We start from the raw sequence: 57,671 nt of genomic DNA, 5'->3' as shown, positions 1-57,671 counted from the left end.
TCACTAATATCACACGCTGAAGCAATGTTACTTCTGAAACCCAACACTGATTTTTCAATTCTTGAACCACGAACATAGCTACCATTACAGACTAAGCTATCGATAATCTGAACACGTCCATTGGCTGAGTCGGTAAAGGTTGCTGGTGGTAATGCTGGATAAAATGTATGTAAAGGCCATTTTCGGTTGTATAAAGAGAACGGTGGATCCTTTTTCAACAAATCCATATGAGCCTGCCAATACGCATCGATCGTACCTACATCTCGCCAATAAACTTCTTCTCTCTCACCTGTAATGGTATTCGTACTAAAGTCATAAACAAACACATCGCCACGTGGGTACATATTTGGAATGATGTCATTGCCAAAATCATGCGACGAGCCTTCTTTATCTGCATCTTCAATCAACTCTGCATAAAGGTTTTGTGCTTCGAAAATGTAGTTGCCCATCGATACTAATGCATTTTCCGGATCGCCTGGAATTGCCTTTGGATTGGCCGGTTTCTCTTGGAAACCCACCATGCGGCCTTCTGTATCAACTTCAATGACACCAAACTGTGACGCTTCAGCAAGTGGCATACGAAGTGCAGAAACCGTTAAAGCCGCTTCTTTTTGTTTATGGAAATCAAGCATTTGCCTGATGTCCATTTTATAAATATGATCAGAGCCAAATATGCAGACTTGATCCGGTTCCGCTAATTGCATGAAGTTCAAGTTTTGATAAATTGCGTCTGCAGTTCCCTCATACCAACGCTTTCCCGTTCTCATTTGAGCAGGGATTGGATCAATAAATCGATCGGTAATCCCACTGATATTCCAACCTTTTTTCATGTGGTGGAATAAAGATTGAGATTTGAATTGCGTCAGTACGTAAATACGCATCAAATCTGCGTTAACAAAGTTATTCAGAGCGAAATCGATTAAACGATAACTGCCTCCAAACGGGACTGCAGGTTTGCTCCGAGATTCGGTTAACGGTCTAAGGCGAGAACCTTCGCCGCCAGCAAGAATCATACCTAAAACACCAGCCATTTTTTTCTCCATATTTATTATATTATTGTTTGGCACTATATTTATTAGTATTGGGGGTAGCGCCACTGTTCCTTCTTTTACACAAAGTCGATATCAACGACTTCGACTTCGCGATCAAGCTCCTATACGGTAACTGCTTCCGAAAATAATACAATTTCAAATATGCAATTACGTTAGTTACCTTTATGTTTCCTTCTTACATTCTTGGCTAGCTCACAGATATAGAGTAAATACGAACAAATCAGTAACATTAAACACACAAGGTTTTGATGTAAGTTCCATAAAGGAATTATTCGTATCATTTATATTGCAAATACTTACATGCCCTGACGGCGATGCTATGAATCAAACAACGATTTCGCTACAGATTCGTCAGCTACTGACCATAATACATAGGATTTATTCACCGAACGCTTCGCTAAATATAAAGCGCCATCTGCTTTAGCAAGAGCATCTCTCATTGAGTCCTTTGAATCAATACACGCTCCCCCGATTGTTAAACGGTAATCAGACAACATAGGAACACTGCGTATTTGACGTACAAGCCTTTTGCATAAGTCTTCTAGTGATCTGTCGCTATCGGTGTTGGTCATGAGCAGAAAATCTCGATAACTCCAACGGCAAACAGAATCATATTCTCTAACGCAAGTCTGTATCGCGGCGGCGACTGAATAGCTCACTTCATCGTCAATATCTGATGATAGAGACAAATCATGACAATTATATTGTTCAATATCTACCCACAGCAAACCAAAGCGCGTTCCCTCTCGCTGAGAAATGGCTATCGCCTTAGAGATCTCTCTTTCTATTCCAACTTTGCTGTACAATCCTGTCAATGGGTCTAACGTTTCTAGGCTATGAAGGTCATGTCGTGTCGGTGTCGATTGAAAAGACTGTCGTTCTGATTTCTGCTTGGGCGGGTGGGTCATCAATTCTAGTTGACTCATCATTGCCCCAATTTCGTTACTTGGTTTTTTAATAAATCGCATTTTTTTCGCATTATTGTTTGGATCTAAATATCGATGTAAGGAGGCGTGCGTATCAACTATTGGCTTTATGAACAGTTTGTCGATAACGGTATAAAGCGCCATAAAAAAAATAGCGATCACAATGGCGATTAAGATGTAAATCAAATACGACTGTTTATATTGAACAATGTGTTTTTCATTGATAAACGAGATCTCATACCAATCGATCACATCGAGATATTCGATTGCAGCGATGACATTACTGCTTTCTAGTTTAGTAACTAACCTATCTGGCTCTTGACCTAGACGCTGCCTTTCCATTAGATATTCAATGTTCAGGTAATCTTGTTCGTCGACAACAGTCTCAATAATGGATCTAAACGCTAAAGGCTTAGGATCCTGTTGAGACGGTTGTGGACGACGTGGAAGCTGGATTTGGTAAAACGGATCAACCAGGATGGTGTTAATCCCAACCTCCGCGTTTTCCTTTAAGTGCTGTTTGTACTCTGATATCTCTAGACCCGTCCCAGCAATGCCAAGAAATTCACCCTTATTGTAGATAGCCTGATTAATCCAGAGAAATATTTCATTGAGTTCCTTGCTGTAATCTAAATTCACATTCACGGTTAACGCACTGGCTTTATGATCGAAAAACCAACGATCATGCTCATTCCCTTCTTCTAATTGATGTTGAAGGACGCCCCCCTCCTCCTGTGAAGTCTGGCTAGAATCAAAAAAGTAGTACTCCAGTGACTGGTCTAAAGCAATGAAGGAGTTTTTGGAATGAAATCGCTGGTGAAAATCATGAAGAACCTGCAAAGCAGAATGTTTGAACTGGGCATGATCGGTGTCTTGCGCCCATGCGACTAATGCGCGATTTGTCGCCAATGCTTCAACGATACTGACATCATGCTCAACATCATGTAAGAGACTATCAAAATCGAAAGTCGAGGCTATCTGTCCATATTTCCACAACAGATCGATAGTTAATTGGCGCTCATAATATCGGACAACCGACAAGACAACCACAATCAAAGTGATCGTAGCAATTGTATAAAGCCAGGTAAGTTGTGTGCGAATATTCATAGCGATCACTCTAGTAACTATTCCATCATTAGAGCTAGTTGATTGCGAGGTAAATAGGGGACACTGGAAAATATAAGATATATCACATCTCAGAAGCAAAACTCATACTTAAGTATGAAAAAAGCAGCTCTTGTGAGCTGCTTTCAATCGTTACTTTTTGGGCTTTTTCCTTTTATCGGTAATTTCCCATTTCCCATCGACGAACATGCCAGTCCAGCCAGAAGGCTTACCGTCTATTTCAGAACGCACATAGTTTTCTTTCGTTTTACGGCTAAATCGAACTACGGTAGGCAACCCATCAGGGTCTTCCGTTGGCGCATCAGCCAAGTAAGTAAATTTAGGGGATAGCCTATCTTTAAACCGAACCAACTCGGAAACCAATGGTGCTCGGGTTTCACGCGATTTAGGAAAGTTACTCGCCGCCATGAATAGACCAGACGCACCATCTCTCAAAACAAAATACGCATCTGAATTTTCACATGGTAATTCAGGTAAATGAACCGGATCTTCTTTGGGTGGTGCAACTTCCCCATTTCTCAGAATCTTACGCGTGTTCTTACAGGTCTCGCTGGTACAGTCCATATATTTTCCAAAGCGGCCATTTTTTAGCACCATATCTGAGGAACATTTATCGCATTCAACAAGAGGACCGTCGTAACCTTTAACTTTGAATTCACCGTACTCAACAACGTAACCATCACAATTTGGGTTGTTACCACAAACATGCATCTTACGTTTTTCGTCAATCAGATACGCATCCATTGCTGTTTCACAAATCGGACAACGTTTCTTAGCTCTCAATGCCTCAGTTTCAACGTCTTCTTCAAGTACATTGATAATACCGTCTTCATCGCCTAGGTTTATTGTCGTTTTACAACGCTCTTTGGGTGGCAGCGCATAACCCGAACAACCTAAGAACACGCCTGTTGATGCGGTGCGAATCCCCATAGGTCTCGAGCAGGTTGGGCATTCAATATCGGTTTCCACAATATTGTTTGGCTTCATTCCGCCTTCAAGCTCATCGAGATCGGCTTTTTCTAAATCACCGGTAAAGTCTGTGAAGAAGTTGTTGAGAACCCCCTTCCAGTCCATATTACCTTCTGCGACTTGGTCAAGCTTAGCTTCCATTCGAGCGGTAAAGTCAAAGTTCATTAAATCATCGAAACTACCATCGAGGCGATCGGTGACAATTTCACCCATTTTCTCTGCATAGAAACGACGTTGGTCCACTTTGACATAACCACGGTCTTGAATCGTAGAAATAATAGAGGCGTATGTAGAAGGACGACCAATGCCACGCTTCTCTAGTTCTTTCACAAGTGCCGCTTCCGTAAATCGGGCTGGTGGCTTGGTAAAATGTTGTTTCGGCTCTAGAGTTTCAAGCTTTAATGTATCGCCAACTTGTACTGCGGGCAAAATCTGATCTTCATTTTTACCTAACGGGCGTTGAACACGAGTCCAACCATCAAACTTGAGGATGCGACCTTTCGCTTTTAATGTGTATTCATCCGCTTTCACGCTCACGGTGGTAGAATCGTATTTGGCTTGCGTCATTTGACAGGCAACAAACTGATTCCAAATTAATGTGTACACTTTCTGAGCGTCAGGTTCTATACCTTGCAAGTCTTCCGTTTTAACCTCAACACTAGACGGACGAATCGCTTCGTGAGCTTCTTGAGCGCCTTCCTTGCTACCGTAAACAAGAGGTTTAGCTGGCAAGTAGCTCTCACCGAACTCAGTGTTGATATACTCTCTCACAGACTCTACAGCCTCTGAACTCAAGTTAGTTGAATCTGTACGCATGTACGTGATGTAACCACCCTCATACAGCCTCTGAGCAAGCATCATGGTCTTTTTCACGCCATAGCCGAGACGTGTACTCGCAGCTTGCTGCAGTGTTGAAGTGATATAAGGCGCAGATGGCTTACTTGATGTCGGTCTATCTTCACGCTTGCACACTTCAAAAGTGGCATTTTCTAAGGTATTAACCGCAGATAGCGTTTGCTGTTCATTGGTCGGCTTAAAAGCAACACCATCTTTTTGAGCAACTTGTAAACGGAAATTAGTCTCTGTACTAGTCAGAGTATTCGCATGAATGTCCCAAAACTCTTCTGGAATAAACGCTTTAATTTCACGCTCTCGTTCGACAAGAAGTTTAACCGCAACCGACTGAACTCGACCAGCCGATAAACCTCGTGCTACTTTTTTCCAGAGTAATGGCGAAACCATAAAGCCAACCACTCGATCCATAAAACGTCGAGCTTGTTGGGCATTGACTCCATCCATATTCAATTCACCAGGCGTTTCAAAAGCCTGCTGAATCGCATTTTTGGTGATTTCGTTAAAGACCACTCGTTTGTATCGCTGTTCATCACCGCCGATGATCTCACGAAGATGCCATGCGATCGCTTCTCCTTCGCGGTCCAAATCGGTTGCGAGATAAACATAATCAGCATCTTTAGCCAATTTCTGTAGTTCGGCGACGACTTTTTCTTTACCTGGAAGTATTTGATAATTCGCTTCCCAGTCATTAAATGGGTTAATGCCCATTTTCTTGATTAAAGCTTTGCGGTCTTTTTCTTTCTTGATGCGTGCTTTTTCCTCAACACTCATCCCTTTAGTCGAGATAGCTGCAGCTTTTTTTCCGGTACTTTGACCCGCCGTCGGAAGATCACGCACATGACCGACGCTAGATTTAACGATGAAATCTTTACCAAGGTACTTATTAATAGTTTTTGCCTTGGCTGGTGATTCCACTATAACGAGTGATTTACCCATAATTGACTCAAATGTCCTTAATCGCTGCGCGAAATTTATCGCATGACATACTTAAATGCTTGTTCTTTTTTTACTATCGAGCGAGATTCGAAGAAGATCAATATCTTTTTTTAAAAAATAAATTCAATTGGTCGACAAATCGACAAAATCACGGGTAAATTACCGAGAAATAAATGACTGCACCTCAATAAGCTGGCACATACTAAACACCTAAGTCGTTGTGCTTCCAATCATTAACATAAAACTTAGTCGTAACTCACAAAATCCATTTTCATATTTTCCATTGAATTTCCTTTTTTCTCGCATAAGATAGAGCGATATCTAAATGCCATCCATCAAAAAAGTAGCCAAATACGCATGAAAAACGCCATTTCTAGTTTCGATTTATTGCTCATTGCCAATCAGATTATTCAGGAGCATGATGACTATATTGAGGGTATGAGAGCCACCTCTGTGGAAGAAAAAGAAGAGGTTTTAATCTTTAAAGGCGAGTATTTTTTAGATCAAAACGGAATGCCTACAGCCAATACGACGGCGGTATTCAATATGTTTAAGTACCTTGCTCTCCACCTCTCTAAAGAGTTTACTCTCCAACAATAAAAAAGCTTGCCGATGGCAAGCTTTTTAGCAAATCCACTACTGGCTGAGGCCAGACAGTTTTTCAAAATAGTCGGGGAAAGTCTTCGACGTACATTTTGGATCATTAATGGTCACCGGTGTGTCACTTAACGCGACCAGTGAAAAGCACATTGCCATGCGATGGTCATCATAAGTATCAATCGCAGCATGTGTCAGCTTACTCGCTGGCGTGATAATGATGTAATCTTCACCTTCTTCGACTTCAGCTCCTACTTTGCGTAGCTCTGTTGCCATCGCTGAAAGGCGATCCGTCTCTTTAACTCGCCAATTGTATACGTTGCGAATAGCCGTCGTACCTTTAGCAAATAGAGCCGTGGTGGCTATCGTCATTGCGGCATCAGGAATATGGTTAAAATCCATATCTATGGCATTTAATTCGCCGCAGCGAGAGATAACATAATCCTCACCCCACTCGATTTCTGCACCCATTTTTTCTAACGCATTGGCGAACTGAACATCACCTTGAATACTATTTTTTCCAATGCCTGTGACTTTAATTTCTCCACCTTTGATCGCCGCAGCCGCAAGAAAATAAGAAGCGGAAGAAGCATCACCTTCAACAAGAAAATCACCAGGAGAAACATACGATTGACCGGCTTTGATAATGAAGGACTGATAATCGTTGTTAATCACGTCAATACCAAATTGTTTCATAATATGAAGCGTAATATCGATGTATGGTTTAGACACCAACTCCCCTTCAATATCGATGGTCATGTCACCGTTTGCTAGCGGCGCCGACATTAAGAAAGCCGTCAGAAATTGACTTGATATTGAGCCATCAATGGATACGGTGCCAGACTGTAAGCCTGTACCCGTTATTTTTAGCGGTGGGTAGTTTTCGCTTTCTAGGTACTCAATTTTAGCACCCGCTTCTCTTAGCGCATTAACAAGGTGTCCAATTGGTCGCTCTTTCATTCTAGGCTCGCCCGTGAGCACAAATTCACCGGTTCCTAAACAAAGCGCCGCCGCCAATGGGCGCATTGCGGTGCCTGCATTACCAAGAAAAAGTTCTTGAGCGTCCTCGATACTGAACGCTTCACCAAGCCCAACTACTTCACATTCCGTTTTGTCTTGTGACAATGTGTAAGAAACACCAAGTTGCTTCAAGGCATTCAGCATATGCCGAATATCATCGCTATCAAGCAGATTGGTTAGACGTGTCGTACCTTGTGCTAATGCGGCAAGAAGTAACGCACGATTAGAAACACTTTTCGAACCGGGTAAGTTCACAACCCCATTTACTTTTTTAATTGGTTGTAACGTAAGACTTTCCATTAAAAATTATTATCCTTGAACTCAATGCTGAACTTCCCAGAGTGAAGCATTAGTGAAAAATTTGATTCTTTCAGACTAACGAAAATAATTCCTGAACTCCAGACCTAATCTACGTTTCGTTAAAATATTTTTACGCTCAAATTCTGACTTTTATACGCCATCCTATTGACAATGAAAATATCTCACTGGTGACAACAAAAGCTGACATCAAGACGAAAAGTGAATACCATTGACTCATCCTCTTACCGCTTGTCTTTTACTACTCTTATGGCTATTTACTTACCCGAGCTACCTCTTACTCAATTAGTGTTCCCCTCTCCTTATGAAGCACTGACCGAGCCCAATGGATTGCTTGCCTTTGGTGGAGATCTTTCCGCGGATAGAATCTATGCAGCCTATCAGCAAGGTATTTTTCCTTGGTATGGCCCCGGAGAGCCAATTTTGTGGTGGAGCCCAGCCCCTAGAGCCGTATTTTATCCGGTCAGCTATACGCCATCGAAAAGTGTCAAAAAATTTCAGAGGAAACACCAGTATCGGGTTAGCTTAAATCAAGCAACAGACCAGGTAATCCAATTGTGTGGTAATTTGAGACCGGAAGAAGAAACATGGTTGAATCCGGATATGCAGTCTGCATACACAGAACTTGCAGAGCGAGGATTGTGCCATTCTGTTGAAGTTTGGAGTGATAGCGAACTCATAGGTGGGCTATACGGGATAAGCGTCGGGGCACTGTTTTGTGGTGAGTCGATGTTTAGCCTTAAAAGTAACGCCTCTAAAATTGCGCTTTGGTATTTTTGTCATCATTTCCAAAAGCACGGTGGTACCTTGATCGATTGCCAAGTGATGAACCCTCACCTCACTTCTTTGGGTGCAACAGAAATACCACGAGACGAATTTTTAAATTCATTGCTACAATTAAAACAACAAGTCGTTACTAATGATTGTTTTAGCACTCAATGGCTCGCATCTCCATTAGAGGATCATAAATGAGCTCTGACATTCAACAAATCAAAATAGGGCTAACAAATAGCCACCCGTGCAGTTATCTTGAAAACAAAGAAGAACGTGTAGCGGTTGCTCTTGATACACAAATGCACTCCCCTTCAAGCTATGAAGTATTACTGGCGAATGGATTTCGTCGCAGTGGTGATACTATTTATAAACCTCATTGCGATAATTGCCAATCCTGCCAGGCATTACGCGTTTCCGTTCCCGATTTTGTCCTCTCCAAAAGTCAAAAACGGCTCAAAAACAAAGCATCCGATTACCATTGGGTATTAAAAGATGAACTGGATGAAAGTTGGTTTGATCTCTATTCTCGTTATATCCACGCACGCCACAAAACAGGCAGCATGTTTCCGCCAAAAAGCGAAGAATTTGCCAAATTTTCAACTTGTGCTTGGTTAAATACCCAGTTTCTACATGTTTACGAACAAGAAAAACTCATCGCTATCGCAGTCACTGATCTAATGAGTAACAGTGCCAGCGCCTTCTACACTTTTTTCGACCCAGATATCCCTCTATCTCTTGGAACACTTGGTGTTCTATACCAATTAGAATATTGCCAAATGCAGGGTAAACAGTGGCTCTATTTAGGTTATCAAATCGACGAATGCCCAGCTATGAACTATAAAGTCCGATTTCATCGTCATCAAAGGCTAGTAAATCAACGTTGGCAAGGGTAGAATACGCTCCAACTTTGCATAATTCCCCATTTTGACGGTGAGTAAAGTCCGTTAAAATTGCCAAATTTCTAAAGAGGATTAAATGGCTAAAGAAGACGTAATTGAGATGCAAGGCACTGTCCTTGATACTCTTCCAAACACAATGTTCCGTGTTGAGCTAGAAAACGGTCACGTAGTTACAGCTCACATCTCTGGTAAAATGCGTAAGAACTACATTCGTATTCTTACTGGTGACAAAGTAACTGTTGAGATGACACCATACGATCTTTCTAAAGGACGTATCGTCTTCCGTGCTCGTTAATCTCTGACTGCCTTAGAGCAATCCGAATTAGTCGAATACAACAAAAAGCGGAGCCATGGCTCCGCTTTTTGTTGGTTGTTATTTATTGCTATCGGCTAAGTGTTCAGCTTTCTTAACTCGGTAACATGTAAGCTACGGTCGTTCTGTTTTATTTCCCAAGCGCTTCTTTATAATGACGGCGACAAGCTGATACATAACGGTCGTTACCACCAATAGCCACTTGATCGCCCTCTGCTATCGCATTTCCTGCTTCATCGGTTCTTATTACCATGTTCGCTTTACGCCCACAGTGGCAAATTGTTTTTAACTCAACCAGCTTATCTGCCCAAGATAATAAATATTGGCTACCCTCAAAAAGCTCACCCAGAAAATCCGTTCTTAACCCATAACAAAGCACTGGGATGTTCAACTTATCTACGACCTCAGTTAACTGATAAACTTGCTCTTTTGATAAGAACTGACATTCGTCCACCAAGATACAGTGACGCTTCTCTTGTTCATTTAAATGCGCTATTTCTTCGTATAAATTGGTTTCACTTCTAAATAACTGAGCTTCAGATTGCAGACCGATACGTGAGCTCACCTTGCCGATGCCATAGCGATCATCAAGTGCCGCGGTAAAGATAACAGGCACCATTCCTCGCTCTTGATAATTAAAAGATGATTGTAAAAGTGTTGTCGATTTACCCGCGTTCATTGCTGAGTAGTAAAAATACATCTGTGCCAAAAGAAAGTACCTGCTTTGCCATTTGTTGTATATGAGAGTTGCGTATAATAATTGCGTATAAGCATTACGCATAAAAATGATATATGGAAAATAAACAATAAAAGATTGAACATAAAAAAGGGCTGAAAAGTCAGCCCTAATCATTCAATTAATTGCGACGCCAGGTCGTACCTTCTGCACCATCTTCAAGAACAATGCCCATTTCAGTGAGCTTGTTTCTTGCCAAATCAGCATTAGCCCAATCTTTAGACGCTCTTGAATCGTTACGCAGCTTGATCAATCCTTCAATTTCAGCGACTTCATCGTTATCCGCGACGTCTCCTTTCAAAAAGGCTTCGGGCTCTTGATGCAGAATACCAATCACGTCAGCAAGCTCACGCATCAGGCTTCCCAATTCACTCGCCTTTTGGATGTTCTCTGTTTTAATGCGATTAATATCTCGCGCCATTTCAAACAACACAGAATAGGCTTCAGGCGTATTGAAGTCATCATTCATTGCTTCTGAGAAGCGGGAAATGTATTGCTCACCACCAGCAGCTGCGACCGTTAGATCCAAACCACGAAGAGAGGTGTACAAGCGCTCTAGTGAAGCACGAGCCTGATTGAGGTTTTCCTCACTGTAATTTAATTGGCTACGGTAATGACCAGACATTAGGAAGTAACGCACGGTTTCAGGATCGTAATGCGCTAACACATCACGAATAGTGAAAAAGTTACCTAATGACTTCGACATCTTCTCTTTGTCGACCATCACCATCCCACTGTGCATCCAAGTATTTACATACTGAGTACCATGAGCGCAGCACGACTGAGCTATTTCATTTTCATGATGTGGGAACTGCAAATCGGAGCCACCGCCATGAATGTCAAAATGATTACCCAATATTGAAGAGTTCATTGCTGAACACTCAATGTGCCAACCAGGACGCCCCGCACCCCATGGCGATTCCCAAGTGGGTTCGCCTGGTTTGGACATTTTCCACAATACGAAATCCATTCCGCTACGCTTGACACTGGTTTCTTCTAAAGTCACGCGAGAGCCAGCTTGTAATTGATCGAGGTCCTGGCGAGAAAGTCGACCATATTCATCATACTTTTTCACTTCGAACATCACATCGCCGTTGCTTGCTACGTAAGCAAACCCACGTTCAATCAGCTTCTCGACCAGATCAATAATCTCTTGGATGTATTCTGTTGCTCTCGGCTCTACATCCGGTCGTTTCATATTCAGAGCGTCAAAATCCGCATGCATTTCAGCTATCAATCGTTCCGTTAATGAATCGCAAGTTTCGCCATTTTCTGCTGCGCGTTTAATGATTTTGTCATCGATATCAGTAATATTGCGAACAAAATTCAGATCAAACCCTAAATAGCGCAAGTAGCGAGAAATAACATCGAAAGAAACAAAGGTACGACCATGACCGATATGACAGAGATCGTATATGGTTACCCCACAGACATACATGCCTACTTTTCCGGCATTGATTGGTTTGAATTCCTCTTTCTGTCTTGTGAGTGTGTTATATATCTTTAACATGATCTCTATCTAATATTTGGTGAAATAAAGTAAATCCGAGTATATCAAGTCACAGCTTTTTAGGTAATCCCACTATGAGTAAAAATCTGACTATATCGGCAAATTCATCGGCAGTTTCTATGAAAATCCACGTATTAAATTGAGTAAAGTTGATATAGAATCTTTGCCCTAAGTCAAAAACATGAGTTAAAGGTATATCCATGATCACGCTTCATACTAATTTCGGCGACATCAAAATCCAACTAAATGAAGAAAAAGCACCAGAAACGTGTGCGAACTTTTTACAATACTGCCGTGACGGTTTTTACGACAACACACTTTTCCACCGTGTTATCGATGGTTTTATGATTCAAGGTGGTGGCATGGAATCGGGTCTTCGTGAAAAGGCTACTCGTGCGACGATCAAGAATGAAGCTAATAATGGCCTAAGCAACAAAGTGGGCACGTTAGCTATGGCACGTACAATGGAACCTCATTCTGCAAGCTCTCAGTTCTTCATTAACGTTAATAACAACAACTTCCTAGATTTCCGCTCAGAGAGCATGGATGGTTGGGGTTACTGTGTTTTTGCTGAGGTTGTTGAAGGTATGGACATCGTTGATAAAATTAAAGCAGTAAGCACAGGAACGATGGGGATGCACCAAGATGTCCCTCTAGAAGAAGTCCTTATTACTGGCTCGACTATTGAAGAATAAGTGAGACAGAAGAGCACCTAGTGTGCTCTTCTATATTGATTATGACGACACTATTTATTTCAGACTTGCACCTTTCTCCTATACGTCCTGATATCACTCAATGCTTCATCGACTTCATGCGTAACGACGCTATTAACGCCACTCGCCTTTACGTACTTGGTGATCTGTTTGAGTTCTGGGTAGGTGATGATGACAACTCTGAGTTTTCTCTGCTGATTCAAAAAGAGTTCAAGCAATTAACAGATTCTGGAGTCGATTGTTACTTCACACAAGGTAATCGAGATTTTCTTGTCGGCAAACGATTCGCCAAACAAACCGGGATGACCCTTCTCAATGATGAAACCGTGATTGACCTTTATGGTCGCAAGGCCGTCATTCTTCACGGTGACACCTTGTGTACGTTAGACATCAAATATTTAGAATATAGAAAAAAGGTACATCAGCCATGGCTTCAATGGGTCTTTAACCGTATTCCATTTTTCATCAAAAAAAGAATCGTGTCCAAAGTTCAGTCTGACATTAAGGAAGACAAACAGAAAAAATCGATGGAGATCATGGATGTAACCCCCGGTGAAGTGGTTTCTGTCATGGAGAAGCATGGCGTCAATTTAATGATCCATGGGCATACACACAGGCCAAACATTCATCAAGTTAGTACATCTAATGGTGAGAGTATTCGAATCGTATTAGGCGATTGGTATGCCCAAGGTTCGATTTTGGTCTATGATGATAGTGGATTCAAATTACAAGAAAAAGCATTACAAAGTTGAATGAATTGACAATTTTGACTCACGTTTTGTGAATCATCACTTGTTGGTACAGTAAATACAACGCAAAAGATAAGGGACTTTTTTGAATTATTCTTATGTTGCTCGGCAACCTATTTTGGATCGAGATAGAAAAACCATTGGCTACGAGCTGCTCTTTAGAGATGGCCCTAACAACTGCTTTCCAGAAATTGACTCAAACCTGGCCACTAGTCGCTTGTTGTCTGATCATTTTTTGTCGACTCATTACTCGACGCTGGGTGAACACCTTGGTTTTGTTAACTTCCCATACCAGAGCCTAATTAATCGAGTCCCATCACTGTTTCCTGTCGATAACTTAGTCGTTGAAGTCCTAGAGGACTGTTTACCGACCGATGAATTACTCGAAGCCATCAAAGATATGGCGAGACAAGGCTATAAAATAGCATTAGACGATTTTGTCCCGAGCAAAGAATGGAAGGCTTTTTTGCCTTATATCTCGATAATTAAATTTGATATTCGCGCATTACCCATTGCTAAAACTCGAGTTTTCATAGAAAAAGCAAAAGATACAAAGATCCGTTTCCTAGCAGAAAAAGTAGAAACCCACGAAGAGTTTGAACAGGCAAAAGAGGCCGGTTATCATTATTTCCAAGGCTATTTCTTTAGTAAACCGGAGATAATTCAACGTAAAGCGCTGGAACCGTCATTCGTTACCCTCATCCAACTTTGTAAAGAAGTGGCCAAAGACGATATTAATTATGCATCCATAGAAGATCTAGTGAGCTCAGACTTAACGCTATCTTATAAGCTCCTGACGTTTGTTAACTCTTCCTCAACGGTGAGCTCAAAGATCACCTCTTTTAGACAAGCGCTCGTTTATCTCGGTAAAGAACGGTTGAGAAAATTCATTTCCTTAGTCGCTATAGCATCGACTAAAGAATCAAAACCTCAGTACCTTTATGGTCTTTCCGTTCAGAGAGCAAGATTTTGTGAATTACTCTTTACTCATCATACGTCCGAAGTTGCAGAAGGTAGCGCCTTTTTAACGGGTATGTTTTCGTTGTTAGACAGCCTATTGGATCAACCTCTTGAAGAATTAGTCGAGGCAATGCCAATTGAAGAAGAAGTCAAAGAGGCTCTGTGCCATGGCTCCGGCGTACTCGGGCAAATCTTACTATTAGTCAAAGCGTATGAAAAAGCGGATTGGTCAAAAGTCGCTGAGATGACAGAAGAGCTTGGATTGGAAAGTGACAAAGTCAACCTAAGTTACGATGAGTCGTTAAAATGGACGGCTGATCTTTTCTCTGCCAGTTAACGAAGGCCCTGTTCTACACCTCGGAACAACAGACAATATCGTTTTTAGCATAGATATAGCTGACTGCTTTATTAACCACCTTCATATTTTGGCGTCTTTAGATGGCGCCTTCTTCATTATCAATCGACCCTATACTAGCAATGGACCCTATTATGCCTTTATGCCCTTGTGGGAGCTCACTGACCTACGCGGCTTGTTGTGAACCCATTCATTTAGATCATTCTGCTGCTCACTATCCAGAGCAGTTAATGCGCGCTCGATATAGTGCTCATGTACTCAAACTGGTCGATTTCGTTGTTGATACTTATCACCCAAGTTGCTTGGCAAGCGAATCCAAAGAAGCCATCACGGAGTCTATTCATTGTGATTGGTGTAAGCTCGATGTTACCTCAACACAGTACGGCAAACATTCTGATGAAGGGTATGTTTCGTTCAAAGCGTATTTCAATGACGATACCCAACAGTATTGTATGCAAGAAAAATCACGTTTCATCAGACTCAACAACCTTTGGTACTACATCGATGGCGTTGTCGAAGAAGACCCTTGTCAAAAACAGTCTGCGCCTAAAATCGGACGCAATGACCCCTGCTTATGTGGCAGTGGAAAAAAATATAAAAAGTGCTGCGGATAAACTCTAGCTGCTTGAAAACAGCTGGCCTTTAAACAAACCTTGAAACAAGCAGTAAAAATAAGACCAACAATAAAAAAGCCGAACAATCTCACTCTATGTAAGGGATTGCTCGGCTTTATCTTTTTAATGAAAACTACCTAGACTCAGAGAACGACTAAAACGCTAGGCTGCTTTACCTTTAGGGTTCGCTCTATTATTGGGTTCGGTACATCAACCAATATGAGTCAGCCCTCCCATGTACTTCTGTAACACAGTTGGAATTGAGATTCGACCATCCGCTTCTTGATTGTTTTCTAAAATTGCTACCATAGTACGACCAACCGCTAAACCAGAGCCATTCAGCGTGTGCACCAGTTCTGGTTTCTTCTCACCTTTACGGCGGAAACGCGCTTGCATACGGCGAGCTTGGAAATCACCCATGTTAGAACATGAAGAAATTTCACGATACGTTTCTTGTGCCGGAACCCACACTTCCAAATCGTACGTTTTATGAGAACCAAAGCCCATATCGCCAGTACAAAGGACGACTTTACGGTAAGGAAGCTCAAGTAACTGAAGTACTTTCTCCGCGTGACCAGTCAGTTCTTCAAGTGCGTCCATTGAATCTTCAGGTTTTGTAATCTGTACCAATTCAACTTTGTCAAACTGGTGCATACGAATAAGGCCACGCGTGTCACGGCCATATGAACCTGCTTCAGAACGGAAACAAGGGGTGTGTGCCGTCATTTTAATCGGCATATCCGCTTCATCAGTGATGGTGTCGCGCACCATATTCGTGACCGGAACTTCAGCAGTCGGAATCAAAGATAGCTTACGAGGTTCTTCATCATTCACTTTTTCAGTCAGTGGCTCCGTGTGGAAAAGGTCGCCACCGAACTTTGGTAACTGCCCAGTACCAAACAAGCTATCTGAATTGACAAGATACGGTACATACATCTCAGTGTAGCCATGTTCATCGGTATGCAGATCCAACATAAACTGCGCAATCGCGCGATGCAGACGAGCAAATTTACCTTTCATGACGATAAAGCGAGCGCCAGTGATCTTAGTAGCACTGGCAAAGTCTAACCCACCGCTAAGCTCACCCAGGTCAACATGATCTTTTACTTCAAAATCGTAAGATTTAGGTTCTCCCCAACGAGAGATTTCAACGTTGTCGTTTTCATCTTTACCATCGGGTACAGCATCATCTGGAAGGTTGGGAACCGACAACGTAATCTCTTCAAGCTTACTTTGAACAACAACCAGTTCCGCTTTTTTAGCTTCCAAATCACTGCCTAGCGTACCGATCTGCTTTTTAATCTCTTCGGCACCCGCTTTGTCACCAGACGCCATTTTCTGGCCGATTTGCTTGGAGATGGAGTTGCGCGTGGATTGTAAATTTTCGACTTCTACTTGAATGGATTTACGTTGCTCTTCAAGTTGACCGATGGTGTCTACGTCAAGTTTAAAACCGCGACGTGCTAATTTTGCAGCTGTTTCATTCAGCTCAGTGCGAAGTAATTTAGAATCCAGCATTGCTAATCCTATGCCTTATAGTTGTGGAAAACACACCAACATAACACTTAAGAAAGCGGTGATGTGTAAAGAAATTATAATCGAACAAATGTATCCAAAAACACTCACTTTTCATAGCGCTTTCGTGGGCTTTTTGCATCTAAACTAGCCAAGTAATCTAACTTTTCGCCAATTTTTGTCTCCAAACCTCTATTTGTCGGTTTGTAGTAACGTAAATGACTCATCTCTGGCGGCAGGTACACTTCGCCAGCAGCGTATGCTCCTTGCTCATCATGGGCGTATCTATATTCCGCGCCATAGCCCAAATCTTTCATTAAACTTGTCGGGGCATTACGAAGGTGTGCAGGCACCTCATATTCCGGATACTCTTTTGCATCTCGAAGGGCTTGTTTCCATGCGGTATAAACCGCATTACTTTTGGGTGCACATGCTAGGTAAACTATCGCTTGAGCAATGGCTCGCTCACCTTCAGCTGGGCCGACTCGTGTAAAGCAATCCCATGCCGATAATGCAATTTGCATCGCTCTTGGATCAGCGTTACCGATATCTTCTGAAGCAATCGCCAGTAATCTTCTTGCGATATAGAGTGGATCACACCCTGCTGAAATCATTCTGGCAGACCAATACAAAGCGCCATCAGGGTTCGAGCCTCGTATCGATTTATGCACCGCCGATATTAGGTCGTACCAAATATCCCCTTTGTTATCAAAACGAGAGACTTTTTCACCCGCAACCTCCGCGAGCAATGGTAGGGTGATTTGTTTGATGCCTTCCTCTTCTTCTGCCATATCGAACAGAAGTTCAAGATAGTTGAGTGACATGCGAGCATCACCGTTGACCAGTTCAGCCAGCCGATCCAGTACATTGTCATGGAAATGAGCATTAACCTTACCAAGGCCTCGCAGTTCATCACCCAAAGCCTGCTCTAAAGCTTGTAGAATCTCTAATGCAGATAGCGACGTGAGCTTGTATACTCGCGCCCGAGACAACAGTGCGTTGTTCAATTCAAACGAAGGGTTTTCCGTAGTTGCGCCAATAAAAGTCACCGTACCATCTTCGATATGAGGTAAAAAAGCATCTTGTTGAGACTTATTGAACCGATGAACTTCGTCGACAAACAAAATTGTGCGTTTGCCAATATTCTTATTTTCTCTCGCTTTCTCTATGGCGGCGCGGATTTCTTTAATACCCGAAGTCACCGCTGACACTCGCTCTACTTCTGCATCAGCATAGTTCGCGGCGACTTCAGCAAGCGTAGTTTTCCCCGTGCCAGGCGGCCCCCATAAAATCATAGAGTGGATATGACCCGCTTCTAAGGCCCGTCGAAGCGGTTTGCCTGGCCCTAATATGTGCTGCTGACCGATGTACTGTTCCATAGTTTCTGGGCGCATGCGTGCCGCAAGTGGACGAAAATCTTCATCTCCTGAGAAATCTAAGCTTAAATTACTCATGGTTAGTTCCTTTGGTCATCAACCTCTACGCCCTCTGGAACCACAAATACAAAGCGATCGTTTTTTGGTAACTCTAGTTTCACATTACTAAAGCTAAACAGTCCACGTTGCCCATCTTGCTCAATGACGTTAAACCCTTTCACAATCCCTTTGTCGTCGATATCAATTTGAAACTGGCCTTGCGTTGAATCCGCCGTTTTAGGCGTTAGCGTGAAGCGGTCATTTTGTTGCGATACCGTATAGTTATTCCAATCACTTTCTTCATTGCGAGTGAGTAAAATAAAAGGCGTTTGTTCAACCGCTTGTTTTTGCCAGTACAGGCTCACTTGCTCAATAAATGGACTGTAATACCATAAGGTTTCACCGTCCGAAATCAGCGTATTTTCATCTGGATATGTCGTTTCCCATCGAAACTTACTTGGCCTTGCAATTTCAACAAGACCTTCCCCTTCCATCACAATATCCCCTTCAGGGCTAACGATCTGCTGACTGAACGTAGCAGTGAATCCATCATTTAAAGAAAGTCGGGTACTCAATTCATCTTGGGGTGTGGCGAAAGCAGAAAAACTGACCACTATTGAGCAATGGGCAAGCAGTAGAAGGCTCCACTTTTTCATTTAATATACTCCTGATTGTTTCAGCAAAAACATTCTTGTTTTATGCATCGGGTTAATTTGTCTAAAGCCTTATTGACCACAGCATTGTTTGAATTTTTTACCACTAGAACACGGACAAGGATCATTGCGGCCAATACCTCTGTACGGATTGACACTTTGACTTTTGCCACCGACCATAGCTTCGTCAGCCGCAAGTGCGACTTCACTCACCATAAGGTCAAGCTGACCAATAAAATCTGATAATGTCGGGGGTGTTTCAATACCAGCATTTTTCATCTGCTGTTGTGTCTGCTCCTCGTCAATTGACAACATAAATAGAGTCAACAAGGCCTGAAGCATGCGCATCGAACCATCGTTTAGCTGTATTTCATGCCATTGAGGTTCAACAACGGCCCAAACGGTCATAAAGCCACTGGCAAATTCAACCAACTTATCGTGAGTGTGTTCAACCTCTAATAATGCAGAGGCTTCATATTCATTTCGTTGCAATCGATTAAACTGCGCATGAATCTGTTCCGTTACCAGGCTTATGTGACGTGGCGATGCATCTGAAAAAATTCGGTCCACCCATGCTTCTGGGGCGATCGGCTTAACGGAAAAATTGGCCGCCAAAATAGCGCCTTCGATAGTTTCGGCGGAAACATCGCTCGTTAAAGTATCTAAGTTGATAAGCTGGTAAGTCATGTCATTTTAAAATCTAAAGAAAAACAGCGATTATTATAGCCTGAAGCAAGGTGTTAGTGACAATCTTATCGTGAGCCTCTACAATCGCGCTGCCAAAATACTCTTCTACCGCTAACCACCGCAAAAGGCGATACATACATGCGTGTCATTTTAGGCCCTATGGAGGGCGTTTTAGATCACTTAATGCGAGAAATTCTCACCGATATCAATGATTATGACCTTTGTGTCACTGAATTTGTTCGAGTGAGTGATCAAGAGCTTCCTGAACATGTATTCCACCGTCTGTGCCCTGAATTGTTGACAGGATCTCAAACAAAATCAGGTGTTCCTGTGCATATTCAGCTACTCGGTCAACACCCTAAATGGATGGCAAAAAACGCGATTCAAGCTGAAAAATTGGGAGCCAAAGGGATTGATTTGAATTTTGGTTGTCCTGCCCGACTTGTCAATAAAAGCAGAGGCGGCGCGGCATTACTACAACACCCAGAGTTAATCCATGATGTAGTTCAGGCTTGTCGAGAAGCGGTTTCAGACCATATTCCCGTTTCAGCAAAGATCCGTCTTGGTTGGGAAAATCCCGATGATTGTTTCCATATAGTGGAAGAGATTGAAAAAGCGGGTGCCAACGAATTAACGGTTCACGCTAGAACCAAGTCAGGCGGCTACAAAGCCAGTGAAATCAAGTGGGATTACATAAACGAAATCCGTAAGAGTTCTTCTATTCCTCTTATTGCAAACGGAGAAATTTGGAACTACGAAGACGGCCAACGTTGTATCGAAACAACCGGAGTCGATTCTTTGATGGTCTGCCGGGGCGCATTTAATGTCCCTAATCTTGGTAATGTGGTTAAACACAATCACAAACCAATGCCATGGGCTGATGTGGTTGAACTATTACTGGCCTATTCCAAATATGAAATGGCTGGAGATAAGGGAATGTACTACCCGAACCGGGTCAAACAATGGTTTGCTTATTTAAAGCAACAATACCCTCAAGCCAATGATCTTTTTCGAGAGATAAGAACGTTCAAAACAGCACAACCGATTGTCGAACATATCAAATTATATCAAGCCCAACAGGCGCTCTAATAAACGCCCTAATAAACAAGTTGATTCTTACCAGATGTTTTCGCTTTATAGAGCTTTTCATCGGCGTTCTTAATCAGCTGCGGAAAATCGATATTAAAACTTGGCGTTACTATCTCAACCCCACCGGACACCGTAAAGCCAGTTTTAACGGCTTGTTTTGAATGTTGAGTAATCGCCAAGGTCACCCTGTCCAAGGCCTTTCTCAGTTGTTTTTCATCGTTTCCTTCAATATAAACCACAAACTCTTCGCCACCGAAACGAGCAGCGGCGTCATTGCTACGAATGTTTTTATCTAACTGGTTCGCCATGTAACAGATAACATCGTCTCCTACATCATGACCATATTTATCGTTCACTCGCTTAAAATCATCGATATCGAAAATAGCCAACGCAAACATTCTTTCAGCCCTTCTGCGACTCAAAAAAACATCAAACCCACGACGATTCAGTAAACCGGTCATAGGATCACGTTCTGCTAGACCCTTAAAATGAGTGCGCTCTACATTAATGTTAACGTAAAGTAATGTCAGAACTAAAAATATGTGAATCAGCAAAATCCCCAGCAAACTGAATTTTTCGTGAACTATAAAGAATTTAGCTTCATCGATGAGGTTAGAGTCGTAAAAAATGACGTGGTTAAAAACAATACCTTCGTATTCGATATTTCGTAATCTGAATGCATGGTTGGGAACGCTATTTAGGTCGGTGTTGAATATTCGGATCTCACCGATAAGTTTGTCTCCAGTCTCAAGTAGCAGGTCTACATCAATGTCCAAGGAAATAATGCCCTCGAATATTTCCTCTGAATACACTGGAACCGTTAAACCCATAACATGTTTATTTAAAATAACCGAGTTAAGGGGGCCTAACACCGTGATCTTATCGTTATTCTTTGCCGTTTCTAGCCAATAGGGACGTGTTTGTATCGTATCCAAGAACTCTTTAGTGACGTTTCGAGCCATGGTATCTGGGGAAGAGAAAACGTAACCCTCTTTGTCAAAATAGTGGATACCTAGTATAAATTCATCAAGATCATGCATGAATGAAAGAGCGGGAGCTAGAGAAACTTGGCTAGAAATACGTTCGTATAATTCACTGTCTGCATTACAAATCGATTTATCACCCACCAACATATAGGTGATGTCAACCGCAGACATCATGTGAGACTTACCCTGGGCACGGAGCAATGACTCTATCGGCCAGATCTGACATAAATCTTCAACAACCTGCCTATTGTGCTCGAGCAGTATGAGCCCCCCCGTTTGAAAGTAATTCGTAAAGTTGTAGTCGAGAGCGGTTAATACTTTTGTTGAACGCAACATCGCTCTTTTAAGACGTTCGTATTCAGCCGAAATGTTATTATCCACAAAGTCGTAATGGCTCTTAACCACTAAGCTCATCAATACTACCGATACCACCAGAGGCATTAAAATTGCAAACTTCAAACTAAAATGTCGATTTGACTTCATTAAATAGCTCATTACATGAAAGAAAAAGAGCCCATTGAGAAATGTCTCGATAATGGGCTCATCATATTGTCGTGTTTTTATCAGAGTCAAGAATCAAGCATTAGTTCAACAATAAGCTGTCATCAGCGAGCTCTTCACCACGGACTTTACTAAACATCTCTAGTAAATCAGGTACTTTCATATTAGCACGCTGTTCGCCTGAAACATCCAATACTATCTCACCTTGGTGCAGCATAACAGTTCGATCTCCGCAGGCTAGGGCATCTTTCATCGAATGAGTCACCATCATAACGGTCAGATTAAACTCTCGAACAATGGTTTTAGTTAAATCGATGACAAAAGCCGCCATACGAGGATCCAGTGCTGCGGTATGTTCATCTAATAGTAGCAACTTACTGTCTGACAGTGTTGCCATTACCAAGCTTACCGCCTGACGTTGCCCCCCAGACAATAACCCAATGTGATCACTCAAGCGATCTTCAAGACCAAGCCCAAGAATGCTAATGCGCTCTTGAAAAAGCTTTCGCCGGTTCGAAGACAACGACAAATTCCATCCTCGTCTCTTACCACGCATATACGCCAGTGCCATATTTTCTTCAATGGTTAAATCAGCACATGTCCCCGCGAGTGGATCTTGGAATACACGAGCACATTGCTTTGCTCTTTGATCCACCGTTTTTTTCGTCACATCAAGCTCATCGATAATGACCCGACCACCGACCATAGGTGTCTCGCCAGTCACAGCACCGAGTAAGGTTGACTTCCCTGCCCCATTAGAACCAATAACCGTTAAAAATTGGTGTTCAGGGACCTCTAAGTTAACGCCTCTCAGTGCTCGGTTTTCCAATATTGTTCCTGGGTTAAATGTCACTTGAATGTCTTCTAACCGAATCATACTGCTTCTCCTGACTCACTGTCCGTTTGAGAGTTTTGCTTCGGATTAACTTTAGAATTCATGCTCACCTGACTCCCTGCAGGTTTACTCGGCTTTTTTGACTTCATGTTCCCTTTTATTTTAGGCGCAATGAGGGCTATGGCGACAAGAACTGCCGTGACTAAGTTCAGATCCGAAGCCTGCAATCCAAACATTCCACTACTTAACGCAAAGGCAACAGCCAAACGATATAACACCGAGCCGACAATGACTGCGATCACGGCAACCCAAATTTTTCGCCCAGGGATTAACGTTTGTCCCAAAATAACGGCGGCTAAGCCAACAACGATGGTACCAACACCCGAGGTGACATCAGCAAAGCTATTCGTTTGCGCAAACAAAGCGCCAGAGAAGCCAACAAAGCCGTTAGACAAAGCCAACCCGAAATAGGTGTAAAAGGACGTGCTACCGCCCTGCGCCGAGACCATTCGCGAGTTCACCCCTGTTGCTCTCAATCCAAGGCCAAAATCACTGTTTAATAGCCTTACCACTCCCCAAGCGGAGATAAGAACAAGCAAACCAACAACTAATGGGCGGATGTAGAGTGAATCGCCAAGCGCTTCAAACGGCGTGAGAATGGTATCTTCTCCCAGTAAAGACATGTTAGGACGGCCCATGATTCGAATGTTAATCGAAAAAGCAGCAATCATCGTCAAGATGGAAGCAAGTAAATGAAGAATACCGCATCGAACGGCTAGAAAAGCAGTGACCCACCCTGTTGCCGCACCAGCGACAATCGCCATTGCAGTGGCAAGCCAAGGGTTTATTCCAGCAACGATAGCCGTCGCTGCAACTGCGGCTCCCATTGGGAAACTACCATCGACACTAAGGTCTGGAAAATCAAGAACTCTGAAAGTTAGGTAAACACCTAACGCCACAAGACCGTACAAAAGCCCGATCTCTAGGGCCCCAAAAAAAGCAAAAGCAGACATAACAACTCCCTTTGTACTGCTAAGCCAGTAATCCGATTACTGGCTGTATCACAGAGTTATTTTACGCTTGTTGCGCGGTCAAGTACTGACTGTGGAATCGCTATGCCGATCTTTTTGGCCGCCGCGGGATTCACGACTAAATCGGAACCTTTTGCTATTTTCACATCAAGATCACCAGGCTTGCTTCCTTCCAAAATTGCAACTACGTAATCCGCAGTCTGGTAACCCACTTGATAGTAATCAAAACCCAAGCTTGCTATTGCACCTTTCTCTACGTAAGAGGTCGCTCCACCTAATACTGGTGTTTTTGCTTGATTAGCAGCAAGAATCATCCCTTCAATTGCACTTGCAACGGTATTATCTGTTGGTGCGTAGAGAACATCAGATTTTGCAGCGATCGCTTGAGTCGCAGACTGAACATCAGCACTTTTTAGTGCAGTCGCCTCAATAACCTCTAACCCTTGTGCTTTCGCGCTCTCTTTAAGTAACTCAACTAATGTTACGGCGTTCGCTTCACCAGGGTTATAAACAACGCCAATGGATTTTGCTTCTGGTAAGATTTCTTTGATCAGCTCTACATGTTGATTGATCGGTGACAGATCAGAAAGGCCAGTAACATTTTTTCCTGGTTTTTCAAGCGTTTTAACCAACTTTGCACCAACTGGGTCGGTCACAGCCGTAAATACGATAGGAATATTTCGCGTCGCGGCGACCAGCGCTTGAGCGGTAGGTGTGGCAATACCGACTAAGACATCTGGATTTTCGCCTATAAACTGCCTTGCTATTTGCACGGCTATAGCTGGATTACCTTGCGCAGTTTTATAATCAAACTCTAAATTTTTTCCTTCTTCATAGCCTTTTGCTTTTAAGCCATCTAATAATCCTTGGCGGGTAGCATCTAATGCTGGGTGTTCGACAATCTGTGATACTGCAACTTTAGCTGTTTTTGCCATGATACTGGCTGATGAAAGTAACGCTGTACTTGCAATGATAGCCGTCGCTAGAATTTTACTTGCCTTCATCTTAACTCCTTGATTTAAGCAACTTAGTAGTCAATGTTGTGTTGGGTTATTATTGTTGTTGTGCATTTATCGTACACACTCAATATTAGTACCAGTTACTTAAAACAAAGGGAAGAACGCATTAACAATAAATCAACAAAAAAGAGACATAAGGACAGATTAGTCTCGATAGGCATGCAGTAGGATATTCCTGGGGGTCGTTTCGCGTGAACAAAATTGAGAGAGCGTTACCTGATAGCCATGCTGTTCTAGAAATAGAGCTTTATCAAGCACAAGCCATAACTCTAATGGACGCCGAAATGCTTGTTGAACCAAACTCAAACGCTCCATGTGCCAAAAACGTTGTATTCCGAGCTCCAAAAAGCGATTGAAATCAACATTAGGCAGTTCAATGCTCTTTTGACTCGCAGCCCAGTAACAAAATGCTTCAAAGCCTAGAGAGAGTTGTGATTTTTTAACACTCGGTATTGGTATATAAGTAGTTGTCAGCTTAAGTTCACGTAACATCACATCAAAGCTCAAACGGTAAGACATTTCGAGAAAGCGATGCCGCTTAACTCTTTCTCCGCCCGTCACCGTTTCAAGCAAAGGGATACGTAACTCTTGCTTATTAAGCGCCAATGGAGAGGATTGTGCCAACTGTGACATTGGCTGATATCGATCTGAACCAATTAAGTGATAGCAACAAGGAGAAATCGTCACCGCTGGCAAATTCATTGCTGCTGCCTTACTAAGAAGGCTGACGTGTAAATCCCCACAAGCATGGAGAGCAACAGCATGTTGATTGGAATTAATATAAGCTAAAGACTCATCAGTTAACGCATCGCCTTGAACAAATGTCATAGGAAGTTCTAAATGATCAGCACATTCCTGCCCTGCGAGACAAAGTGATTGTTGAAATTCAAAACTGGTGACTTTCTCCCCTGTTGTCGAGGCCAAAATCCGTCCTAAATAGCCTTTACCTGAGCACCACTCCAACCACTCACTGCCTTTGTGCAATTTCGCCGACGCATACCCCATTGACAGTATTTGATTCAGTTTCCTACCTGGAATGCCGTTATATAAATGGGGCTCTACCGCTATTGCCTGCTCACTATTGAGTGGTAAGTCAATGCGTTTATTCACCTCTCTTAATGCAGGAAAATAAGAATAAAGCGGCTCAGCTAGACTGTTTGGTGAAAGCTTAAAGTGCTCTATCTGCTCTATGGTGAGGCTATCTAGCCAAGCAGACAGACCAGGATGAGATTCGCACCAAGGGTACGGCTCATCAAAGCTTTGGTGGAAAGGTTCAAATCGCCAAAAAGGTTCGTTCGAACACAGAAACTGGTCAAGTATATGAAAAGTGTTGTTCATGACTTTCTCTTATCTCAATACAGTGTAAGGGGAAGTCTATCTATTAGAAAGAGATTAACGAACCGGGAGATCAATATCTTTAAACATTTCTTCTATTTCCGTATTTGATTTAAGTGATATCGCACGCTCTACCACAGGGCGAGTTAAGTGAGGTGCAAACCTTTCCATAAAGTCATACATATAAGTACGCAAAAACGTTCCCCGACGAAAACCGATACTGGTTGTACTGGCACCAAATATATGACTGGCATCTATTGCAATTAAATCACCGTCAGTGTTTTTATCAATGGCCATGCTAGCAATGACCCCAACCCCAACGCCCATTCTGACGTACGTTTTAATCACATCTGCATCGGTTGCTGTAAAGACGACTTTAGGCGTCAACCCTTCAGCATTAAAGGCTGTATCCAACTCAGAACGACCCGTAAAGCCAAAAACATAGGTTACTAAGGAATACTTAGCTAAATCGTGAATCGTGACGTTCTTCTTTGATGCCAGTGGGTGATCTTTTGTAACAACAATAGAACGGTTCCAATGGTAACAAGGAAGCATAATTGCGTCTTGATATAAGTGGAGTGCTTCAGTTGCTATGGCGAAATTAGCGGTTCCTTTCGCAATAGCTTCCGACATTTGGCTCGGAGTGCCTTGGTGCATATGTAAAGAAACTTTAGGATAACGGGTGGTAAACCCTTTAATCACTTCCGGCAACGCATAGCGAGCTTGCGTATGAGTTGTCGAGATGTTTAATGTCCCTTTCTCAGGATGCGTATGCTCACCGGCTACCGCTTTTATACTCTCTACCCGAGATAAAATTTCTTGAGAAATACGGATTATGTCGATACCAGCTGGTGTTACTTGTGTTAAATGTTTCCCACTGCGTTCAAATATTTCGATACCCAATTCATCTTCAAGTAAACGTACTTGCTTACTAATACCCGGTTGCGACGTATACAAACTTTCTGCTGTCGCAGATACATTTAGGTTATGATTTACAACTTCAACAATATATTTTAGCTGTTGTAGTTTCATTTTATGTCCTCGAAATCCTTGCCGACGGCACAGTGGGCAGTAATAGTTTATAATTATTAGTTATAACGTTAATGACGTATAATTGATAGAAAAATTGAAGCATGGATACTGTTGATTCCCCTGCCGCAGTGCACAATAACGATTTTTGCAGGCTAACACTCATATTACTGTGCTAATTCAAACTTTTGGTTAATAATAAAATGACAAACAGTGATAATAAAAAGCTCGACATTGTGGTGCCGAATGTTATCCAGATGGTGTATCCTAAAAAGCTAACCATCCAAAACACAAAGATATGGAATTTATGAATATTGGATTAATTATTGCTCTCGTAGCTGTCTTATTGGTATTGGTTCTTGGTTATAACATCATGTTGCAATACAAGGTCAAAGTAGAAACCGCCAAGAAACAAGAATCGGCTCGTTATATTGCGATCATTGATGCGACGGAAGATCTCATTGGTAATGCACACCATATACCTTTCAGTAAAGACCTTTTGGTCTGCTTGAATAATCGAATTCTTGACTCACTTCAAAACATGTTAGAGTTAGATCCTAAAAATAAACAGCTTGCTCAACGGCTTGAAAACATGAAGCAGCAAATCACTCAATTGAAAGAAAATTATCAAGGTGGTGACAGTACAACATTTAAGGTACCAAGCAGTGACAAACAAGCCATAGTCATGCTGAAGTTAGTGAAAAGACTACGAGATACCGTGCGTAGTGAACACAACAAAGGGCGTTTTGAAACGCAAGCTTTTGTTGCAGAGAATGCACGACTAGAAACCATTCAAGTCAGAATTAATATCGAGAATGTGATTAAGCGAGCTAACGACTCGATAGTTCGTGGCCAGCCAGGAACAGCACTGCAACTCTTGAAAAAAGGGATTGATGCCTTAAGCTCGAAAAATGATGCCTACTCAAACCAAGCTAGAGAAAAGCTAGAAGGTATGTTTAACGATCTCGAACAGAAACGACAAAACAAAAATGCGGAAGATTTACAAGGTATCGAAGAAAGAGAAAAAGAAGACGATATGGAAGCTCTGTTTGGCCAGAAGAAAAAATGGTAATCAAGCTATTACGTTCAAAGCAAGTACGTTTACAGCAATTACATTTTTAAATGAGTTCAAAAAAGTCGCATTATGATGCGACTTTTTTGTACATGATGTTTTTATCCAGTAAAAAGGCCGCATTATGCAGCCTGATTGTCATCTCGATAACACACTCGACGACTTACACTAGAGTTTTGTTAATTTCAGTCAGCACGAGTGCAGGGGCCGGCGCTTGAGTAATCGGTCTTCCAATAACAAGATAATCCGAACCAGCCTCAATGGCATCGACAGGTGTCATAATTCGCTTCTGATCACCCACAGAGGCTCCTACAGGTCTAATACCTGGTGTTACTAACTTAAAGGATTGACCAAGCTCTTCTTTCAGCAAGGAGGCCTCTTGAGCTGAACATACCACACCGTCGAGCCCCGAATTCTTCGTTAGCGTAGCTAATCGAATAACCTGCTCTTGTGGCGTTATATTTAAACCGATTCCGGATAAATCAGCTTGCTCCATGCTGGTCAAAACGGTTACGCCAATCAGCAATGGACGATCTTTCCCGTAAGGCTCTAGGATTTCACGCGAGGCTGTCATCATTCTCTCACCGCCGCTCGCATGAACATTGACCATCCAAACGCCCAATTCAGCCGCAGCTCTTACTGCTTTCGAACAGGTGTTGGGAATGTCGTGGAACTTCAAATCCAAAAATACAGAGAAGCCACGTTTATGCAACTCGCGCACAAAGTCTGGGCCAAATAAAGTGAACATTTCTTTGCCTACTTTAAGGCGACAAGATGCTGGATCAATTTTATCGACAAAGGCTAACGCATCTGTTTGCTTGTCATAATCAAGCGCAACGATCACTTGTTGGTCGTTCATTTCTTCTCCTAACAATTCACAATGTATAAATTAAAACTAAAAAAATGCAGCTCAAACAAGCTGCATATACTATTCTCCGTCTAAACCTCTGATCGGTTTGATCACTCCCCAGCCTTTACATGAAGGGCAATGCCAATGCATTGAGTGTGTTGAAAAACCGCACTTTCGGCATCGATAATGAGGTTTTAACTTTAACTGCTCACCAACTAATTTCTGTAACGTGCTCAGGCTTTCCTTGGCTCTCCCTTCCTCAGCATTCGCTAAATGGTAATCCATCAAACGATAAAAACCTTTCATCGTCGGGTTTTTTAACAACTGACGAGTCAGAAGATCTTGAGCGGAAGCAGTGCCTTCATGTTTGGCAACCAATTGAGCTAACATTAACTCAGCAGACACTCCAGATTTCTTTGAAATACAACGCCTTAAAAACTCTACCAGTCCATTTTCATTGCCAAGATGATAGTAGCAGTCAGCCAATATTGGTAAGGCCTCGCTCACGAAGTCACTGTCCTGATCGAGCACATTCTCTAAGTGCTCAACTGTTTTCTGGTATTCTTCCGACTCTAAATACTGCTTACCCAGTAAAATACTTGCTCTAACACACTTTGGGTCTTCGATTAAAGCCTTATGATAATATTGAATGGACTTACCTACGTTGCCATCTTGCTTTTCTTGGATTGCTAACTCACACCAAAAATGAGCAATGGACTTATGTATTCTAGGCTTACCAAGTTTAACCAATAAGCCTGCGAGATGAATCGCCTTGGCCCACTCTCTCGTTTGTTGGTAGATCGCGACCAACTGTTGAAGTGCGGCTTCTCTATGATCAGGCTCTTCTGTCAGTTGCTCAAAAATCTTTTCAGCTCTATCTAAAAAACCAGACACCATATAGTCTTTAGCAAGCTGCTGAAGAGCGATATTCTTCTGATCGATAGTTAGACCAGAACGGGAGATAAGATTTTGGTGAATCCGAATAGCGCGGTCCACCTCCCCTCTTGAACGAAACAAGTTACCGAGTGCGAGGTGCGTATCAATAGTATTGTCGTCTACTTGCAGCAGCTCGATAAAATGATCGACCGCTTTATCTGATTGGTCAGATAGAAGTAAGTTTAGGCCTGTGACATATTGGCGAGAAATCTGGTTAGAGTGCTTCTGTTTTTCTTGCTGGGCGCTACGATTACCCATGTACCACCCGTAGGCAGCGGCAATTGGTAATAGCAAGAAAAGGATTTCTAACATCTAGGAAAGTCTACCGTTTTATACTTTTGACTGAATAGGTGAAGTTTCAGTCGTTGATTTTTTAAGCTTCTTATTCAACTTACGAACCTGAAGCTGGGATTTAAAGTGAAGACTGCCAAATATCAACCAAGCCAAGGAGAATCCAGCTACAAAAACACTACCGAGTAATGTCGATAGGTGAAAGTCACCTTGCGCTAAAAGGTAGTTAAAAGTAACAACAGCTTGGTTTTGGGATCCTAAAGCTAAAGCAATAAGGAACAGAGCAAGTACTACAACGATTTTTATTATTTTCATAATCCATTACCCCAATATTTATAGCAGGTACGATTATGCAGGAAAATTGGCTTACAAACCACGCCTATTATGAACATTCTGCCTATAAAAAAACGGCTAACTGGGAAGCTGGCCGTTTCTTAACAAAACTATAATTTACTGATTAAGATACGTTAACGCGCTCACGTAATTCTTTACCCGGTTTAAAGTGAGGAACAAATTTACCCTCTAACTCTACTTTATCGCCAGTCTTTGGATTACGACCTACGCGCGGCTCTCTGTAATGTAACGAGAAGCTACCAAAACCACGGATCTCAATTCTATCGCCACTTTCTAGAGTTGTAGCCATATGTTCTAGTATATCTTTTACAGCATCTTCTATTTCTTTCGCAGACAAATGTGTTTGCTCAGAACAGAGTCTTTCTATCAATTCTGACTTAGTCATAATATTCCTCGTTGGCATTCTTTTTAGAAATTATAGACCTATCGAAAAAATTAGCAAAAAAAAAGGAACCTTTCGGTTCCTTTCTTAGCTATATAGCTATTGTTCTCTTAACGAGAAGCTATTATTCGCCTTTCGCAGCTTTGAATGCGTCAGCCATAGCATTACCGAACCCGCCGTCTTCAGACTTGTTCAGTGAAGCCATTGCTTCTTGCTCTTCAGCTTCATCTTTAGCTTTGATAGATAGGTTGATTACGCGGTTCTTACGGTCTACACCAGTGAACTTAGTTTCAACGCTGTCACCAACGCTTAGGATTAGAGATGCATCTTCGATACGGTCACGTGAAACTTCAGAAGCGCGGATGTAACCTTCTACGCCATCTACAAGCTCAACAGTCGCGCCTTTAGCGTCAACTGCAGTTACAGTACCGTTTACTAGAGTGCCTTTCTTAGTATCAGCAACATATGCATTGAACGGGTCATTTTCCATTTGCTTAACGCCAAGAGAAATACGCTCACGTTCTGCATCTACTGCTAGAACTACTGCAGAGATTTCATCGCCTTTCTTGTATTCACGAACAGCGTCTTCGCCAGTTGCGTTCCAAGAAATGTCAGATAGGTGTACTAGACCATCGATGCCGCCGTCAAGACCGATAAAGATACCGAAGTCAGTGATAGACTTGATCTTACCAGTAACTTTATCGCCTTTAGCTTGCGCTTCAGCGAATGACTGCCATGGGTTAGCTTTACACTGTTTCAGACCTAGAGAGATACGACGACGTTCTTCGTCAATCTCAAGAACCATAACCTCAACTTCGTCGCCAACATTAACAACTTTAGATGGGTGGATGTTCTTGTTAGTCCAATCCATTTCAGAAACGTGTACTAGACCTTCAACGCCTTCTTCGATTTCAACGAAGCAGCCGTAGTCAGTTAGGTTAGTAACACGACCAGAAAGCTTGTGACCTTCTGGGTAACGCTTAGCGATTGCTACCCATGGATCTTCGCCAAGTTGCTTAAGACCTAGTGATACACGAGTGCGCTCACGGTCAAACTTAAGAACTTTAACTTGGATCTCGTCACCTACGTTAACGATCTCTGATGGGTGCTTAACACGTTTCCACGCCATATCTGTGATATGTAGAAGACCGTCAACACCGCCAAGATCAACGAAAGCACCGTAGTCAGTAAGGTTCTTAACGATACCTTTAACTTCAGAACCTTCTTGTAGAGTTTCAAGAAGCTCATCACGCTCAACACTGTTTTCAGATTCGATAACAGCACGGCGAGAAACAACAACGTTGTTGCGCTTCTGGTCAAGTTTAATAACTTTGAACTCTAGCTCTTTGTTTTCTAGGTGAGCAGTGTCACGGATAGGACGTACGTCTACAAGAGAGCCTGGAAGGAAAGCACGGATACCGTTTAGTTCAACAGTGAAACCGCCTTTAACTTTACCATTGATGATACCAACAACAGTTTCAGCTTCTTCGTAAGCTTTCTCAAGAACGATCCACGCTTCGTGACGCTTAGCTTTCTCGCGAGAAAGTTGAGTTTCACCGAAACCATCTTCAACAGCGTCTAGAGCAACGTCTACTTCAGCGCCAACTTCAACTTCAAGTTCGCCAGCAGCGTTTTTGAATTGTTCAGCAGGGATAGCAGATTCAGACTTAAGGCCAGCATCAACAAGAACGAAACCGTTCTCGATAGCTACAACAGTACCTTTAACGATACTACCTTGTTGGAATTCAGTTTCAGATAGAAACTCTTCAAAGAGTTGAGCAAAAGATTCAGTCATTATTTAATCTTCAATTAATTAAACGTCCATGGGTATCCTACCGCATGGGGTTGATAAATTCGCCAGTCATCATCCTTGCGACCAACGTTCTCAGCTGACTGAGTATAGACTACTCAGCCAATTTAGATTCTATATATTTCATTGCTGTTTCTACGACTTCGTCAATATTCATTGAGGTCGAGTCAAGCAATAGCGCGTCTTCAGCCGGACGTAAAGGAGCAACAGCACGGTTGCGGTCTCTGTCGTCACGTTCTTGAATCTCGCTTAAAAGGTCGCCAAACTTAACATCTAAACCTTTATCTTGCAACTGTTTAAGGCGTCTATTCGCTCTCTCGTGGGCACTCGCATCAAGAAATATTTTGGCTGTAGCATTTGGGAAAACAACGGTTCCCATATCTCGACCATCAGCGACTAAGCCTTTACCTTCAGCAAACGCTCGCTGGCGTCTTAACAAAGCTTCGCGTACTCGCGGTAACGCAGCCACTTTTGAAGCCGCCATGCCGGTTTCTTCCTTGCGAAGTTCATGTGAGACGTCTTCGCCTTCTAAAATAACCTTAACCAGATCACCTTCAGCAATAAATTGAACATCCAGATGTGTAGCAAGGGGAACCAGAACATCTTCAGACTCAGTATCCAAGCCGTGATGAATCGCAGCCAGTGCTAGCACACGATAAATAGCACCAGAGTCGAGCAGTTGGTAACCTAACTTGTCAGCCAATAACATACAAAGGGTACCTTTTCCGGCTCCGCTAGGACCGTCGACGGTGATCACTGGTGTTTCAAGAGGCATGTTTTACTCCACGTTAGTTTATCGTAAGCAATTTGAACGTCGCTTTTTATGACGAAAAATTATAATGCTATTACCACTTTGGTTCTAGTTACGATTAGACTTTTCGAGAAGAAAATGAGGAAAGCGGCTACGCTTGGTGCGCTTTCCAAACGTAGCCAAAAATTTACAATAAGATACGCGTTCGGTTTTTATCCAAAATTGAAGTCCCAATCCCTTTAACCTTGACGAGATCATCAATCGCTTTGAACTCGCCATACTCTGAACGGTAATCAACAATGGCTTGCGCTTTCTTTAAACCTACGCCGATAAGTAACGTCGCGAGCTCTTCTGCCGGGGCTTGATTAATATTGACGGTGACTTCAATGCCTTCGTATTTTGCGGAATCAGAAGCCACTGCTTGGGTAAATGGAAATATGGCAAGTAGTATGGATAAAATGATGGATTTTATAAACATGATTGTGTTTCCTATGTGGGTTGACCAAAATCATCCTATCTAGTCAATGATTCCAATGCCAAGGCGACACCACAAAAACAAACGGGCCGCATTAGCGGCCCATTTTTATAAAATTATCAATTACATAGAAATCAGCTACTGACCCACTATGAAATAATCGATATCCGTGTTCTCTCTCAAGATACTCAAGATACCCGAAAGATCTTGTTGATTACTCAATTGTACGAGTTGAGCATCGACTTGCGAAGCGAACTGCGTATCTACGTTTACATCAACCTTATCAAGAGCAACGATAACGATATTACCCTCAAAATCTTTCGCTTGAGCATACACAGCCTGCCCGTCCAGTGGTTTAGCCATAGAAAAAACGGTTTCAGCAAGTGGAGCTCTACGATCAATGCTTGTTGATTCAGAGAACTGCAAATCGTACTCAGACAACTGGCTTTCATCACTGACAGATAATACCTCAAGAACGTTACCAGCCAGTTCAATAGCCACCTGCTCTCCCTTCACCTGGCGCAGTTGGGCTTCAACTTGATCACGAACATCATTCAGCGGTAAAACCGTTTCTTCACGGCTATCATCGACACGAACAACAATAACATGCTCTGGTGACACTTCGATAACCTCAGAGTTTAGACCATCTTCCATAACTTCAGGACTAAGAATAGCTTGCATTACTGCTGATGAACGAAGAATTTCTGGTGCATCTTGTGCAGAAATGAAGTCGGTTACCTGTATTGGCTGGCTAACGGCGGCGGCAGCATCGTCTAAAGAATCTGGATATTCAAACGCGATTCGCTCAAACTCGCTTTGTAACTCATAAAAAGCGTCTACTGCTTTTTGATCAACAAGGTCTGCCAATATGTCTTCTTTAACCGCTTCAAATGGCTGAGAAACCGAATCTTTCAGTTCATCAAGCTTAATGATGTGATAACCAAAATTAGAAGTCACCACCTCAGAGATGTCACCAACATTAGCAAGTTCAAAAGCCGCCGTTTCAAATGATGGATCCATCACGTCGCGTTCAATCCAACCGAGTGAGCCACCTTCTTCTGCACTGCCAATGTCCTGTGACAACTCTTCAGCTAAAGTAGCAAAATCAGCGCCTGACTTTAGATCGGCAAGTATCTTTTCAGCGGCTTCTAATTCACCTTGAACCAAGATATGACTCACTTTACGCTGCTCTTCAGTAGAGTACTTATCTAGGTGCTCCTGGTAGTACTTTTTGAGTTCTGGCTCTGAGACTTCAATACTTTGTTTTAGCTGCTGTGCAGACAACTCGACATAACCTACTTTCACTTGTTCTGGGCGAGTATAACGAACAGAATTCTCATCGTAGAAAGCTTCAATTTCCGCTTCGGTCAATTCAATATTACGCGCCATATCAGCAACAGAAAGCTTGATAGTTCTGATGTCTCTGGTCTGCATGATCAATTCACTTTGCGCGTTGACTTCACCATCGAGTGAAAAGTCACTATTTTGAAGCGCGGTAAGTAATTGATTACGAGTTAAGTCTCGGCGCAGATATTGAGCAAAGCTCTCCGCTGAGAAACCAGCACGTCGTAAACCCGTCTGATAGATATCTTGGTCAAACTGACCATTACTTTGAAACTGGGGCATTTCTAGAATCATCGTTCTAATTTGTGCATCGCTAACGCGTAATCCAAGAGATTCAGCGTGCTGCTCAAGCAATAAGTCATTCACCATTCGGTCTAAAACTGACTTACGAAAAGATTCTACATAGGCAGGGTCAGCTAGCATGTTTGAGAAGTAATCACCAAGCTGTGATTGCATGCGATTACGCTCATTTTGATACGCTTGTTCAAAATCACCTCTTGTGATTTCCGCGTTACCAACTTTTGCTGCTGAGTTTGCATTTCCGCCGATGATATAGCTACCTACACCAGCAAAAACAAATGAAAGGATAATTAGCCCAAGGACTATTTTAACAAAAGGGCCATTCACGCCTTCGCGAAACCGTTCCATCATAATTTAATTGCTCTCTAAAGACGAAGCGTAACACTTCGAAGTAAAAAATTATTTGCGTGATGATACCAGAAAAAGAAATGCGCATCAGTAGGATGCGCATAAATATCATATTCTATGAAAGCTACTGCTGAAATTTTCAGAAGCTAACTTTGCAAAAGCTAAGCTTACAAGAGCTTAGTTACAAGCATCTTTAAGTGCTTTACCCGCTTTAAATGCTGGTACTTTTGCTTCTGCAATTTGAATTTCTTCACCCGTTTTAGGGTTACGTCCAGTGCGTGCTGCACGAGTACGAACGCTGAAAGTGCCAAAGCCAACTAATGCAACCTGGTCACCAGATTGTAGAGTACCGCCTACTGCTTCAATAAACGCATCTAATGCACGACCTGCCGAAGCTTTTGAAAGGTCCGCTTTCTCTGCAATATTTTCTACTAATTGTGTCTTATTCACTGTGATTCCCCTTTGCGCTACCTGTTATTATTGTGTAGGTAGCTTTCGTTCCATTTACGTTTTTGAATTTAGCCGAAGCCTTGATACAACAGGCTTTAGCCTTAGTGGATAACGTTAGCGCCCAAAAAAAACGCTGACAAGCATTTTTAAGCTAATCAGCGTGTTCTTTTACTTATTTTTGCTACACATCACTCTTTTCTGCGTTCAACGTAACCCCTGAAGGGTCTCTTTCAAGGGCTACGGTCAGGACTTCGTCAATCCATTGAACCGGAATCACCTTGAGATCAGCAATAACATTGTCCGGAATCTCTTCCAAATCGCGTTCATTATCTTTGGGAATCAATACCGTAGTAATGCCTCCTCGATGAGCGGCTAAAAGTTTCTCTTTTAAACCACCGATCGGTAAAACTTCACCACGCAGTGTAATTTCGCCTGTCATTGCCACTTCGGCTTTAACTGGATTACCCGTCAAGCTTGACACTAAAGCTGTACACATTGCGATACCAGCACTAGGGCCATCTTTAGGGGTAGCTCCTTCCGGCACATGTACATGAATATCCCGCTTCTCATAGAAATCAGGATTGATGCCTAACTTTTCGGCTCTGGCACGAACGACAGTCATCGCGGCCTGAATCGATTCTTGCATCACATCGCCCAACGAACCTGTTTGGGTAAGTTTACCTTTACCCGGCATAGACTCCGTTTCAATGGTTAGCAAATCACCACCCACTTCAGTCCACGCCAAACCAGTGACTTGACCAACACGATTGCTATCATCGGCTTTGCCAAAATCACAGCGCTGGACACCTAAGTAGTCTTTGAGATTGTCCATGGTAACAACAACAGACTTAAGATCTTTATCCAGTAGGATGTTCTTAACCGCTTTACGACAAATCTTAGATATTTCTCTCTCGAGGCTACGAACACCCGCTTCACGCGTGTAGTAACGAATAATCCCAATGATTGCAGAATCTTCGATCGTAATCTCTTTTGGTTTTAAACCATTACGCTGTATCTGTTTATCAATCAAGTGTCGCTTAGCGATATTCAGTTTTTCGTCTTCGGTGTAACCTGATAGGCGAATCACTTCCATGCGGTCGAGCAATGGGCCGGGAATATTCATTGAGTTTGAAGTGGCAACGAACATAACATCCGACAAGTCATAGTCAACTTCTAGGTAATGGTCGTTAAAAGCATTATTTTGCTCTGGATCCAAGACTTCTAACAGTGCTGATGATGGATCACCACGCATGTCTGAAGACATTTTGTCAATTTCATCCAATAGGAATAATGGGTTTTTAACGCCCACTTTCGACATTTTTTGGATGAGTTTACCCGGTAATGAACCAATATACGTTCGACGGTGACCACGGATCTCGGCTTCATCACGTACACCACCAAGCGCCATACGCGTGTACTTACGCCCTGTAGCAGATGCAATTGAACGCCCTAAAGAGGTTTTACCTACACCAGGAGGCCCAACAAGACAAAGAATAGGCCCTTTTAGCTTGTTGATGCGATTTTGAACCGCTAAATATTCCAAAATACGTTCTTTAACACGCTCTAAACCATAATGATCTTCATTCAGCGTTTCTTCGGCTTTCGCCAAGTTCTTTTTAACTTTCGAACGCTTTGTCCATGGCACACCTACCATCCAATCAATATAACTGCGTACAACCGTCGCCTCAGCAGACATAGGTGACATCATTTTAAGCTTTTGCAGTTCTTGTTCTGTCTTTTCTCGTGCTTCCTGAGGCATTTTTGAATCCTCAATTTTCTTTTTAAGAACTTCGAATTCATCAACACCATCTTCTGTTTCACCCAATTCTTTTTGGATGGCTTTCATTTGTTCGTTCAGATAGTACTCGCGCTGAGACTTTTCCATCTGTTTTTTAACGCGACCACGAATACGCTTCTCGACTTGAAGAATGTCGATTTCTGATTCCATTTGGCCCATTAAGAATTCTAGACGCTGAATAACATCAAGAATCTCTAAAACTTGTTGTTTATCATCAAGCTTTAGTGGCATGTGGGCTGCAATGGTATCCGCCAGACGAGCCGCTTCGTCGATCCCATTTAAAGAAGTTAGCACTTCTGGTGGGATTTTTTTATTCAGCTTGATGAATCCTTCAAATTGATTAATTGCACTGCGCACAACCACTTCCTGCTCTTTCTCATCAAGATCCGGAGTTTCTAGGAATTGTGCCTCGGCAAGGAAGAATTCGTTTTCTTTAAATTCAGTTATTTTAGCGCGCTGTTGGCCTTCAACGAGGACTTTTACGGTACCATCTGGTAGTTTGAGAAGTTGCAAAATTGTGGCAACAGTACCAACAGTAAACAAGTCCTCTAACTCAGGTTCGTCTTTATCAGCTTGTTTTTGGGCAACCAATAACACTTGTTTATTGTTATCCATCGCCGCTTCTAAGCAACTAATCGATTTTTCACGACCAACAAACAACGGGATGACCATGTGAGGGTAAACAACTACATCTCGCAGAGGTAGGACGGGGATTTCGATACGCTCGGAACGCTCCAAGTTCATATTATTCTCTCTTCCGCTTTAACATTAAACGTATGACTATTTATGACTATATGGGGGCTAATGGTGTGGTTTCAATAACAGAATAAAAAAAGGAGGTAATTGATTACCTCCTTTTAAAACAAATGCCTAGTTGGGTTAGTCTGCGCCCGCCGCTTGATTGTCTGTGTTGCTGTAAATCAACAGCGGTTCAGACTCTCCATTAATCACGGTTTCGTCAATGACCACTTTACTGACATCGCTCACTGATGGCAGTTCGTACATCGTTTCTAGAAGCACACCCTCTAAGATTGAACGCAAACCACGAGCACCCGTTTTGCGGTTCATTGCTTTTTTCGCAATCGCTCGAAGTGCATCTTCTCGGAATTCCAATTCTACATTTTCAAGGTCAAACAGCGCACCATACTGCTTAGTTAGTGCATTCTTTGGCTCACATAGAATTTGAATCAATGCTTCTTCATCTAGCTCTGTCAGTGTTGTTGTTACAGGAAGTCGACCGATAAATTCCGGAATCAAACCGTATTTTACCAAATCTTCTGGTTCCACTTTTTTAAACAGCTCACCGATGGTTCTGGTTTCGTCTTTAGAGCGAACATCTGCGCCAAAGCCAATACCACTGCCTGTTTCAACACGTTGTTCTATGACCTTATCCAATCCAGCGAACGCGCCGCCACAGATAAATAGGATCTTAGAAGTATCAACTTGTAGGAATTCTTGTTGTGGGTGCTTACGACCACCTTGAGGTGGCACTGAAGCAACGGTACCTTCAACAAGCTTCAACAACGCTTGCTGTACACCTTCACCAGAAACATCACGTGTAATCGATGGGTTCTCTGCTTTACGAGAGATCTTATCAATTTCATCGATGTAGACGATGCCACGTTCCGCTTTAGCAACATCATAATCACATTTTTGCAGAAGTTTTTGAATGATGTTTTCTACGTCTTCACCCACATAACCCGCTTCCGTTAATGTCGTTGCATCTGCCATTGTAAATGGCACATCCAAGAAACGAGCGAGTGTTTCTGCTAATAATGTTTTACCGCTACCCGTTGGGCCGATAAGTAAGATATTACTCTTACCAAGCTCAACACCTTCGCTGGTTGTGTCACCGTTACGTAAACGCTTGTAGTGGTTATATACCGCCACGGCTAGCACTTTCTTCGCGTAATCTTGGCCAATTACATAATCATCAAGGTGTTCACGAATCTCTCTCGGCGTCGGTAACGCTTCAGATTGCTTCTTAGGAAGAACATCCTTAATCTCTTCACGAATAATGTCGTTACATAAATCGACACATTCGTCACAGATGTAAACGGAAGGGCCTGCGATTAGCTTGCGAACTTCGTGCTGGCTTTTGCCACAGAAAGAACAGTAAAGCAGTTTACTGCTACCACTCTCTTTGCTTTTATCTGTCATTCGCTAACCTCTTAGCCTTTACTCTTTATGTTTGAGTGTATATCAAATCTACTCGAAATGCGTGAAACAATTTTGATTAAATCACTCAGCATTTCTTGTCAATACAGAATCAACTAAGCCGTATTCTACTGCTTGATCCGCTGACATGAAGTTATCACGATCAGTGTCACGTTCAACCACTTCTAGCGGTTGGCCGGTATGTTCAGCGAGCAATTTATTTAACTTTTGCTTAATTGTTAGAATTTCTTGCGCATGAATTTGGATATCAGACGCTTGGCCTTGGAAGCCGCCTAATGGCTGGTGAATCATCACACGAGAGTTAGGCAATACATGACGCTTACCCGGAGCACCGCCTGCCAGTAAGAACGCACCCATAGAACATGCTTGTCCCATACATACGGTGCTGACGTTTGGCTTAATGTACTGCATCGTGTCGTAGATCGACATACCCGCAGTGACACTACCACCTGGCGAGTTAATATAGAGAAAGATATCTTTGTCTGGGTTTTCTGATTCAAGGAACAACAGTTGAGCAACCACAAGGTTTGCCATTTGGTCTTCCACTTGACCCGTCAAAAAGATAATACGTTCTTTCAGTAAGCGTGAATAAATATCATAAGAACGCTCGCCACGGGAAGTTTGTTCAACAACCATTGGCACTAAAGCGCTTAGAATCGGTGACATTGCATTTTGTTCTTGGTAGCTCATATTCTTATGTCCCTAAAATAAATGGTCCGGATGATAAGTATCATACGGACCATTGTTAGCAGAATAGTTCACGTTTAGTCAACTACCTACACAATATATTGCTTATTGAGCTGGTTGCTGTTGGTTCATTAGCTCGTTAAAGCCAACTTCCTTTTCAGTAACCTGAGCTTTAGCAATGATGGCATCAATCGCTTGCTCTTCTAGAGCTACGTTGCGCATGTTGTTCATCATTTGTTCGTTCTGCTCGTAGTATGCAACGACTTCAGATGGATCTTCGTATGCTGTCGCCATTTCTTCGATGATAGCTTTCACTTTTTCATCGTCAGCTTTTAGCTCTTCAGACTTGATCACTTCACCTAGAAGAAGACCAACCACTACGCGACGTTTAGCTTGCTCTTCGAACAATTCACGTGGAAGTTGCTCTGCCGCTTCTGGGTTACCGCCAAAGCGTTGAGCCGCTTGTTGACGTAGGCCAACGATCTCTTGGTCAATTAGAGCAACAGGAACGTCGATGTCGTTTTGCTCAACAAGGCCGTCAATCGCTTGCTCTTTGATACGGTTCTTAACTGCTTGCTTAAGCTCACGTTCCATGTTCTTGCGAACTTCCGCTTTAAGTGCATCAACACCGCCTTCAGCAACACCAAACTTAGCCACAAACTCATCGTTGATTTCTGGTAGTTCACGAGCTTCAACTTTGTTTACTTTGATAGCAAATTTCGCTGCTTTACCTTTTAGGTTTTCAGCGTGGTAATCTTCTGGGAAGTTCACGTCAATTTCAAATTCTGTACCGGCTGTTTTACCAGTGATACCATCTTCAAAACCTGGAATCATACGACCAGCGCCCATTTCTAGAGGGAAGTTTTCAGCTTTACCGCCTTCAAACTCTTCGCCATCGATAGAACCAACGAAATCGATCGTTGCACGAGTGCCTTCTTCCGCTGCAGAATCCACTTCAGCCCAAGTCGCTTGCTGCTTACGTAGAGTGTCGATCATTTCTTCTACGTCGCCGTCTTTAACTTCAACTGCAGGTTTTTCAACAGTGATGCTCTCTAGACCTTTCAACTCAACTTCTGGGTAAACTTCAAAAGTAGCAGTGAATACTAGGTCTTCGCCTGCTTTGTTTTCTACTGGAGCAAAAGTAGGTGCGCCAGCAGGATTTGTCTTCTCTTTAACGATAGCTTCGATAAAGTGACGCTGCATCACTTCACCTAGTACGTCTTGACGAACTGCCTGTCCGTACATTTTCGCTACCATTTTCATAGGCACTTTGCCTTTACGGAAACCATCGAAACGACGATTTTTAGCGATATTACGCAGTTCAGCAGTAACAGCATCTTCAATGTTCGCAGCAGGAACAGTAATATTAAGACGGCGCTCTAGGCCTTCTAGCGTTTCAACAGTAACTTGCATTATTTTTAAACCTCAAAAATGGCTCAGGTATCTGAGCTGGTGAGCCAGTAACATAGATAATCTATGATTGACTGCATCTTTATACGACGTTAAGCCGTGCTTAGTTAAATTGAGCATCAATACTAGAAACCTCTAGTATTGGACTAATCAGTGATATCTTCTTGACTATTCGTGGCTAAAAGTGACGACGATAAATCGTTCCCACTTGTCTCTACAAAACGAAGGTATCTCCTATTAGTCTCAAGACAAAATTTTAGACGCAGCATTCTATCGAGCGAAGTCCAGACTGTCGAGTCGTTCATTACGATAGGATGATGCATAAGTCTAATTTCGTGACTGACTGCTTTAATTTCCACCATTGGAAAACCACCTCAGAATAAAAGTGGGGGCTAGGGATGAGTTTTCAAGAGACTCACGCTAATTTTTTGGTAAAAGTACTAAAAAGAGATCTTGCTCCTGTTTTATCACACATATTTCGCAACTTTTTACGTCCAATTCCCACCCAACATTTAATCTAGAAAGGTATCGGATGAAGGGGCAACAGGTTGACCATTAAGCATTTAAATATTGGTTTCATCATTATCTTTGTTTTTTGTACCGTGATTGGAACGAAACTGGTTTGGGATCTACAAAAACAGGATATCTACGCTGTCCACCAAACACAGCTGGACCGATTTTCTGAATATATCACCTCCAAGTTAGATAAATACGACCATATTCCTCAGTTACTATCAAAAGACCAAGAGCTGAGAGATGCACTGCTTGCCCCGGCTAACAGTGCACAAATTGAAGTCACTAACCGATACCTAGAACAAGTAAATTCTGTGATTCAGGCGGCAGACACGTATCTTATCGATCGAAACGGCACAACCATTGCCGCGAGCAATTGGAATATGTCACGCACCTTTGTGGGTCGAAATTTCGCATGGCGTCCTTATTTTCAAGAAGCGTTAGAAGGAAACACCAGCCGCTACTTCGCTCTAGGTTCTACATCAGGTCAACGAGGTTACTACTACTCGTATCCGATTACCGTGGCTGCCGAAGTGATCGGGGTGACGGTTGTCAAAATGGATTTATCACTCATAGAAGAAAGCTGGCGCGGAAAACAAGACTTTTTTGTAGTGACAGACCCTGACAACGTGATTTTTATGTCAAACCAACCTGATTGGCTGTTCAAAAGTTTAACTACATTAAGTGAAGCTCAAAGAGTGAGAATCAAAGGCAGCCAGCAGTACCTCGATACCGACATTCGTTCTTTAGGTTTCAGCAATGATGTTTCTGCTGCTCAAGGAAAACTGATTAGCCCTAACAAAGACCGATTATTAGATAGCTATTTTTATTCTTCTCGAAAGTTATCACAGCTCCCCTTAACCATTCGTGTGCTCACTCCTCAGCGCATCTTGGTTTGGAGTTCTTTTGTGTTTATTGGCATCCTCACTCTGGTTCTGAGTGTTGCATATCTGACTATTTTATTATTGTTGAATCGCAAGCTTAAACATCGCCAATTAGAACAAGTTCAAATGGAAGCCAAGCAAAGGCTTGAATTTCAAGTCATGACTCGCACTGCCGAGTTACATGCGGAAATTGGCGAGCGAATGCAAACCGAAAAGGCGCTGAGACAAACGCAAGAAGAATTGATTCAGGCGGCGAAGCTCGCTGTATTAGGACAAATGTCCGCCAGCATCAGCCATGAACTCAATAATCCCTTGGCCGCTATTCGAAGTTTTGCCGACAATGGAAAGCGTTTTTTAGAGAAACAGAAGTTCGACAGAGTGAACGATAATTTAATTCGAATCTCTGCCTTAACCGAACGCATGGCTAAAATCAGTGAACAACTGAAGTCTTACGCCAGAAAAACAGAGACCACGGATCAATCAATCACACATGTTACCTCTGTGATTGACGCTTCAACTGAACTGATGTCGCCTCAAATCAAGTCAAACATGGTAAGTTTTTCAACAGCCATCGAGTCTCAATTACCCATGGTAGAGATCAATCGAATTCAGTTGGAGCAGGTTCTGGTGAACTTGTTAACAAACGCGATACAAGCCATGGAAGGGCTGCAGAACAAGACCATACTGCTCAGTGCTTTTAGCCAAAACAATGAGGTAGTCATTACCATTGAAGATAGCGGCAAAGGCGTAAGCCCTCACCAGGAGAAGCAGCTCTTTGACCCTTTCTATACCACCAAAAAAAATGGGCTTGGTTTAGGGCTGTCGATTTCACATCAGATAATTGAGGGGATGAAGGGCAAGCTTACCTATTCTCAGTCCAAGCTCGGTGGTGCATGCTTTTCAGTCAAATTACCTATTGCAACTCATAAATAGCAATGGGAACGTATAGATACTAAGGAACACTAATGGTCGACATTTTTTTCATTGATGATGAAGTAGATATTCGAATCGCAATTGAACAAAGCTTTGAGTTGGAAGAGCTCACTGCTCGATTCTTTTCATCTGCAGAGGAAGCCCTGATCGCCCTCAAAGCCGATGGCCCTCCTAAAGTGATTGTTAGTGATATTTGTCTGCCTGGCATTTCTGGGGAAAATTTACTGACAACCATAATCCAACAACAGCCAGATATTCCTGTTATTTTGATCACAGGGCACGGCGACATATCCATGGCCGTTGCTTCGATGCAAACCGGCGCTTATGACTTTATCGAAAAGCCATTTTCACCCGACCGGTTAATCAAAACCATCAGCCGAGCCATCGAGAAGCGCAACTTAACATTAGAAAATGAAACACTAAAACGATCGTTAAAGGCCAGCCAAACGCTTGGCCCTCGTATCATTGGCGAGACTCAAACCATCCGCACTTTACGCGATACGATTAGCCACATTTCAAACACCCAAGCCGACATATTGTTATTTGGTGAAACTGGCACAGGAAAAGAGCTTGTGGCTCGTTCTTTACATGAACAAAGCGACCGACGCGAAGAAAACTTTGTCGCTATCAATTGTGGCGCTGTACCAGAAAACTTGATTGAAAGTGAGTTATACGGACATGAGAAAGGCGCATTTACCGGGGCTGAACATCACCGAACAGGCAAGCTAGAACACGCGCATAATGGTACCTTATTTCTAGACGAAATAGAGTCGATGCCGATGCAAGCCCAGATAAAGCTACTTCGGGTGCTTCAAGAAAGGCAGTTTGAACGCGTTGGATCAAATACACTGCATTCGCTGAATATTCGAGTGATAGCGGCGACTAAGGTGGATTTAAAACAAGCCGCACAACAAGGCGAGTTTCGTGAAGATTTATACTACCGGTTAAATGTTGTCACACTGGATTTACCCCCTTTGCGCGAACGGAAAGAAGACATCCCTACGCTATTTCATCACTTTCTGTTGGTTGCCGCTGCCCGTTATGGAAAAGCAGCAACGTCACTGCCTAATAGCGAATTAGCAAAAATACTCAGTCACGACTGGCCGGGGAATGTTCGAGAATTACGAAACACCGCAGAACGATTCGTACTTCTTGGGCAACTTGGAAAGTTAGGCGACAACAACTCATCAAAAACGATTCAGTCCTCACTTAGCCAGCAAGTCAATGAGTTTGAGAAAAGCATCATCGAACAAACGTTAATCCAAACCAATGGCAGTATCAAAGAAACCATGTCGTTACTTGAACTGCCACGTAAAACGCTCTACGACAAAATGCAGCGCTATCAACTCGTTAAGGAAGACTACAAACACGAACACTAATATCGACTATTAGAAATCAACGAGGAGCATAAATGATCCAATCATCCATGCTCCCATATCAACGAGTACCTGTGATCCATTAAACCTATAAACCTATGAACCCAGTCCGATCTATTTAGTGATGATCTCTGGCCCCATTAGCGTTGTTGGCAACCAGGTGGATACCCATGGCACGTAAGTGACAATAATTAAGAATAAGAACATCACACCTACCCAAGGCATAGCCGCTTTGACAACATTCATCATCGACATCTTAGCCACCCCTGCCGTCACAAACAAATTTAACCCCACTGGCGGTGTAATCATCCCTATCTCCATATTCACCACCATCATAATACCTAGATGAATCGGGTCGATGCCTAATGCTATTGCGATTGGGAACACCAGCGGAGCAACGATGATCAATAACCCCGATGGCTCCATAAACTGGCCACCAATCAGCAATAATACATTCACCACAATTAAAAACGCGATTGGCCCTAATCCAGCAGACAACATCGATTCCGTGATCATTTGTGGAATACGTTCTTCCGTCAGTACATGTTTGAGTATCAGGGCGTTAGCAATGATAAACAGCAACATGATCGTCAGTTTACCCGCATCATAAAGGGTATCCTTAGTGTCTTTATGCACAAAGGTCTGCACTATTTTCACTAATAGAGGTTTGGTGTTTGTCTTATCCGCAAATGGCCCCATGTCTTTATACACAAAGTTGGCGATAAAGAAGGCGTACACAGCAGCAACTGCAGCAGCTTCCGTTGGCGTAAAGACACCCCCATAAATACCGCCCAAAATAATGACAATCAACAATAAGCCCCAGCTCGCATCTTTTGCCGCGCTGAAGGTTTCAGACCAACCTACAAACGGTTGAGCTGGAATTTTCTTAATGCACGCGGTGATGTAGATAGCAATCATCAACATCACACCGGCGAGCAAGCCGGGAATCACACCACCCAAGAACATACGGCCAACAGACACATCGGTTGCCGCAGCGTAAACAACCATCACAATGGACGGTGGAATTAAGATACCTAACGTACCCGCGTTACAAATAACCCCAGCGGCGAACTCTTTGGTATAGCCATTTTTAACCATACCTGCGATAACGATACTACCAATCGCGACCACCGTTGCCGGTGAAGAACCCGACAAGGCTGCAAACATCATACACGCCACGACTGATGCCATGGCAAGTCCACCACGGAACCAACCAACCATCGCAATCGCAAAACGAATAATACGTTTCGCTACCCCACCCGTAGACATAAAGCTCGAGGCAAGAATAAAGAATGGAATCGCCAGTAGCGTATAGTGCCCGGCAAACGCATTAAACAGAGTTTGTGCCACAGACGCGAGAGACGCATCTGAATGTATCAATAAAAAAATGATACTGGATAAACCTAAAGAAATCGCAATTGGCACGCCAATCAGCATGAACGCGATTACCATTAAAAATAGAAATAACATGGCCATGTTCTAGTCTTCCTTGCCGTTTGATTTCACGTTCACATCCGATTTTTTATACGAATCAGGAGTCAAAGGCGCCATCGCATCATCGTCACTCCCCGCCAACACATCCGCTCTCAAAGCATCGAGATCTTCTTCCGCTTCATGACCTGCAATCATTCGGTCCAGTTTTCCACTAAAAACCTGAAACGCAATCTGAGTAAATCGGAAGGTCAATAGCGCCATGCCAATCGGTAATGCCATATAAGGAATAAAACGAGGCAGTTTTTCGTAACGTTCTCCTTCATTCAACCAATCAGACATAAACTGAAGCATCTCTGGCATTGGAATATCGTCGGTTTCATACCACGCGCGCTCGGTCGCAAACGGGTACCAATAATTCCACGAACCAATAAGCAATAATATTGAAAAAGCGAGACAGCTGGTCACCGCAACCATAGCGTACACTTTACGTAGCTTCTCTGGTGCCATGTTAATGATGACATCAACACCAATATGAAAGTGCTTTTTTACGCCGTAAGATGCGCCGACTAACACCATCCACGCAAACATAAATACCGTTAACTCAAGTGCCCATAAAATATTGTCATTAAAGGCGTATCGAAAAACCACATTGGCAAATGTGAGTAACGTCATCGCGCCTAAGAAAAAAGCAATGAGGGTTTCTTCTATCGCGTCCGTTACTTTTCCTGCTTTCTCAAACATGCTTAGATCCATCAGGTAATGTGGCACCCAAAACCAGTGCCAAGAAACAACAAAGCCCACCAATGGAGTGGGCATTTAAAAAGGAGAGATTAATTATTTGATGCGATAGCCGCTTCAATAAGATCTGCGCCGATATCTTTCTCAAATTTCTTCCAAACAGGTTTCATCGCCGTCACCCATTCTTGTCTTTGAGCATCGGTTAACGTACGAACTTCACCACCCGCTTCAATAATGTTGTTACGGTTCGCAAGATTCACTTCAGAAGATTTCGCGTTACGCGCCTCTGTCACTTCCTTGATGATGGTACCAAGCTGATCACGAACATCATCAGGCAGTTCTTTCCAGAAGTCATTCGACGTCACAAGGAGGTAATCTAAAATACCGTGGTTAGTTTCTGTTGTGCCATCTTGAACTTCAAAGAACTTCTTACCGTAAATGTTTGACCAAGTATTTTCCTGACCATCGATAACCTTAGTTTGAAGGCCACCGTACACTTCTTTAAACGACATTTTTTGTGGGTTTGCACCAAGCTGTTCAAACTGAGCGACCAGAACATCCGAAGCCTGAACTCGGAACTTGAGGCCATCGGCATCTTTGGGAGATATGAGCGGTACGTTAGCCGACATTTGCTTCATGCCATTGTGCCAAAAACCCAAACCTTGCAATCCGCGTCTTTGCATCGCATTTTTAAGCTTGTCACCTGACTCTGAATTTTGGAAACGATCGACGGCTTCCACATCGTCAAACAGAAACGGTAAGTCAAAGATACGGAACTTTTTCGTGAACTTTTCAAACTTTGATAACGATGGAGCCGCTAATTGAACATCACCGTTTAGCATGGCTTCTAACACTTTGTCATCATCGTACAGTGTCGAGTTAGGGAAAACTTGCATACAAGCTTTACCGTTCATTTCCGTGTTTACACGCTCTTCTAACAACGAAGCAGCAATTCCCTTAGGGTGTTTGTCTGTATTGGTTACATGACTGAATTTGATCACGATTTCACCCGGATCGCAGTTCGCAGCAGCATTAAAACTTGTCAATGCCAGAGCAGAGACAGACAGCAGGGTAAGAGGCTTAAACATTATTTATTCTCCTTAGTAATAAAACAGCACCATCTATGGGCTGATGCTTCTAATAGAGCAATTAACAAGCCAGTTTGTAACAAATTGTGCTCAAGCCTTTATCGGTAAGGGATTGAATAATAAGAAGTCAGTGTATGACGATGAATTTGAGTTCTCTACCTAAGCTAAATGTAAATAAATGTGTGGAAAATGACCCATTGAAATCGCCAAAAGGGGGGTAAATGACACATAGCGCATAACAGAAATCACTTAGCACTTAGCACTTAGCACTTAGCACTTAGCACGGTCGGCTTGAACTACCCAACAGCGTCAAACAAAAAAAGTGAAAGTGAGTCATCCTCCCACTTTCACTTTTTTGTACTCGTGACATTCATGAGTAAAGTGCACCATCCCAAGTATAAAATCAGCTTGAATACTCCCCCGAACATTCAAGCTGATGACCTATCTGAAATCGGTCATCACTCAAATGGAAGGTGCACTTTAGAACGGTTGCGATTCATTGAGCCTTGTTAAAAATCAATCCGATTTTCTGTTTTCGCATCAAAAAATACCGCTTTTGACAGGTCAAAATGCAGAGGCGCCATCTGCCCTACACTCACCTCAAACTCTGGTGAAAGACGACACGCTACCTCTTGGTCATTCACCTTAATCATGGCAATCGTATCAGGCCCGGTCGGCTCTAGAACTTCTAGCTTTAAATCCAACAGCGTCGAGGCGGTCGTATCTTCACCTTGTGAGTCACTGATATGTTCAGGTCTTAGTCCAATCACCACCTCTTTTCCATCTTGCTGGCGCATTGATTGAGGTAGCTTTATATGATGCTCTTGATCATTTGACCCGGTAACTCGAATAATCGGATTGTCTTCGTTATCGAGATCGACCATCGTTTTAATAAAGTTCATTGACGGTGACCCCATGAAACCGGCAACAAACATATTATTCGGCTTGTTGTAGATCTCTTTAGGTGTCCCTAACTGCTGCAACTCACCATCTTTCATGACCGCAATCCGATCCGCCAACGTCATGGCTTCAATCTGATCGTGGGTGACATACACTATGGTGGTGTTGAGCTTTTGGTGTAGGCGCTTGATTTGATGGCGCATTTCAACTCGTAATTTGGCATCCAAATTCGACAAAGGCTCATCAAACAGATATAGCTTAGGTCTACGAGCCAGTGCGCGCCCCATGGCCACACGTTGTCTTTGTCCACCCGAAAGCTGTGACGGCTTACGGTCAAGCAACTGTTCGATTTGCAGCATTTCAGCCACGCGGTTGACCTCTGCATCGATTTTGACTTGCGGCATTTTCCGAATTTTCAAACCAAACGCGATATTCCCCCTTACCGTCATATTTGGGTACAGTGCATAAGACTGAAACACCATCGCAATATCACGGTCTTTTGGCTCTACGCTTGCGACATCAGTACCATCAATAACAATCTCACCTTCATTAATATCTTCGAGTCCAGCGATGGTATTCATCAATGTGGATTTCCCGCAGCCTGAAGGGCCAACCAAAATCAAAAACTCACCGGATTCGATACTAATATCGATGCCTTTCAATGTTTCTTGGTCCGCTTTTGGGTAGGTTTTGCGGATCTGTTTCAGTTCTAGTGTTGCCATAATAATTATCCTTTTACCGATCCTGCCGTTAGGCCACGAACAAAGTATTTTCCTGCTAATACATAAACCAATAAGGTAGGAAGCGCGGCAATGATAGCGGCGGCCATGTCTACGTTATATTCCTTAATGCCGGTACTGGTGTTGACCAAGTTATTCAACGCGACAGTAATAGGTTGTGTTTCAGAGCCTGAGTACACCACACCAAATAAGAAGTCATTCCAAATGGCGGTAAACTGCCAGATGACCGTGACCATAATAATCGGCGTGGAAAGCGGTAATAAAATCTTAAAGAAAATTGTGAAAAAGCCCGCTCCGTCGAGTTTGGCGGCTTTAACCAACTCATCGGGAATGCCTAAATAAAAATTTCGGAAAAACAGCGTGGTAAACGCCATGCCGTATACAACGTGCACAAAGATAAGACCGGTATTTGTATTCGCTAATCCTAGCTTGCCAAGCACCGCCGCCATTGGTAATAACACCACTTGAAATGGAATAAAGCAGCCAAACAGAAGCAGACTAAAAAAGAGGTTAGAGCCTCTAAATTGCCACTTCGTCACCACGTAACCATTGAAAGCACCCAATAGCGTGGAAATAGCCACAGCTGGAATCACCATTTGAAATGAATTCCAAAAATAGCCTTTCACACCTTCACATTTCACTCCTGTGCAAGCGCCATCCCACGCTTTATACCAGGCATCAAACACCCACTCTTTGGGTAAGCTCATCAAGTTACCCGCCTTAATGTCAGGTAACGTCTTAAATGAGGTAATCACCATGACGAATAAAGGCATTAGATAGACTAAGCAAAAGAAGATGAGAATCGAGTAAATAAACAGTCGACCCACATTAAGCTGATTACTCATGATTTTTTCTCCCTAAGTTCGGAGTAGAGATACGGTACTAAAATCGCAAGTATTCCCGCTAACATCATCATTGCACTCGCCGCACCTAAACCAATTTGGCCGCGCGTAAATGAGTGTGCATACATAAACAAGGCTGGCAGATCCGATGAATAACCCGGGCCTCCAGCAGTCATGGCCGTCACTAAATCAAAGCTCTTAATGGCAATGTGTGATGTGATGATGATGGCGCTAAAAAAGACCGGGCGTAAACACGGCAGAACAATTTTCATGTAGATGGCTGGTAAACCTGCACCATCGATTTGCGCCGCTTTAATTATCGATGAATCGATACCACGAAGCCCCGCGAGGAACATCGCCATGACGAATCCAGAGGATTGCCAAACCGCAGCGATCACCAGGGTATAAACCGACATTTCAGAATTGACGAGCCAGTCAAATTTGAAATCGACGAACCCCCAATCATGCATCATTTTTTCAATGCCTAATCCAGGATTAAGAATCCACTTCCATGCGGTACCTGTTACGATGAACGATAACGCCATTGGGTAAAGATAGATGGTACGAATCGCCCCTTCTTGGCGAATATTCTGGTCAAGAAAGATAGCAAGCAGTACACCAAGCCCAATGGCGACCAACATGAACAGACCACCAAAAAGACCGAGGTTAGTGATCGATGTGATCCAACGGTCATTGTCCAATAGCTTTTCGTATTGAGCCCAGCCCACAAAGTTAAAACTGGGTAAAAATCGAGAATTTGTGAATGAAAGAGTCGCTGTCCAAAAAATGTAACCGTATATGCACACTACTGTCATGAGCATCGTTGGGGCAAGTACAATCTTTGGTAGCCAATGTTGTAACCTATCGGTGAATTTAGGCTTCACTGTTGGTTTTTTTGTTGACTGAGTCAAAACATGCTCCATAACGTTTCCTTGTTATATAACCAACCAAGACAAGCAGTGTTGAAAAAGACAGTGCGTGCGTTGGTAAAGTATGAATAGGCCATGACAGCCTATCCACACTGGGGGTCTTTTCTAAAGCCTTATAAACAAAAGGCTAAGGGTAAACGTTAGATCGCTGCTTTAACTGCTTTAGCGAGCTTCGCTGCGGCTTCTTTAGGATCGGCTTTCGGGTCATTAAAGAAGTTGGTAACGACATCGTAAATAGCACCTTGTGCATAGCTGGTGGTGGATAAACCATGCGCCATACTCGGAACAAGATCGCCCGTTGTTGCACTTTCTTTAAAGGTTGCCATCGAGTCTAAAGCACACTGATCAAACTTCGACATATCCATATCTAAACGGACAGGGATTGAACCTTTGTTAAGATTGAAGACCTCTTGGAAGTCTTTAGTGAGAATGGTTTTGGCAAGATCTTGCTGCGCTTGTTGATTCGCCGTTTCACTTAGCTCGAAGAACGCAAAGCTATCAATATTAAAGGTGAATTGACCGCTGGTGCCTGGCGCTGGTGCACAGATGTAATCTTTACCCGGCACTTTTCCCGCTGCGGTAAATTCACCTTTCGCCCAATCGCCCATGATTTGCATTGCCGCTTCACCATTAATGACCATAGATGTCGCTACGTTCCAATCACGACCTGGAGAGTTTGAGTCGATGTAATCACGGATCTTCTTAAACTTAGTGAACACTTCCGTCATTTTGTCGCCAGATAACACGCTCATGTCTAAGTCCACGAACGCTTTGTTGTAGTCTTCACTGCCTAACACTTCAAGAGCAACAGCCTCGAATACCGTCGCGTCTTGCCAAGGCTGACCACCATGCGCTAAAGGAATAAAGCCAGCGGCCTTAATTTTGTCGCCCGCAATAAAGAACTCGTCAAGCGTAGTCGGAACTTCAACGCCTGATTTTTTAAGGACTTCAGGGTTTGCCCATAGCCAGTTTACACGATGAACGTTCACCGGCACGGCAACATATTCACCATCGAATTTCATCACGTTAGTCACAACCGATGGAAGAATGTCATCCCATTTTTCTTGCTTTGCTGTTTCGTCAAGAGAGGTTAAAAAACCTAATCCACCCCATTCTTGAATATCATGCCCTTTAATTTGAGCCGCCGAAGGAGGATTGCCTGATACCGCGCGGGTTTTCAGAACCGTCATGGCACTTTCACCACCGCCGCCAGCGACCGCAAAATCTTTCCACGTATGACCTTGTTGCTCGATCATATCTTTTAAAACAGCAGCGGATTTAGCTTCACCACCAGCGGTCCACCAGTGAAGAACTTCAACTTCACCAGCGTGAGACAGTGAAGAAGCAGACAGAGAGGCAGCAGACAAAAGAGATAAGGTAAGTAGGGTTTTATTCATTTTCATTATTATCTTCCATGTATTGGATTAGTCATTGCTCATTAAGAGCATTACTTAACTGAACAACAATAAACGAGCATTCATACTCGAATACTGGAAGTCTAACCAATCATCGCCGAAGTTCTGAAACAAACCGTAACCGCAATGTAACAATCTTGTTACATTACACTTCTAGACCTCGTGGAATGTAGATTTGCGCTTTCAAACCACCGCTCTCTAGATTACTAATAATGAGATCTCCACCATGTCCATGAAGAATATTGCGGCAAATTCCTAGTCCTAACCCATGACCATCTTCGTCTGTGGCGATGCGAAAATAAGGTTCAAATACCGCTTCGAGCTTATCCTCTGCTATCCCTGGGCCATGATCAGTCACAATGATTTTGATCCATTCATCGGTTTGTGTCGTGACAACTTGCACTCTCTCACCATACTTAACCGCGTTATCGATGATATTGGTCAGCACCCTTTTAATCGCTAGAGGCTTGGCCACAATCGTACCCAGATCAATCGGGTAAAATGACACTTTTTCCTCATATTGATTATGAGACTCAATAACCGATTGAATCGCATGATTGATGTCGATATACGCATTATTTTCATGCAGGTCAGTATCTCGAACACATTGCAGCGCCCCTTTGACCATGATTTCTAACTCATCAAGATCGTTATTAAACTTGTTTCTTTTCACGTCACTTTCGAGTAATTCCGCCCTTAACCTCAGTCGAGTAATCGGCGTTTTCAAATCGTGAGAAATTGCAGAGAAAAGATGCTCTCTATCAGAAACATAGCGTCGAATACGACTTTGCATGCGATTAAACGCTCGGGTAGCGGTCACTAACTCACTGGCCCCTTCTTCTCTCAGCGGAGGCTGATCGATGTCCATACTCATCTCATTGGCCGCTTTGGCTAGCCGTTTCAAGGGTTTTACTTGTCGCCTAACCAGCAAGTAGGTAAGCAAAAGCAATATGAGAGTCGATAGAACCAAAAATAGGATCTGCTCACGCCCCAAAATCGTATCATGCAAGGTGACATAAGGAGCAGGAAGAAGTGCCGCGATGTAAAGCCATTCATCCGTTGCCAATTCAATCTGGACGACCAGTATCGGTGGGTTAATTGGGCCCAGAGTCAACGTGTGATGAGCCCAAGATTTGGGAAGATCACTCAGGTAAATATCATTTTTCAGCAACCTCAGGTTATCTGGGCGAGAAAAATCGACCGAAACCGATTTTACTTTATTGAGCTTATCTTCTAAAACTTGAGTCACCGCACTGACCGAAGCCGCCTTTAGACGAGTATTTGGAATGCCTTCAACCAATAGCTTTTCTTTATTAAACGACACAAAAAAACGGGTTCCCCCCATATTACGTATTTGGTCTAGAACAATGTGTCGATAGTTAACAGGAAGGGATTGAAAGAAGGTCACTGTCGATGCAAACATAGTAGCCATACTAGAAGATGCCGAGTGAATACCTTCTACTTCTTTCTGTTTTGACTCAAAGTACCAAATTGACGTCGCTATACCCTGCGCAATAACCACAGCAAGTAATGTGAGCCAGAGTGTTCTAGCAACTAAAGAATTGGGTTTTAATTGAAGCGGTGAGCTCATTATTAACCACCGCAGGAAACTGGGACAGCTAATAGATAGCCATTACCGCGCATCGTTTTTATGTAATGTGGAAACTTAGCACTATCTCCCAATCGATTCCGTAACCGACTTAATTGAACGTCGATACCCCGTTCAAAAGGTAACGATTCTCTGCCTTTGGTCGCAAAAGAAATGGTATCTCTATCAAGTATCTCGTTGGGCCTGCTTAGAAACAACATCAGTAAGGCAAAATCGCTTCCAGATAAATCATGCGATTGTTGATTGTCTAGATTAACAATTCGATGAGCCAAGGTATCTAAGCTCCAATCGCCAAACACAATAGTCTTGGGCATAGCATCACTGGGTGGCTCATGAGCAATCTGAGCGCGACGCAACACCGCCTTAATCCTTGCGACAAGCTGCCTTGGATTAAACGGTTTGGCAATATAATCATCTGCCCCTATTTCTAAGCCAATGATTTGATCCGTTTCATCGGAAACAGCCGTCAGCATGATAATGGGAACGGTTGAGGTTTTTCTTAACTGCTGGCACAGAGTAAAGCCATCATCGCCTGGAAGCATGACATCCAATAAAATTAAATCAGGAAAGCCCTGCTTCTCGATATACTCATGTAAGTATTTGCCATCCTCAACGGTTGAAACACTAAAACCGGATTTATTCAAATACTCATCAAGCAACTCTCGAATTTCTACATCATCATCAACGACTAGGATGTGTGCTTTCGCGTGCATCTAGGTTACCTACTACTAACAAATGTTTTACATAGTGTATAGATTAGTCAAGATGAGGCTTATTGATAGCTTTATAAATTTTGAATCTGTCACAGACCATGATCACATCTCGATAAAACGACGATTGGGGACCCGATGGGAAATGGCAGGAAAAAATGATGAAGAAGTAGAGAACAGCAATAAAGAAGGTGTTTTAAAGTGAGAGAATGTACCTAAAATGACAACGCATTCATAATAGGCTTCTCCTGGTTATGGCTATCTTAATTGATTTGAACTTGTAACGGATTCACCCATTTTTAGACGTTCACTCTACTCGCAATTCAATGGTCACGAGATGACTAAAAGGATGCTCAAAACAGAGAATAATGAAAATAAACAAGTACGGCTAACGACGCCGAGGTTAGAAGGTTGAATCATTTCTTGATGTTGTTCCATAAACGCTCCGAGTTTGTATGACAGTGTCATTACAATATGATGAATTTACGAAAATTTCACAACCACATTAACGTTAACTTTTTATGACAGAAACTAGGGCGAGTTGATCTTTCGAGCTGATTTTGCAGCAACTTGATGGTTATTTAGACAAGGCAGAGGCTTAGATAGGT

50 protein-coding genes (1 of these 50 running past the window's edge) are annotated in these 57,671 nt (G+C 42.8%); 12 read left to right on the top strand and 38 right to left on the bottom strand.

The features are described 5' to 3' along the window. From glgC to topA, 3 genes are all read right to left on the bottom strand, one after another. Positions 1-1,031, bottom strand: the 5' portion of a protein-coding gene (gene glgC / locus A1QO_RS05210) for a glucose-1-phosphate adenylyltransferase (protein ID WP_017033751.1). 187 nt of this gene lie to the left of the window's left edge; 1,031 of the gene's 1,218 nt are visible here — the first part of the coding sequence; the start codon lies at positions 1,029-1,031; the stop codon falls past the left edge of the window. 338 nt (positions 1,032-1,369) lie between these two features. Continuing rightward, positions 1,370-3,085, bottom strand: a complete 1,716-nt coding sequence (locus A1QO_RS05205) for a GGDEF domain-containing protein (RefSeq protein ID WP_017040190.1) — start codon at positions 3,083-3,085, stop codon at positions 1,370-1,372. 150 nt (positions 3,086-3,235) lie between these two features. Continuing rightward, positions 3,236-5,863 (bottom strand): type I DNA topoisomerase, encoded by a 2,628-nt coding sequence (gene topA / locus A1QO_RS05200; RefSeq protein ID WP_017033749.1) that lies wholly within the window; start codon positions 5,861-5,863, stop codon positions 3,236-3,238. Between the two features lie 357 nt (positions 5,864-6,220). Between topA and A1QO_RS05195 the strand changes: the two genes are divergently transcribed. Then, positions 6,221-6,463, top strand: coding sequence for a YciN family protein (locus A1QO_RS05195; protein WP_017033748.1), 243 nt, complete (start codon positions 6,221-6,223; stop codon positions 6,461-6,463). A 36-nt stretch (positions 6,464-6,499) separates the two neighbouring features. On the opposite strand, the gene aroA is transcribed toward A1QO_RS05195, so the two are convergent. Next, entirely contained in the window at positions 6,500-7,780 is a 1,281-nt protein-coding gene (gene aroA, locus A1QO_RS05190; protein ID WP_017038942.1) for a 3-phosphoshikimate 1-carboxyvinyltransferase, read from the bottom strand. A gap of 267 nt (positions 7,781-8,047) precedes the next feature. Here aroA and aat point away from each other — a divergent pair, with 267 nt between their 5' ends. The 3 genes from aat (at position 8,048) to infA (ending at position 9,766) form a co-directional block, all read left to right on the top strand. Beyond that, positions 8,048-8,770: a leucyl/phenylalanyl-tRNA--protein transferase gene (aat, locus tag A1QO_RS05185; RefSeq protein WP_017038943.1), complete on the top strand. Its 723-nt coding sequence runs from the start codon at positions 8,048-8,050 to the stop codon at positions 8,768-8,770. Beyond that, a complete protein-coding gene (locus tag A1QO_RS05180; RefSeq protein ID WP_017033745.1) occupies positions 8,767-9,465 on the top strand; it encodes an arginyltransferase in 699 nt (232 codons plus the stop codon). Before aat ends, A1QO_RS05180 begins: the two co-directional genes overlap by 4 nt. Before the next feature lie 82 nt (positions 9,466-9,547). Beyond that, complete coding sequence (infA, locus tag A1QO_RS05175) at positions 9,548-9,766, top strand: translation initiation factor IF-1 (RefSeq protein ID WP_001040192.1); 219 nt, start codon at positions 9,548-9,550, stop codon at positions 9,764-9,766. Between the two features lie 148 nt (positions 9,767-9,914). Here infA and A1QO_RS05170 read toward each other — a convergent pair whose 3' ends face one another. Both A1QO_RS05170 and cysS read right to left on the bottom strand, forming a co-directional pair. Next, positions 9,915-10,493, bottom strand: coding sequence for a thymidine kinase (locus A1QO_RS05170; protein ID WP_026026762.1), 579 nt, complete (start codon positions 10,491-10,493; stop codon positions 9,915-9,917). Positions 10,494-10,641: 148 nt separating this feature from the next. Then, positions 10,642-12,030 (bottom strand): cysteine--tRNA ligase, encoded by a 1,389-nt coding sequence (gene cysS / locus A1QO_RS05165; RefSeq protein ID WP_026026763.1) that lies wholly within the window; start codon positions 12,028-12,030, stop codon positions 10,642-10,644. 200 nt (positions 12,031-12,230) lie between these two features. On the opposite strand from cysS, the gene A1QO_RS05160 reads away from it, so the two are divergent. From A1QO_RS05160 to A1QO_RS05145, 4 genes are all read left to right on the top strand, one after another. Continuing rightward, complete coding sequence (locus A1QO_RS05160; protein ID WP_017038944.1) at positions 12,231-12,725, top strand: peptidylprolyl isomerase; 495 nt, start codon at positions 12,231-12,233, stop codon at positions 12,723-12,725. A gap of 41 nt (positions 12,726-12,766) precedes the next feature. Continuing rightward, positions 12,767-13,495, top strand: a complete 729-nt coding sequence (gene lpxH / locus A1QO_RS05155; RefSeq protein ID WP_017033740.1) for a UDP-2,3-diacylglucosamine diphosphatase — start codon at positions 12,767-12,769, stop codon at positions 13,493-13,495. Between the two features lie 82 nt (positions 13,496-13,577). Continuing rightward, entirely contained in the window at positions 13,578-14,789 is a 1,212-nt protein-coding gene (locus A1QO_RS05150) for an EAL and HDOD domain-containing protein (protein ID WP_017033739.1), read from the top strand. Between the two features lie 152 nt (positions 14,790-14,941). Next, on the top strand, positions 14,942-15,421 hold the full coding sequence (locus tag A1QO_RS05145; RefSeq protein WP_038131616.1) for a YchJ family metal-binding protein: 480 nt from the start codon (positions 14,942-14,944) through the stop codon (positions 15,419-15,421). A gap of 210 nt (positions 15,422-15,631) precedes the next feature. Here the strand turns inward: A1QO_RS05145 and serS are convergent, their stop codons facing one another. The 4 genes from serS to A1QO_RS05125 all read right to left on the bottom strand — a co-directional run bounded on the left by serS (position 15,632) and on the right by A1QO_RS05125 (position 19,691). After that, positions 15,632-16,939 (bottom strand): serine--tRNA ligase, encoded by a 1,308-nt coding sequence (gene serS, locus A1QO_RS05140; RefSeq protein ID WP_017033737.1) that lies wholly within the window; start codon positions 16,937-16,939, stop codon positions 15,632-15,634. 104 nt (positions 16,940-17,043) lie between these two features. After that, positions 17,044-18,390: a replication-associated recombination protein A gene (locus A1QO_RS05135; RefSeq protein WP_017033736.1), complete on the bottom strand. Its 1,347-nt coding sequence runs from the start codon at positions 18,388-18,390 to the stop codon at positions 17,044-17,046. A 2-nt stretch (positions 18,391-18,392) separates the two neighbouring features. Continuing rightward, on the bottom strand, positions 18,393-19,007 hold the full coding sequence (lolA, locus tag A1QO_RS05130; protein WP_017041148.1) for an outer membrane lipoprotein chaperone LolA: 615 nt from the start codon (positions 19,005-19,007) through the stop codon (positions 18,393-18,395). Positions 19,008-19,076: 69 nt separating this feature from the next. After that, on the bottom strand, positions 19,077-19,691 hold the full coding sequence (locus A1QO_RS05125) for a YecA family protein (protein WP_017041147.1): 615 nt from the start codon (positions 19,689-19,691) through the stop codon (positions 19,077-19,079). A 138-nt stretch (positions 19,692-19,829) separates the two neighbouring features. Between A1QO_RS05125 and dusC the strand changes: the two genes are divergently transcribed. Then, on the top strand, positions 19,830-20,780 hold the full coding sequence (gene dusC, locus A1QO_RS05120) for a tRNA dihydrouridine(16) synthase DusC (protein WP_017039251.1): 951 nt from the start codon (positions 19,830-19,832) through the stop codon (positions 20,778-20,780). A gap of 8 nt (positions 20,781-20,788) precedes the next feature. On the opposite strand, the gene A1QO_RS05115 is transcribed toward dusC, so the two are convergent. The 6 genes from A1QO_RS05115 to cysB form a co-directional block, all read right to left on the bottom strand. After that, complete coding sequence (locus A1QO_RS05115; protein WP_017041146.1) at positions 20,789-22,249, bottom strand: sensor domain-containing diguanylate cyclase; 1,461 nt, start codon at positions 22,247-22,249, stop codon at positions 20,789-20,791. A gap of 100 nt (positions 22,250-22,349) precedes the next feature. Then, positions 22,350-23,144: an ABC transporter ATP-binding protein gene (locus tag A1QO_RS05110; RefSeq protein ID WP_017033730.1), complete on the bottom strand. Its 795-nt coding sequence runs from the start codon at positions 23,142-23,144 to the stop codon at positions 22,350-22,352. After that, on the bottom strand, positions 23,141-24,115 hold the full coding sequence (locus A1QO_RS05105) for an ABC transporter permease (protein WP_017033729.1): 975 nt from the start codon (positions 24,113-24,115) through the stop codon (positions 23,141-23,143). The genes A1QO_RS05110 and A1QO_RS05105 overlap by 4 nt, the downstream gene beginning before the upstream one ends. Positions 24,116-24,171: 56 nt before the next feature. After that, positions 24,172-25,137, bottom strand: a complete 966-nt coding sequence (locus tag A1QO_RS05100; protein WP_017033728.1) for an ABC transporter substrate-binding protein — start codon at positions 25,135-25,137, stop codon at positions 24,172-24,174. A gap of 159 nt (positions 25,138-25,296) precedes the next feature. Then, on the bottom strand, positions 25,297-26,490 hold the full coding sequence (locus A1QO_RS05095) for a methyltransferase (RefSeq protein WP_017041145.1): 1,194 nt from the start codon (positions 26,488-26,490) through the stop codon (positions 25,297-25,299). 54 nt (positions 26,491-26,544) lie between these two features. Continuing rightward, positions 26,545-27,519, bottom strand: coding sequence for an HTH-type transcriptional regulator CysB (gene cysB, locus A1QO_RS05090; protein ID WP_017033726.1), 975 nt, complete (start codon positions 27,517-27,519; stop codon positions 26,545-26,547). A 304-nt stretch (positions 27,520-27,823) separates the two neighbouring features. Here cysB and A1QO_RS05085 point away from each other — a divergent pair, with 304 nt between their 5' ends. Next, the gene (locus A1QO_RS05085; protein ID WP_017041144.1) at positions 27,824-28,588 is read left to right on the top strand and encodes a hypothetical protein; all 765 of its coding nucleotides are present in this window, start codon (positions 27,824-27,826) and stop codon (positions 28,586-28,588) included. Between the two features lie 163 nt (positions 28,589-28,751). Here the strand turns inward: A1QO_RS05085 and pyrF are convergent, their stop codons facing one another. From pyrF to tig, 13 genes are all read right to left on the bottom strand, one after another. Then, on the bottom strand, positions 28,752-29,447 hold the full coding sequence (gene pyrF, locus A1QO_RS05080; RefSeq protein WP_017041143.1) for an orotidine-5'-phosphate decarboxylase: 696 nt from the start codon (positions 29,445-29,447) through the stop codon (positions 28,752-28,754). A gap of 69 nt (positions 29,448-29,516) precedes the next feature. Then, positions 29,517-30,686, bottom strand: a complete 1,170-nt coding sequence (gene lapB, locus A1QO_RS05075) for a lipopolysaccharide assembly protein LapB (RefSeq protein WP_017033723.1) — start codon at positions 30,684-30,686, stop codon at positions 29,517-29,519. 18 nt (positions 30,687-30,704) lie between these two features. Then, the gene (locus A1QO_RS05070) at positions 30,705-30,980 is read right to left on the bottom strand and encodes a LapA family protein (protein WP_017033722.1); all 276 of its coding nucleotides are present in this window, start codon (positions 30,978-30,980) and stop codon (positions 30,705-30,707) included. Between the two features lie 142 nt (positions 30,981-31,122). Further along, positions 31,123-31,404, bottom strand: coding sequence for an integration host factor subunit beta (ihfB, locus tag A1QO_RS05065; RefSeq protein WP_017033721.1), 282 nt, complete (start codon positions 31,402-31,404; stop codon positions 31,123-31,125). A gap of 121 nt (positions 31,405-31,525) precedes the next feature. Continuing rightward, the gene (gene rpsA / locus A1QO_RS05060; protein ID WP_017033720.1) at positions 31,526-33,196 is read right to left on the bottom strand and encodes a 30S ribosomal protein S1; all 1,671 of its coding nucleotides are present in this window, start codon (positions 33,194-33,196) and stop codon (positions 31,526-31,528) included. Positions 33,197-33,305: 109 nt separating this feature from the next. Then, positions 33,306-33,986 (bottom strand): (d)CMP kinase, encoded by a 681-nt coding sequence (cmk, locus tag A1QO_RS05055; protein WP_017038954.1) that lies wholly within the window; start codon positions 33,984-33,986, stop codon positions 33,306-33,308. 163 nt (positions 33,987-34,149) lie between these two features. Beyond that, positions 34,150-34,440 (bottom strand): ComEA family DNA-binding protein, encoded by a 291-nt coding sequence (locus A1QO_RS05050; protein WP_017038955.1) that lies wholly within the window; start codon positions 34,438-34,440, stop codon positions 34,150-34,152. A 135-nt stretch (positions 34,441-34,575) separates the two neighbouring features. Beyond that, positions 34,576-36,432 carry a peptidylprolyl isomerase gene (ppiD, locus tag A1QO_RS05045; RefSeq protein WP_017041142.1) on the bottom strand — a complete coding sequence of 619 codons (1,857 nt, stop codon included), beginning with the start codon at positions 36,430-36,432 and terminating at the stop codon, positions 34,576-34,578. Between the two features lie 174 nt (positions 36,433-36,606). Continuing rightward, positions 36,607-36,879, bottom strand: coding sequence for an HU family DNA-binding protein (locus tag A1QO_RS05040; protein WP_017033951.1), 273 nt, complete (start codon positions 36,877-36,879; stop codon positions 36,607-36,609). A gap of 181 nt (positions 36,880-37,060) precedes the next feature. After that, positions 37,061-39,421 carry an endopeptidase La gene (lon, locus tag A1QO_RS05035; RefSeq protein ID WP_017033952.1) on the bottom strand — a complete coding sequence of 787 codons (2,361 nt, stop codon included), beginning with the start codon at positions 39,419-39,421 and terminating at the stop codon, positions 37,061-37,063. Between the two features lie 135 nt (positions 39,422-39,556). After that, complete coding sequence (clpX, locus tag A1QO_RS05030; protein WP_017033953.1) at positions 39,557-40,837, bottom strand: ATP-dependent protease ATP-binding subunit ClpX; 1,281 nt, start codon at positions 40,835-40,837, stop codon at positions 39,557-39,559. Between the two features lie 81 nt (positions 40,838-40,918). Beyond that, the gene (gene clpP / locus A1QO_RS05025) at positions 40,919-41,545 is read right to left on the bottom strand and encodes an ATP-dependent Clp endopeptidase proteolytic subunit ClpP (RefSeq protein ID WP_017033954.1); all 627 of its coding nucleotides are present in this window, start codon (positions 41,543-41,545) and stop codon (positions 40,919-40,921) included. A 102-nt stretch (positions 41,546-41,647) separates the two neighbouring features. Continuing rightward, complete coding sequence (gene tig / locus A1QO_RS05020) at positions 41,648-42,955, bottom strand: trigger factor (protein ID WP_017033955.1); 1,308 nt, start codon at positions 42,953-42,955, stop codon at positions 41,648-41,650. A gap of 545 nt (positions 42,956-43,500) precedes the next feature. Here tig and A1QO_RS05015 point away from each other — a divergent pair. Together A1QO_RS05015 and A1QO_RS05010 are read left to right on the top strand one after the other, a co-directional pair. Then, a complete protein-coding gene (locus A1QO_RS05015) occupies positions 43,501-45,282 on the top strand; it encodes a sensor histidine kinase (RefSeq protein ID WP_017038958.1) in 1,782 nt (593 codons plus the stop codon). Positions 45,283-45,314: 32 nt separating this feature from the next. Beyond that, positions 45,315-46,661, top strand: coding sequence for a sigma-54-dependent transcriptional regulator (locus tag A1QO_RS05010; RefSeq protein WP_017033957.1), 1,347 nt, complete (start codon positions 45,315-45,317; stop codon positions 46,659-46,661). Positions 46,662-46,772: 111 nt separating this feature from the next. Here the strand turns inward: A1QO_RS05010 and A1QO_RS05005 are convergent, their stop codons facing one another. The 9 genes from A1QO_RS05005 to A1QO_RS04965 all read right to left on the bottom strand — a co-directional run bounded on the left by A1QO_RS05005 (position 46,773) and on the right by A1QO_RS04965 (position 57,066). Next, positions 46,773-48,134, bottom strand: a complete 1,362-nt coding sequence (locus A1QO_RS05005; RefSeq protein WP_017033958.1) for a TRAP transporter large permease — start codon at positions 48,132-48,134, stop codon at positions 46,773-46,775. A 3-nt stretch (positions 48,135-48,137) separates the two neighbouring features. Next, positions 48,138-48,845 (bottom strand): TRAP transporter small permease, encoded by a 708-nt coding sequence (locus tag A1QO_RS05000; RefSeq protein WP_198927272.1) that lies wholly within the window; start codon positions 48,843-48,845, stop codon positions 48,138-48,140. A 77-nt stretch (positions 48,846-48,922) separates the two neighbouring features. Further along, positions 48,923-49,918 carry a DctP family TRAP transporter solute-binding subunit gene (locus tag A1QO_RS04995; RefSeq protein WP_017033960.1) on the bottom strand — a complete coding sequence of 332 codons (996 nt, stop codon included), beginning with the start codon at positions 49,916-49,918 and terminating at the stop codon, positions 48,923-48,925. Positions 49,919-50,427: 509 nt separating this feature from the next. Continuing rightward, on the bottom strand, positions 50,428-51,540 hold the full coding sequence (locus tag A1QO_RS04990; protein WP_017033961.1) for an ABC transporter ATP-binding protein: 1,113 nt from the start codon (positions 51,538-51,540) through the stop codon (positions 50,428-50,430). A gap of 5 nt (positions 51,541-51,545) precedes the next feature. After that, positions 51,546-52,403: a carbohydrate ABC transporter permease gene (locus A1QO_RS04985; RefSeq protein ID WP_017033962.1), complete on the bottom strand. Its 858-nt coding sequence runs from the start codon at positions 52,401-52,403 to the stop codon at positions 51,546-51,548. Then, on the bottom strand, positions 52,400-53,323 hold the full coding sequence (locus A1QO_RS04980) for a carbohydrate ABC transporter permease (protein WP_017033963.1): 924 nt from the start codon (positions 53,321-53,323) through the stop codon (positions 52,400-52,402). Before A1QO_RS04980 ends, A1QO_RS04985 begins: the two co-directional genes overlap by 4 nt. A gap of 146 nt (positions 53,324-53,469) precedes the next feature. Further along, positions 53,470-54,732 carry an ABC transporter substrate-binding protein gene (locus A1QO_RS04975; protein ID WP_017033964.1) on the bottom strand — a complete coding sequence of 421 codons (1,263 nt, stop codon included), beginning with the start codon at positions 54,730-54,732 and terminating at the stop codon, positions 53,470-53,472. Between the two features lie 157 nt (positions 54,733-54,889). Beyond that, positions 54,890-56,335 carry an ATP-binding protein gene (locus A1QO_RS04970; protein WP_017033965.1) on the bottom strand — a complete coding sequence of 482 codons (1,446 nt, stop codon included), beginning with the start codon at positions 56,333-56,335 and terminating at the stop codon, positions 54,890-54,892. Positions 56,336-56,337: 2 nt separating this feature from the next. Further along, positions 56,338-57,066, bottom strand: coding sequence for a response regulator (locus A1QO_RS04965; RefSeq protein ID WP_017041140.1), 729 nt, complete (start codon positions 57,064-57,066; stop codon positions 56,338-56,340). Positions 57,067-57,671: the final 605 nt, after the last annotated feature.

It is taken from the genome of Vibrio genomosp. F10 str. ZF-129 (assembly GCF_000287055.2).
In the GTDB taxonomy this organism is placed as follows: Bacteria; Pseudomonadota; Gammaproteobacteria; order Enterobacterales; family Vibrionaceae; genus Vibrio.
The sequence above is the reverse complement of the archived record's forward strand: the minus strand, read 5'-3'. Positions and strand labels throughout refer to the sequence as shown.

Bases quoted from the DNA above. Each gene is read 5' to 3' on its own strand.
- A1QO_RS05205 (WP_017040190.1), bottom strand. From the start codon at position 3,085: ATGAATATTCGCACACAACTTACCTGGCTTTATACAATTGCTACGATC.
- topA (WP_017033749.1), bottom strand. From the start codon at position 5,863: ATGGGTAAATCACTCGTTATAGTGGAATCACCAGCCAAGGCAAAAACT.
- A1QO_RS05195 (WP_017033748.1), top strand. From the start codon at position 6,221: ATGAAAAACGCCATTTCTAGTTTCGATTTATTGCTCATTGCCAATCAG.
- aroA (WP_017038942.1), bottom strand. From the start codon at position 7,780: ATGGAAAGTCTTACGTTACAACCAATTAAAAAAGTAAATGGGGTTGTG.
- aat (WP_017038943.1), top strand. From the start codon at position 8,048: ATGGCTATTTACTTACCCGAGCTACCTCTTACTCAATTAGTGTTCCCC.
- A1QO_RS05180 (WP_017033745.1), top strand. From the start codon at position 8,767: ATGAGCTCTGACATTCAACAAATCAAAATAGGGCTAACAAATAGCCAC.
- infA (WP_001040192.1), top strand. From the start codon at position 9,548: ATGGCTAAAGAAGACGTAATTGAGATGCAAGGCACTGTCCTTGATACT.
- cysS (WP_026026763.1), bottom strand. From the start codon at position 12,030: ATGTTAAAGATATATAACACACTCACAAGACAGAAAGAGGAATTCAAA.
- A1QO_RS05160 (WP_017038944.1), top strand. From the start codon at position 12,231: ATGATCACGCTTCATACTAATTTCGGCGACATCAAAATCCAACTAAAT.
- lpxH (WP_017033740.1), top strand. From the start codon at position 12,767: ATGACGACACTATTTATTTCAGACTTGCACCTTTCTCCTATACGTCCT.
- A1QO_RS05145 (WP_038131616.1), top strand. From the start codon at position 14,942: ATGCCTTTATGCCCTTGTGGGAGCTCACTGACCTACGCGGCTTGTTGT.
- serS (WP_017033737.1), bottom strand. From the start codon at position 16,939: ATGCTGGATTCTAAATTACTTCGCACTGAGCTGAATGAAACAGCTGCA.
- A1QO_RS05135 (WP_017033736.1), bottom strand. From the start codon at position 18,390: ATGAGTAATTTAAGCTTAGATTTCTCAGGAGATGAAGATTTTCGTCCA.
- lolA (WP_017041148.1), bottom strand. From the start codon at position 19,007: ATGAAAAAGTGGAGCCTTCTACTGCTTGCCCATTGCTCAATAGTGGTC.
- A1QO_RS05125 (WP_017041147.1), bottom strand. From the start codon at position 19,691: ATGACTTACCAGCTTATCAACTTAGATACTTTAACGAGCGATGTTTCC.
- dusC (WP_017039251.1), top strand. From the start codon at position 19,830: ATGCGTGTCATTTTAGGCCCTATGGAGGGCGTTTTAGATCACTTAATG.
- A1QO_RS05115 (WP_017041146.1), bottom strand. From the start codon at position 22,249: ATGAAGTCAAATCGACATTTTAGTTTGAAGTTTGCAATTTTAATGCCT.
- A1QO_RS05110 (WP_017033730.1), bottom strand. From the start codon at position 23,144: ATGATTCGGTTAGAAGACATTCAAGTGACATTTAACCCAGGAACAATA.
- A1QO_RS05105 (WP_017033729.1), bottom strand. From the start codon at position 24,115: ATGTCTGCTTTTGCTTTTTTTGGGGCCCTAGAGATCGGGCTTTTGTAC.
- A1QO_RS05100 (WP_017033728.1), bottom strand. From the start codon at position 25,137: ATGAAGGCAAGTAAAATTCTAGCGACGGCTATCATTGCAAGTACAGCG.
- A1QO_RS05095 (WP_017041145.1), bottom strand. From the start codon at position 26,490: ATGAACAACACTTTTCATATACTTGACCAGTTTCTGTGTTCGAACGAA.
- cysB (WP_017033726.1), bottom strand. From the start codon at position 27,519: ATGAAACTACAACAGCTAAAATATATTGTTGAAGTTGTAAATCATAAC.
- A1QO_RS05085 (WP_017041144.1), top strand. From the start codon at position 27,824: ATGAATATTGGATTAATTATTGCTCTCGTAGCTGTCTTATTGGTATTG.
- pyrF (WP_017041143.1), bottom strand. From the start codon at position 29,447: ATGAACGACCAACAAGTGATCGTTGCGCTTGATTATGACAAGCAAACA.
- lapB (WP_017033723.1), bottom strand. From the start codon at position 30,686: ATGTTAGAAATCCTTTTCTTGCTATTACCAATTGCCGCTGCCTACGGG.
- A1QO_RS05070 (WP_017033722.1), bottom strand. From the start codon at position 30,980: ATGAAAATAATAAAAATCGTTGTAGTACTTGCTCTGTTCCTTATTGCT.
- ihfB (WP_017033721.1), bottom strand. From the start codon at position 31,404: ATGACTAAGTCAGAATTGATAGAAAGACTCTGTTCTGAGCAAACACAT.
- rpsA (WP_017033720.1), bottom strand. From the start codon at position 33,196: ATGACTGAATCTTTTGCTCAACTCTTTGAAGAGTTTCTATCTGAAACT.
- cmk (WP_017038954.1), bottom strand. From the start codon at position 33,986: ATGCCTCTTGAAACACCAGTGATCACCGTCGACGGTCCTAGCGGAGCC.
- A1QO_RS05050 (WP_017038955.1), bottom strand. From the start codon at position 34,440: ATGTTTATAAAATCCATCATTTTATCCATACTACTTGCCATATTTCCA.
- ppiD (WP_017041142.1), bottom strand. From the start codon at position 36,432: ATGATGGAACGGTTTCGCGAAGGCGTGAATGGCCCTTTTGTTAAAATA.
- lon (WP_017033952.1), bottom strand. From the start codon at position 39,421: ATGAACTTGGAGCGTTCCGAGCGTATCGAAATCCCCGTCCTACCTCTG.
- clpX (WP_017033953.1), bottom strand. From the start codon at position 40,837: ATGACAGATAAAAGCAAAGAGAGTGGTAGCAGTAAACTGCTTTACTGT.
- clpP (WP_017033954.1), bottom strand. From the start codon at position 41,545: ATGAGCTACCAAGAACAAAATGCAATGTCACCGATTCTAAGCGCTTTA.
- tig (WP_017033955.1), bottom strand. From the start codon at position 42,955: ATGCAAGTTACTGTTGAAACGCTAGAAGGCCTAGAGCGCCGTCTTAAT.
- A1QO_RS05010 (WP_017033957.1), top strand. From the start codon at position 45,315: ATGGTCGACATTTTTTTCATTGATGATGAAGTAGATATTCGAATCGCA.
- A1QO_RS05005 (WP_017033958.1), bottom strand. From the start codon at position 48,134: ATGGCCATGTTATTTCTATTTTTAATGGTAATCGCGTTCATGCTGATT.
- A1QO_RS05000 (WP_198927272.1), bottom strand. From the start codon at position 48,845: ATGGATCTAAGCATGTTTGAGAAAGCAGGAAAAGTAACGGACGCGATA.
- A1QO_RS04995 (WP_017033960.1), bottom strand. From the start codon at position 49,918: ATGTTTAAGCCTCTTACCCTGCTGTCTGTCTCTGCTCTGGCATTGACA.
- A1QO_RS04990 (WP_017033961.1), bottom strand. From the start codon at position 51,540: ATGGCAACACTAGAACTGAAACAGATCCGCAAAACCTACCCAAAAGCG.
- A1QO_RS04985 (WP_017033962.1), bottom strand. From the start codon at position 52,403: ATGAGTAATCAGCTTAATGTGGGTCGACTGTTTATTTACTCGATTCTC.
- A1QO_RS04980 (WP_017033963.1), bottom strand. From the start codon at position 53,323: ATGGAGCATGTTTTGACTCAGTCAACAAAAAAACCAACAGTGAAGCCT.
- A1QO_RS04975 (WP_017033964.1), bottom strand. From the start codon at position 54,732: ATGAAAATGAATAAAACCCTACTTACCTTATCTCTTTTGTCTGCTGCC.
- A1QO_RS04970 (WP_017033965.1), bottom strand. From the start codon at position 56,335: ATGAGCTCACCGCTTCAATTAAAACCCAATTCTTTAGTTGCTAGAACA.
- A1QO_RS04965 (WP_017041140.1), bottom strand. From the start codon at position 57,066: ATGCACGCGAAAGCACACATCCTAGTCGTTGATGATGATGTAGAAATT.